General features: G+C 72.2%; 54 protein-coding genes. 28 read left to right on the forward strand and 26 right to left on the reverse strand.

Going from position 1 to position 55,256, the window contains the following annotated elements; all coding sequences use genetic code 11:
• Positions 1–220: 220 nt before the first annotated feature.
• From ABFJ78_RS48475 to map, 3 genes are all read left to right on the forward strand, one after another.
• Positions 221–1,075 (forward strand): GNAT family N-acetyltransferase, encoded by an 855-nt coding sequence (locus ABFJ78_RS48475; RefSeq protein WP_372670750.1) that lies wholly within the window; start codon positions 221–223, stop codon positions 1,073–1,075.
• Between the two features lie 61 nt (positions 1,076–1,136).
• Entirely contained in the window at positions 1,137–2,933 is a 1,797-nt protein-coding gene (locus ABFJ78_RS48480; protein ID WP_436394397.1) for a penicillin-binding transpeptidase domain-containing protein, read from the forward strand.
• Between the two features lie 23 nt (positions 2,934–2,956).
• Complete coding sequence (gene map, locus ABFJ78_RS48485) at positions 2,957–3,814, forward strand: type I methionyl aminopeptidase (RefSeq protein ID WP_436394398.1); 858 nt, start codon at positions 2,957–2,959, stop codon at positions 3,812–3,814.
• 3 nt (positions 3,815–3,817) lie between these two features.
• Here map and ABFJ78_RS48490 read toward each other — a convergent pair whose 3' ends face one another.
• The 5 genes from ABFJ78_RS48490 to ABFJ78_RS48510 form a co-directional block, all read right to left on the reverse strand.
• Positions 3,818–4,621, reverse strand: coding sequence for an ABC transporter permease (locus ABFJ78_RS48490; RefSeq protein ID WP_436394399.1), 804 nt, complete (start codon positions 4,619–4,621; stop codon positions 3,818–3,820).
• The gene (locus tag ABFJ78_RS48495) at positions 4,621–5,577 is read right to left on the reverse strand and encodes an ATP-binding cassette domain-containing protein (protein WP_436394400.1); all 957 of its coding nucleotides are present in this window, start codon (positions 5,575–5,577) and stop codon (positions 4,621–4,623) included. The genes ABFJ78_RS48490 and ABFJ78_RS48495 overlap by 1 nt, the downstream gene beginning before the upstream one ends.
• A gap of 26 nt (positions 5,578–5,603) precedes the next feature.
• Positions 5,604–6,446, reverse strand: a complete 843-nt coding sequence (locus ABFJ78_RS48500) for a DUF4097 family beta strand repeat-containing protein (protein WP_436394401.1) — start codon at positions 6,444–6,446, stop codon at positions 5,604–5,606.
• A 72-nt stretch (positions 6,447–6,518) separates the two neighbouring features.
• Complete coding sequence (locus ABFJ78_RS48505; RefSeq protein WP_436394402.1) at positions 6,519–7,016, reverse strand: hypothetical protein; 498 nt, start codon at positions 7,014–7,016, stop codon at positions 6,519–6,521.
• 92 nt (positions 7,017–7,108) lie between these two features.
• Positions 7,109–7,792 (reverse strand): FadR/GntR family transcriptional regulator, encoded by a 684-nt coding sequence (locus ABFJ78_RS48510; RefSeq protein WP_436394472.1) that lies wholly within the window; start codon positions 7,790–7,792, stop codon positions 7,109–7,111.
• A 49-nt stretch (positions 7,793–7,841) separates the two neighbouring features.
• Here ABFJ78_RS48510 and ABFJ78_RS48515 point away from each other — a divergent pair, with 49 nt between their 5' ends.
• From ABFJ78_RS48515 to ABFJ78_RS48525, 3 genes are all read left to right on the forward strand, one after another.
• Positions 7,842–9,062 (forward strand): MFS transporter, encoded by a 1,221-nt coding sequence (locus ABFJ78_RS48515; protein WP_436394403.1) that lies wholly within the window; start codon positions 7,842–7,844, stop codon positions 9,060–9,062.
• Between the two features lie 52 nt (positions 9,063–9,114).
• A complete protein-coding gene (locus tag ABFJ78_RS48520) occupies positions 9,115–10,014 on the forward strand; it encodes an XRE family transcriptional regulator (RefSeq protein ID WP_436394404.1) in 900 nt (299 codons plus the stop codon).
• Positions 10,015–10,093: 79 nt separating this feature from the next.
• Entirely contained in the window at positions 10,094–11,620 is a 1,527-nt protein-coding gene (locus tag ABFJ78_RS48525; RefSeq protein WP_436394405.1) for a proprotein convertase P-domain-containing protein, read from the forward strand.
• 45 nt (positions 11,621–11,665) lie between these two features.
• Here the strand turns inward: ABFJ78_RS48525 and ABFJ78_RS48530 are convergent, their stop codons facing one another.
• On the reverse strand, positions 11,666–13,060 hold the full coding sequence (locus ABFJ78_RS48530; protein ID WP_436394406.1) for a mycothione reductase: 1,395 nt from the start codon (positions 13,058–13,060) through the stop codon (positions 11,666–11,668).
• Positions 13,061–13,157: 97 nt separating this feature from the next.
• Positions 13,158–13,841 carry a M15 family metallopeptidase gene (locus ABFJ78_RS48535; protein WP_436394473.1) on the reverse strand — a complete coding sequence of 228 codons (684 nt, stop codon included), beginning with the start codon at positions 13,839–13,841 and terminating at the stop codon, positions 13,158–13,160.
• A gap of 336 nt (positions 13,842–14,177) precedes the next feature.
• On the opposite strand from ABFJ78_RS48535, the gene ABFJ78_RS48540 reads away from it, so the two are divergent.
• From ABFJ78_RS48540 to ABFJ78_RS48555, 4 genes are read left to right on the forward strand one after another with little or no spacing between them, the layout of a single operon-like run.
• The gene (locus ABFJ78_RS48540) at positions 14,178–14,990 is read left to right on the forward strand and encodes a S1 family peptidase (protein WP_436394407.1); all 813 of its coding nucleotides are present in this window, start codon (positions 14,178–14,180) and stop codon (positions 14,988–14,990) included.
• An 18-nt stretch (positions 14,991–15,008) separates the two neighbouring features.
• Complete coding sequence (locus tag ABFJ78_RS48545) at positions 15,009–15,437, forward strand: GNAT family N-acetyltransferase (RefSeq protein WP_436394408.1); 429 nt, start codon at positions 15,009–15,011, stop codon at positions 15,435–15,437.
• A gap of 43 nt (positions 15,438–15,480) precedes the next feature.
• Positions 15,481–16,029, forward strand: coding sequence for a TetR-like C-terminal domain-containing protein (locus tag ABFJ78_RS48550; RefSeq protein ID WP_436394409.1), 549 nt, complete (start codon positions 15,481–15,483; stop codon positions 16,027–16,029).
• On the forward strand, positions 16,026–16,832 hold the full coding sequence (locus ABFJ78_RS48555) for an NAD(P)H-binding protein (protein WP_436394410.1): 807 nt from the start codon (positions 16,026–16,028) through the stop codon (positions 16,830–16,832). The genes ABFJ78_RS48550 and ABFJ78_RS48555 overlap by 4 nt, the downstream gene beginning before the upstream one ends.
• Here the strand turns inward: ABFJ78_RS48555 and ABFJ78_RS48560 are convergent.
• The 3 genes from ABFJ78_RS48560 to ABFJ78_RS48570 form a co-directional block, all read right to left on the reverse strand.
• Positions 16,822–17,997 carry an 8-amino-7-oxononanoate synthase gene (locus ABFJ78_RS48560; RefSeq protein WP_436394411.1) on the reverse strand — a complete coding sequence of 392 codons (1,176 nt, stop codon included), beginning with the start codon at positions 17,995–17,997 and terminating at the stop codon, positions 16,822–16,824. The genes ABFJ78_RS48555 and ABFJ78_RS48560 overlap by 11 nt on opposite strands.
• A 95-nt stretch (positions 17,998–18,092) precedes the next feature.
• Positions 18,093–19,682: a DEAD/DEAH box helicase gene (locus ABFJ78_RS48565; RefSeq protein WP_436394412.1), complete on the reverse strand. Its 1,590-nt coding sequence runs from the start codon at positions 19,680–19,682 to the stop codon at positions 18,093–18,095.
• A gap of 341 nt (positions 19,683–20,023) precedes the next feature.
• Positions 20,024–20,989 (reverse strand): RIO1 family regulatory kinase/ATPase domain-containing protein, encoded by a 966-nt coding sequence (locus ABFJ78_RS48570; RefSeq protein WP_436394413.1) that lies wholly within the window; start codon positions 20,987–20,989, stop codon positions 20,024–20,026.
• 272 nt (positions 20,990–21,261) lie between these two features.
• Between ABFJ78_RS48570 and ABFJ78_RS48575 the strand changes: the two genes are divergently transcribed.
• Positions 21,262–22,791: a phytoene desaturase family protein gene (locus ABFJ78_RS48575; protein WP_436394414.1), complete on the forward strand. Its 1,530-nt coding sequence runs from the start codon at positions 21,262–21,264 to the stop codon at positions 22,789–22,791.
• A 187-nt stretch (positions 22,792–22,978) separates the two neighbouring features.
• Here the strand turns inward: ABFJ78_RS48575 and ABFJ78_RS48580 are convergent, their stop codons facing one another.
• Positions 22,979–23,884: an MBL fold metallo-hydrolase gene (locus ABFJ78_RS48580; RefSeq protein ID WP_436394415.1), complete on the reverse strand. Its 906-nt coding sequence runs from the start codon at positions 23,882–23,884 to the stop codon at positions 22,979–22,981.
• A 99-nt stretch (positions 23,885–23,983) separates the two neighbouring features.
• Here ABFJ78_RS48580 and ABFJ78_RS48585 point away from each other — a divergent pair, with 99 nt between their 5' ends.
• A complete protein-coding gene (locus ABFJ78_RS48585) occupies positions 23,984–24,421 on the forward strand; it encodes a cytidine deaminase (RefSeq protein WP_436394416.1) in 438 nt (145 codons plus the stop codon).
• Positions 24,421–25,287 (forward strand): LysR family transcriptional regulator, encoded by an 867-nt coding sequence (locus ABFJ78_RS48590; RefSeq protein WP_436394417.1) that lies wholly within the window; start codon positions 24,421–24,423, stop codon positions 25,285–25,287. The genes ABFJ78_RS48585 and ABFJ78_RS48590 overlap by 1 nt, the downstream gene beginning before the upstream one ends.
• Here the strand turns inward: ABFJ78_RS48590 and ABFJ78_RS48595 are convergent.
• Complete coding sequence (locus ABFJ78_RS48595; RefSeq protein ID WP_436394418.1) at positions 25,257–25,811, reverse strand: suppressor of fused domain protein; 555 nt, start codon at positions 25,809–25,811, stop codon at positions 25,257–25,259. The two genes, ABFJ78_RS48590 and ABFJ78_RS48595, sit on opposite strands and share 31 nt — an antisense overlap.
• An 84-nt stretch (positions 25,812–25,895) precedes the next feature.
• On the opposite strand from ABFJ78_RS48595, the gene ABFJ78_RS48600 reads away from it, so the two are divergent.
• Together ABFJ78_RS48600 and ABFJ78_RS48605 are read left to right on the forward strand one after the other, a co-directional pair.
• Complete coding sequence (locus ABFJ78_RS48600; protein ID WP_436394419.1) at positions 25,896–26,966, forward strand: NAD(P)/FAD-dependent oxidoreductase; 1,071 nt, start codon at positions 25,896–25,898, stop codon at positions 26,964–26,966.
• A gap of 353 nt (positions 26,967–27,319) precedes the next feature.
• Positions 27,320–27,736 (forward strand): GNAT family N-acetyltransferase, encoded by a 417-nt coding sequence (locus ABFJ78_RS48605; protein WP_436394420.1) that lies wholly within the window; start codon positions 27,320–27,322, stop codon positions 27,734–27,736.
• Here ABFJ78_RS48605 and yaaA read toward each other — a convergent pair.
• Entirely contained in the window at positions 27,723–28,469 is a 747-nt protein-coding gene (gene yaaA, locus ABFJ78_RS48610; RefSeq protein WP_436394421.1) for a peroxide stress protein YaaA, read from the reverse strand. The genes ABFJ78_RS48605 and yaaA overlap by 14 nt on opposite strands.
• Before the next feature lie 156 nt (positions 28,470–28,625).
• On the opposite strand from yaaA, the gene ABFJ78_RS48615 reads away from it, so the two are divergent.
• The 3 genes from ABFJ78_RS48615 to ABFJ78_RS48625 all read left to right on the forward strand — a co-directional run bounded on the left by ABFJ78_RS48615 (position 28,626) and on the right by ABFJ78_RS48625 (position 30,726).
• Positions 28,626–29,579 (forward strand): GNAT family N-acetyltransferase, encoded by a 954-nt coding sequence (locus ABFJ78_RS48615; protein ID WP_436394422.1) that lies wholly within the window; start codon positions 28,626–28,628, stop codon positions 29,577–29,579.
• A 75-nt stretch (positions 29,580–29,654) separates the two neighbouring features.
• Positions 29,655–30,488: a helix-turn-helix domain-containing protein gene (locus ABFJ78_RS48620; RefSeq protein WP_436394423.1), complete on the forward strand. Its 834-nt coding sequence runs from the start codon at positions 29,655–29,657 to the stop codon at positions 30,486–30,488.
• A gap of 25 nt (positions 30,489–30,513) precedes the next feature.
• Complete coding sequence (locus ABFJ78_RS48625; protein ID WP_436394474.1) at positions 30,514–30,726, forward strand: DUF397 domain-containing protein; 213 nt, start codon at positions 30,514–30,516, stop codon at positions 30,724–30,726.
• Here the strand turns inward: ABFJ78_RS48625 and ABFJ78_RS48630 are convergent.
• From ABFJ78_RS48630 to ABFJ78_RS48640, 3 genes are all read right to left on the reverse strand, one after another.
• Positions 30,707–31,603 carry a 2-hydroxyacid dehydrogenase gene (locus tag ABFJ78_RS48630; protein WP_436394424.1) on the reverse strand — a complete coding sequence of 299 codons (897 nt, stop codon included), beginning with the start codon at positions 31,601–31,603 and terminating at the stop codon, positions 30,707–30,709. The genes ABFJ78_RS48625 and ABFJ78_RS48630 overlap by 20 nt on opposite strands.
• Before the next feature lie 9 nt (positions 31,604–31,612).
• A complete protein-coding gene (locus ABFJ78_RS48635) occupies positions 31,613–33,634 on the reverse strand; it encodes an MFS transporter (RefSeq protein ID WP_436394425.1) in 2,022 nt (673 codons plus the stop codon).
• Positions 33,635–33,789: 155 nt separating this feature from the next.
• The gene (locus ABFJ78_RS48640; RefSeq protein ID WP_372670799.1) at positions 33,790–34,134 is read right to left on the reverse strand and encodes a VOC family protein; all 345 of its coding nucleotides are present in this window, start codon (positions 34,132–34,134) and stop codon (positions 33,790–33,792) included.
• Between the two features lie 124 nt (positions 34,135–34,258).
• Between ABFJ78_RS48640 and ABFJ78_RS48645 the strand changes: the two genes are divergently transcribed.
• Genes ABFJ78_RS48645 through ABFJ78_RS48655 form a run of 3 tightly spaced genes read left to right on the forward strand, consistent with a single transcriptional unit; the run spans position 34,259 to position 37,576 of the window.
• Entirely contained in the window at positions 34,259–36,007 is a 1,749-nt protein-coding gene (locus tag ABFJ78_RS48645; protein ID WP_436394426.1) for a proline--tRNA ligase, read from the forward strand.
• Positions 36,007–36,870, forward strand: coding sequence for a hypothetical protein (locus ABFJ78_RS48650; RefSeq protein WP_436394427.1), 864 nt, complete (start codon positions 36,007–36,009; stop codon positions 36,868–36,870). The genes ABFJ78_RS48645 and ABFJ78_RS48650 overlap by 1 nt, the downstream gene beginning before the upstream one ends.
• A gap of 28 nt (positions 36,871–36,898) precedes the next feature.
• Positions 36,899–37,576, forward strand: a complete 678-nt coding sequence (locus ABFJ78_RS48655) for a hypothetical protein (RefSeq protein WP_436394428.1) — start codon at positions 36,899–36,901, stop codon at positions 37,574–37,576.
• Here the strand turns inward: ABFJ78_RS48655 and ABFJ78_RS48660 are convergent.
• Together ABFJ78_RS48660 and ABFJ78_RS48665 are read right to left on the reverse strand one after the other, a co-directional pair.
• The gene (locus ABFJ78_RS48660; protein WP_436394429.1) at positions 37,554–39,671 is read right to left on the reverse strand and encodes a bifunctional lysylphosphatidylglycerol flippase/synthetase MprF; all 2,118 of its coding nucleotides are present in this window, start codon (positions 39,669–39,671) and stop codon (positions 37,554–37,556) included. The genes ABFJ78_RS48655 and ABFJ78_RS48660 overlap by 23 nt on opposite strands.
• Positions 39,672–39,783: 112 nt before the next feature.
• Positions 39,784–40,479, reverse strand: coding sequence for a haloacid dehalogenase-like hydrolase (locus ABFJ78_RS48665; protein WP_436394430.1), 696 nt, complete (start codon positions 40,477–40,479; stop codon positions 39,784–39,786).
• A gap of 105 nt (positions 40,480–40,584) precedes the next feature.
• Between ABFJ78_RS48665 and ABFJ78_RS48670 the strand changes: the two genes are divergently transcribed.
• Positions 40,585–41,577, forward strand: coding sequence for an ABC transporter permease (locus ABFJ78_RS48670; protein ID WP_436394431.1), 993 nt, complete (start codon positions 40,585–40,587; stop codon positions 41,575–41,577).
• On the opposite strand, the gene ABFJ78_RS48675 is transcribed toward ABFJ78_RS48670, so the two are convergent.
• The 6 genes from ABFJ78_RS48675 to ABFJ78_RS48700 form a co-directional block, all read right to left on the reverse strand.
• Positions 41,515–41,925, reverse strand: a complete 411-nt coding sequence (locus ABFJ78_RS48675; RefSeq protein WP_086680010.1) for a secondary thiamine-phosphate synthase enzyme YjbQ — start codon at positions 41,923–41,925, stop codon at positions 41,515–41,517. The two genes, ABFJ78_RS48670 and ABFJ78_RS48675, sit on opposite strands and share 63 nt — an antisense overlap.
• Positions 41,926–41,941: 16 nt before the next feature.
• Positions 41,942–42,586: a response regulator transcription factor gene (locus tag ABFJ78_RS48680; protein WP_436394432.1), complete on the reverse strand. Its 645-nt coding sequence runs from the start codon at positions 42,584–42,586 to the stop codon at positions 41,942–41,944.
• Between the two features lie 9 nt (positions 42,587–42,595).
• Positions 42,596–43,888, reverse strand: coding sequence for a sensor histidine kinase (locus ABFJ78_RS48685; protein WP_436394433.1), 1,293 nt, complete (start codon positions 43,886–43,888; stop codon positions 42,596–42,598).
• Positions 43,889–44,143: 255 nt separating this feature from the next.
• Positions 44,144–44,344, reverse strand: coding sequence for a hypothetical protein (locus ABFJ78_RS48690; RefSeq protein WP_086846523.1), 201 nt, complete (start codon positions 44,342–44,344; stop codon positions 44,144–44,146).
• A gap of 7 nt (positions 44,345–44,351) precedes the next feature.
• Positions 44,352–45,458: a fatty acid desaturase family protein gene (locus tag ABFJ78_RS48695; protein ID WP_436394434.1), complete on the reverse strand. Its 1,107-nt coding sequence runs from the start codon at positions 45,456–45,458 to the stop codon at positions 44,352–44,354.
• A 10-nt stretch (positions 45,459–45,468) separates the two neighbouring features.
• Positions 45,469–46,536 carry a ferredoxin reductase gene (locus tag ABFJ78_RS48700; protein WP_436394435.1) on the reverse strand — a complete coding sequence of 356 codons (1,068 nt, stop codon included), beginning with the start codon at positions 46,534–46,536 and terminating at the stop codon, positions 45,469–45,471.
• A 91-nt stretch (positions 46,537–46,627) separates the two neighbouring features.
• Here ABFJ78_RS48700 and ABFJ78_RS48705 point away from each other — a divergent pair, with 91 nt between their 5' ends.
• From ABFJ78_RS48705 to ABFJ78_RS48725, 5 genes are all read left to right on the forward strand, one after another.
• The gene (locus ABFJ78_RS48705) at positions 46,628–47,290 is read left to right on the forward strand and encodes a TetR family transcriptional regulator (protein WP_436394436.1); all 663 of its coding nucleotides are present in this window, start codon (positions 46,628–46,630) and stop codon (positions 47,288–47,290) included.
• A 123-nt stretch (positions 47,291–47,413) separates the two neighbouring features.
• Positions 47,414–48,526, forward strand: coding sequence for a Re/Si-specific NAD(P)(+) transhydrogenase subunit alpha (locus ABFJ78_RS48710; RefSeq protein ID WP_436394437.1), 1,113 nt, complete (start codon positions 47,414–47,416; stop codon positions 48,524–48,526).
• Positions 48,523–48,834, forward strand: a complete 312-nt coding sequence (locus ABFJ78_RS48715) for an NAD(P) transhydrogenase subunit alpha (protein WP_329050201.1) — start codon at positions 48,523–48,525, stop codon at positions 48,832–48,834. Before ABFJ78_RS48710 ends, ABFJ78_RS48715 begins: the two co-directional genes overlap by 4 nt.
• Positions 48,831–50,219: an NAD(P)(+) transhydrogenase (Re/Si-specific) subunit beta gene (locus ABFJ78_RS48720; protein ID WP_436394438.1), complete on the forward strand. Its 1,389-nt coding sequence runs from the start codon at positions 48,831–48,833 to the stop codon at positions 50,217–50,219. Before ABFJ78_RS48715 ends, ABFJ78_RS48720 begins: the two co-directional genes overlap by 4 nt.
• Complete coding sequence (locus ABFJ78_RS48725) at positions 50,216–50,947, forward strand: lipoate--protein ligase family protein (protein ID WP_436394439.1); 732 nt, start codon at positions 50,216–50,218, stop codon at positions 50,945–50,947. Before ABFJ78_RS48720 ends, ABFJ78_RS48725 begins: the two co-directional genes overlap by 4 nt.
• Before the next feature lie 23 nt (positions 50,948–50,970).
• Here the strand turns inward: ABFJ78_RS48725 and ABFJ78_RS48730 are convergent, their stop codons facing one another.
• Positions 50,971–51,363, reverse strand: a complete 393-nt coding sequence (locus tag ABFJ78_RS48730; RefSeq protein WP_436394440.1) for an Lsr2 dimerization domain-containing protein — start codon at positions 51,361–51,363, stop codon at positions 50,971–50,973.
• A gap of 141 nt (positions 51,364–51,504) precedes the next feature.
• Here ABFJ78_RS48730 and ABFJ78_RS48735 point away from each other — a divergent pair, with 141 nt between their 5' ends.
• Complete coding sequence (locus ABFJ78_RS48735; protein WP_436394441.1) at positions 51,505–52,899, forward strand: dihydrolipoyl dehydrogenase family protein; 1,395 nt, start codon at positions 51,505–51,507, stop codon at positions 52,897–52,899.
• A gap of 3 nt (positions 52,900–52,902) precedes the next feature.
• Here the strand turns inward: ABFJ78_RS48735 and ABFJ78_RS48740 are convergent, their stop codons facing one another.
• Entirely contained in the window at positions 52,903–55,230 is a 2,328-nt protein-coding gene (locus ABFJ78_RS48740) for a hypothetical protein (protein WP_436394442.1), read from the reverse strand.
• Positions 55,231–55,256: the final 26 nt, after the last annotated feature.

Here is a 55,256-nt window from a genome sequence, read left to right on the forward strand (position 1 = left end):
TGCCTCAAACGCTACATCGCCCGCGAGCTCTACCGGACCATCATCAAAAACGACCCCGAACCCACCACTTGACATCCATAGGAGCATCTCATTCCTGTCACCAGGCGACAGGAATGAGTCATTCACGTCACCTCGGCCGCGTGGTCGTTCAGGCTGTTCATCTCACCGTGTCGACGGCCTCGCGTTCCGTTTACCGGCCGGATCTGGCACCCTGGAGCCCGTGTTGCGGCTTGCAGGTGCACGGCTGCTCGATGATCGGGACTATCCGGCGGTCCGTGCCGCGCTCGCCGCCGACCCGGTGGGCAGCTGCATGGTCAGCGCCCGGGTCGAGGCCGCGGGCCTCGACCCGTGGCGGCTCGGTGGCGAACTCTGGGCCGCCGACAGCCGGCCGGTTCGCGCCGGGCGGCTCCAAGGGCTGTGCTTCTCCGGGCCCAACCTCATCCCGCTGAGGGGCAACGCCCCCGCGTTGCGCTCCTTCGCCGACCGCGCACTGAGGAGACAACGCACCTGCTCCTCGCTCGTCGGCCCGGCCGAGCAGGTCCTCGGCCTGTGGGACGAGCTCGAAGGCGAGTGGGGCCCGGCCCGCGAGGTCCGCGACGACCAGCCGCTCATGGCGCTGGACACCCAGCCGCTGGTCAAGGCCGACCCGCTGGTCCGCCCGGTCCGGCCGGACGAGCTCGAGCGCTACCTGCCGGCGGCCGTCGCGATGTTCATCGAGGAGGTCGGCGTCGACCCGCGCAGCGGCGACGGCGGCGCCAGCTACCGCGCCCGCGTCACCGAGCTCATCGGCGCCGGGCGCGCCTTCGCCCGCTTCGAGAACGGCGAAGTCGTCTTCAAAGCCGAGATCGGCGCCATGTCGGCGACCGTCGGGCAGATCCAGGGCGTCTGGGTGCACCCCGACCGCCGCGGTGACGGCCTCGGCACCGCCGGCACCGCCGCCGTCGTCAACCGGCTCGTCCGCGGCCTGGGCCGCACCGCCAGCCTGTACGTCAACGCCTTCAACAGCCCTGCCCTCGCCGCCTACCGCAAGATCGGCTTCAAGCAGGTCGGCCAGTACGCGACGGTGCTGTTCTAACCACTCTTCCGTGGCGGTGTTTCGAGCCCGCCGCAAGCCGCTGACCAGGCATCATCCGGCCATGAGTGCACGTCGACACCGTGCCCTCGCGGCGCTGCTGCTGCTCGTCGCCGCGACCACGGCCGGGTGCTCGGGCGACGGTCCCGAGGACGCCTTGTCCGCCTTCCTCGACGCCGTCGCGGCCGGGGACGTCGCCGCCGCGGCCGCGAACACCGACTCGCCCGACGCGGCCACGACCGTGCTCACCCAGGTCCGCGGCGTGCTCGAACCCGAGGCCCTCGACGTCGACGACGAAGAGGTGAGGGAGCCGGCGAACGGCGACACCGTCACGGCGAGCTACCAGCTCACCTGGCACCTCGCCCAGGGCCGCACGTGGACCTACCGCGCCGACGCCCAGCTGCGCGCGGCCGAGAACGGCTGGCAGGTGCACTGGCAGCCGACGGTCGTGCACCCGCAGCTGGCCGTCGGCCAGACGCTCGGCCTGCTGCCGCAGCTGCCCGAGACCGCGCCGGTCCTCGACCGCGACGGCGTGCCGCTGATGCGCCCGCAGACCGTCATCGGCGTGGTCGTCGACCCGCAGAAGACGGGCAACGCGAGCGCCGTCGCGGGTTCGCTCGCGAAGGCGCTTCACCGCTACGAGCCGTCGGTCACCGGACGCTCGGTGCTCGACGGCATGAGCAAGACCAAACCCGGAGACGCCTACTCGGTGATCACCCTGCGCGCGGGCGACTACCAGCGCGTCAAGCCGGTGATCTACGACCTGCCCGGCGTCCGGTTCGCCAGCCAGGAACGGCTGCTGCCGGTCACGCGCGGGTCCGGGCAGCAGGTCCTGCCCGGCATCCGCGCCCTGGTCGAGCAGCAGCTGGCCGGGGCGGCAGGCTGGCGGATCGTCACCCGGGACGTCACCGGCGGCGAGGTCTCCGAGCTGAAGGCCGAGCCGCCGCGCCCGTCGCCCGCGGTCACCAGCACGCTCAGCGCGAAGGTCCAGGCCGCTGCCGAGAAGGCCCTCGAAACCGAGCAGTACCCGGCCGCGCTGGTGGCGATCCAGCCGTCGACCGGCGACATCCTCGCCGTCGCGCAAAACGACGCCGCGGACGACGAAGGCTCGCTGGCGCTGGCCGGGCGCTTCCCGCCGGGGTCGACGTTCAAGATCGTCACGGCGGCCGCCGCGCTGTCGGCGGGCGACGTCGAGGCCGGCAGCGCGGTCGACTGCCCCGGCACGACGACGATCGAGAACCGCGTGATCCCGAACGAGGGCCGGTTCGACCTCGAGCGCGTCCCGCTGAAGACGGCGTTCGCGCGTTCGTGCAACACGACCTTCGCCCGGCTCGCCGCCGGGCTGCCGGCCTCGGCGCTCACCGACACCGCCCGCTCGTTCGGCATCGGCGCGGACTTCGTCGTCCCGGGTCTGACCACGGTCACCGGTGCCGTCCCGGCCAGCGACTCGGCCGTCCAGCGCGCGGAGAACGGCTTCGGCCAGGGCACGGTGGTGACCAGCCCGTTCGGCCTGGCGCTGGCCGCGGCCACCGTCCAGGCGGGGAAGGTGCCGACGCCGTCGATCGTCCGGGGCATGCCCGCGACCACGAAGAACGTCGGCGACGCGCCTTCCCAGGACGTGCTCGACGCGCTGCGCGGGATGATGCGCGAGGTCGTCACGAACGGCACCGCCACCGGGCTGCGGGATCTCCCCGACGTCGCCGGCAAGACCGGCACCGCCCAGTTCGGCGACGGCTCGCAGTCGCACGGCTGGTTCGTCGGCTACCGCGGCGACCTGGCGTTCGCCGTGCTGCTCACCGAGGCCGGGTCGTCGAAACCGGCGGTGCAGGCCGCGCACCGGTTCCTGGCGGGGATCGGCTGAGCGGACCGTCGTAAGGTGGGGGCATGTCCGTTCGTGCCCCGCTCGTACCCGGCGTCCAGACGCCGCGCCGTGACGTCCCCAGTTCCATCGCCCGTCCCGAATACGTGGACAAGCCGGCGCCGAAGCGGGACACCGGCAATGGCGTGCGCACGCCCGAGGTGATCGAGGCGATGCGGGTCGCGAGCCGGATCGCGGCGCAGGCCCTGGAAGAGGGCGGCAAGGCGGTCAAGCCGGGCGCCACCACGGACGACATCGACCAGGTGGTGCACGAGTTCCTGCTCGACCACCACGCCTACCCCTCGACGCTGGGCTACCGCCGGTTCCCGAAGTCGTGCTGCACCTCGCTCAACGAGGTCATCTGCCACGGCATCCCGGACTCGACGGTGATCGAGGACGGCGACATCTGCAACATCGACGTCACCGCCTACATCGGCGGCGTCCACGGCGACACGAACGCGACGTTCCTGGCCGGCGACGTCTCGGAGGAGGCCCGCCTGCTGGTGGAGCGCACCCGCGAGGCGACGATGCGGGCGATCAAGGCGGTCCGGCCGGGCCGTCAGCTCAACGTGATCGGCCGGGTCATCGAGTCCTACGCGAAGCGCTTCGGCTACGGCGTGGTCCGCGACTTCACCGGCCACGGCGTCGGCCCGGCGTTCCACACGCCCCCGACGGTCCTGCACTACGAAGAGCCCTCCGTCGACACGATCATCGAGGAGGGCATGACCTTCACGATCGAGCCGATGATCACGCTGGGCACCATCGACTACGACATCTGGGCCGACGACTGGACCGTCACCACGAAGGACAAGAAGTGGACGGCCCAGTTCGAGCACACCCTCGTGGTGACGGCCGACGGCAGCGAGATCCTCACGCTGCCCTGAGCGTCAGTGGCTCGTGGCCTTCTTGTAGCAGCGCACCGAAAGCGGCACGAAGACCACCAGCAGCAGCGCGATCCACAGCACCGACGCCAGGAGCGCGTGCTGCATCGGCCAGACATCACGCGGCGGGAGCGCCGCGCTCGTGTTGCCGAACAGCTCCCGCGCCGCCTGCGTGACCGCCGAGACCGGGTTCCAGTCCGCGATCGCCCGCAGCGGGCCGGGCAGCCGGCCGCTGTCGACGAACGTGTTGGCCAGGAACGTCAGCGGGAAGACGACCACCATCGAGACGTTGTTGAACACCTCGGGCTTGCGCACGGCCAGGCCCAGCGCGCCCATCACCCACGACAGCGCGTAGGAGAACGCCAGCAGCAGGACGATCCCGCCCAGCGCCTCGAGCACGCTCGTGTGGATGCGCCAGCCGACCAGCAGGCCGACCAGGCCCATGATGAGCAGGCTCGCCGTGCTGAGGATGAGGTCGGCGGTGGTCCGCCCGATCAGCACCGCGGCCGGTGACATGGGCAGCGAGCGGAACCGGTCGATGATGCCCTTCTGCAGGTCGTCGGTCAGCCCGTAGCCGGTGACGATGCCGCCCATCGCCACCGCCAGGGTGAAGATCCCCGGCAGCATGAACTCGCGGTAGGACAAGCCCGGGATGTCGATCACGCTGCCGAACACGTACCCGAAGAGCAGCACGAACATCACCGGCGTGAACACGAGGGATCCGAGCAGGTCCAGCGACCGGAAGATCTTGATCGAATTGCGCTTGGCGACCGTCACGCCGTCGGTCACGGCCATCTGCACCGCGTTCATCACACGGCCTCCTTCGCGGTTTCGGCCACCTCGTGACCGGTGAGAGACAGGAAAACGTCGTCGAGGGTGGGTCGGCGGACACCGACGTCGCGGACGTCGACGCCGTCGACGGCCAGCAGCGCCAGCGCTTCGGTAAGCGCTTTCGCGCCGTGGGACACGGGCACGGTGAGCCGGAAGCCCTCGGCCTTCGGCTCGCCACTGGCCAGCCGGGCCAGCGCCCGCTGCGCGACGACGACGTCGTCGTGCGTGCCGACGGTCAGCTCGATCCGCTCGCCGCCGACGAGGTCCTTGAGCTCGTCGGCGGTGCCGCGGGCGATCACGCGCCCGTGGTCGACGACGGCGATGCTGTCGGCCAGCCGGTCGGCCTCTTCCAGGTACTGGGTGGTGAGCAGCAGCGTGGTGCCGTTCGCGACCAGCTCGGTGATGACGTCCCACAGCTCGGTGCGGGCCCGCGGGTCGAGCCCGGTGGTGGGCTCGTCGAGGAACAGCACCGGCGGGTTCGCGACCAGCGCGCCGGCCAGGTCGAGCCGGCGCCGCATGCCGCCGGAGTAGCCCTTGACCGGGCGGTCGGCGGCGTCGGCCAGGCTGAACCGGGCCAGCAGCTCCCGGCCGCGCGCCTTGGCCCGCTTGGTGCCCAGGTGGTACAGCCTGCCGACCATCTCGAGGTTCTCGGCCCCGGTCAGCTCGGGGTCGACGGCCGCGTACTGCCCCGACGCGCCGATGTGCGAACGCAGCTCGGGCGCGTCCTTCACGACGTCGAACCCGGCGACCGTCGCGCGGCCCGCGTCCGGCTTCTGCAGGGTCGTGAGGATCTGGACGGTGGTGGTCTTCCCGGCGCCGTTGGGCCCGAGCACGCCGAGCACGGTGCCTTCGGGCACCGACAAGGTCATCCCGTCGAGCGCGGCGACCTTCCCGTACTTCTTGACCAGTCCCTCGGCCACGATGGCGTCTGGCATGGATTTTCCCCTTTTCTCGTGGAGTCTCAGGCCCGGCGGATGACGATGTCGCCGGTGTAGGTGTGGGCCTTGACCTCGACGGTCTCGGCGTTGGCGGCGGGACCGTCGGCGGCGCTGAGCGTGTTGCGCACCGAGCCGGTCAGCGAGTTCAGCTCCAGCCAGGCGGCCGTGCCCTCGCGGACGCCGACCTCGATCTCGCCGACCGCGGTCTCGAGCACGACCCGGTCGCGGATGACCTCGCCGAGCCGGATGTCGCCGGAGGCGGTCTTGGCGTGCACGCCGGCGTGGGCGAGGTCGACGAGGATGTCGCCGTTGGCGACGCTCACCCGCAGGTCGCCGGTCACTTCGCCGACGCGGGTCTCGCCGTTGGAGTTCTTCAGCACGGCGGTGCCGTCGATCTCGCGGATCCGCAGCTCGCCGGAGCCGGTGCCGACCTCGGCGTGCCCGGTGACGCGCTCGATGGTGACGTCGCCGGTCGCCGTGCTCGCCTCGAGCCGGGCGGCTTCGTCCAGGTGGATGTCGCCGACGGACGTCTTGAAGCGGCTGGTGCCGACCCGGCCGGTGACGCGGAAGTCGCCCATCGCGGCGGTGCCGGTGATCTGCGAACCGGCGGGCAGTTCGACGGTGACGTGCAGGGCACCGGCCTTGCCCCAGAGCTTGGTGACGTACTTCGGGCCCTTGACCAGCAGTTCACCGCCGGCGAACTCGACGCGGGTCTTCGCGACGGCCTTGACGTCCTCGCTGTCGCCCGGGTCGGCCGGGGTGACCTCGACGGTCGTCTCCGCCCGGTCGCCGGCGACGATCCGGACGTCCGCGACGCTGAGGTCGATGGTCGCCGTGATCGGCTCGGGGGTGGGGAAAACGGGCATGGCTGCGCCCTCCTGGGGTGCTCGAGTGGCGTCTCCGCAGGTCGGAGACGTGAAGGAAAAAGCGAAAGGGGGTTACTGAACCCAGCCGGTGTACTTCTCGCCGAAGACCGACCGGCGCTGGGTGGGGCGGGCGCGGTCGGGGCCGAGCGCGGCGGTCGCGGCGCGGACGAGCCAGGCGTTCGTGGAGAGCCGCTCGCGGCTCGCCGCCTCCTCGACCCGCTGCTTCAGCTGCTCGGGCAGCCGCAGGTTGATCCGGGAGACGGCACCGTCGTCGGCTTCCGGCGGCGGCGCGACGGGCTCCGGGGCCGCCGGCTCGGCGACCGGTGACGGCGGTAGCGTGACGGCGAACTCGGCGTCCCGGCGGCGAAGGCGGACTTCGACGGAACCGGGCGCGAGGTCGCGGGTGATCTCGTCGGCCGCGGCCGAGAGGGTGTCGAGCAGGGTCAGCCGGATGGCGGCCTCCAGCGGGGAGGCCAGCCGTTCGGCCAGGGCGACAGCGTCCTCGCCGGCCGCCTCGGCGGCTACCGCGAATTCGCGGCGGAGGCTGTCCACGAGTGGTGTCAGGTCCATGGCACAACTATGGCGCCACGGTGGCACCACCACAACCCTGAAATGGCACCCTTAAGGGTCAGAAGTGGTGCCAAAATCAGTGAATGCGCAGGTCAGGCGCGTTCGACGCGCTCCAGGAGCTCGTCCAGGAACCCGCAGGCCTCGGCCGCGGCCCGGTCGGGATCGCGCTCGGCGATGGCGTCGGCGAGCCCTTCGTGGCCGATTTCGGGTGCGTGGTCCACGCCCGGCGTGATGCTCGACGTCGCCGCGACGCTCGCCGTGATGACCTCCGTCAGCCCGCGGTAGAGCTCCGTGAGCAGCCCGTTGTGCCCGGCGCGCACGACCGCCATGTGGAACTCGGCGTCGGTGTGCGCGAAGTCCTCCCAACGCCGTTCGCGCAGCTCGGTCTCGCGGCGGGCCAGCAGCGACCACAGCTCCGCGACTTCCTCCTTGGTGCGCGACAACGCGGCGAGCCGGGCGCCTTCGGCTTCCAGCGTGCGCCGGACCTGCAGGACCTCGCGCAGCTCGTCGCCGCAGAGGCGGCGGATCGCCCCGGACACCTCACTGGTCGCGCGCACGTAGGTGCCGTCGCCCTGGCGTACTTCGAGCAAGCCCGTGTGGGCGAGTGCGCGCACGGCTTCGCGGACGGTGTTGCGCCCGACGCCGAGCTGTTCGCCCAGCTCGACCTCGGTGGGGATGCGCGTGCCGAGGGGCCAGTCGCCCTGCGCGACCGCGGTCCGCAGCTGCTCGATGACCTGGTCGACCAGGCCGGCCCGCCGGGTGGTGGCCAGAGGCACAGGAGTCATCCCTTCATCCAATCATCCTACGTATGCGATAGTAGCCGTCATGAGCGTCGAAAACCGCGAACTCGAACTGGACGGCGCCGTGGAGGTCCGGACGCCGGGCGTGGTCGCCGCCGGCGCGCTGCTCGCGGTCGCGGTGGTGCTCACCGCCCTCAACCTGCGCCCGGCCATCACCGGCGTCGGGCCGATGCTCGCCGAAATGCGCGCGGACCTGGGGACGTCCGGGGTCTGGGCGGGCGTGCTCACGACGTTGCCGACGCTCTGCTTCGCCGGCGCCGGGCTGGCCGCGCCGCTGCTCGCGCGCCGGGCCGGGATCGGCGCCGCCATCGCGATCGCGTTGACCGCGCTCGGCGCCGGGCTCGTGCTGCGCGTGGTCGACGGCCCGGCCGTGGTGCTCGGCGGGACGCTCGTCGCGACCGCCGGGATCGCCCTGATCAACGTGCTCATCCCGGTCGTCATCAAGGACTCCTTCCCGGCCCGCATCGGCGTCATGACCGGCGTCTACACCGCGGCCCTGCAGGGCGGCGGCGCCCTCGGGTCGGCGGTGACCCCGCAGCTCGGCGACGCGTTCGGCGGCTGGCGCCCGGCGCTGGGGAGCTGGGTGGTGGTGGCCGCCGTGGCGCTGCTGGCGTGGATTCTCGCAGCCCGCGGCACCGGCCGGGCGCCGCGGCCCGCCGCCGACGCCGCCGGTGGCCGCTCGCTGCTGCGCAACCGGCTCGCCTGGATCGTCACGGTGTTCTTCGGCCTGCAGGCCTTCTACGCCTACGCGGCCATGGGCTGGTTCCCGCAGGTGCTGATGGACGCGGGCGTGTCCCGCGACCAGGCCGGCCTGCTGTTCGGCCTGGTCTCGCTGATCGCGGTGCCGATCAGCCTCTTCATCGCGCCGATGGCGGCCCGCGCCCGCGGCGGCCAGGGCCCGTGGATCGTCGGCCTCGGCGTGTTCGGCTTCGCCGGGACGACCGGGCTGATGCTCGCGCCGTCGTGGTCGCCGCTGCTGTGGAGCATCCTCGTCGGGCTCGGCATGAGCGTGTTCTCGCTGGCCCTGACGGTGATCGCGCTGCGCGCGCGGACCGGCGCCGACACCGCCCGGCTGTCCGGGATGGCGCAGGGCTTCGGCTACCTGTTCGCCGCGCTCGGGCCGTTCCTCTTCGGCCTGCTGCACGACCTCGCGGCCGGCTGGACCGTGCCGCTGGCGATGCTGCTCGGCCTGCTCGTCGTCCAGGTCGTGTTCGGCGCGCTCGCCGGCCGCCGCCGGTTCGTCTGATTCTTAACTGTTAACGCGCTTCGCCCGGCTGCGCGCGGCTTAAGATCACCGGGTGGCCGTGCCGTCGCCGGACCTCGGGACGTTGCTGCGCGAGGGCCCGTTCGACGCCGCCCTGCGCGCGGCCATCCGCGCCCGCGGGCTGAGCCTCGGCCGGCTCCGCGAACACCTGCGGGCCCGCGGGGTCACGGTCACGACGGCGACGTTGAGCTACTGGCAGTCCGGCCGCAGCCGGCCCGAACGGCGGGATTCGGTGCGCGGGCTGCGTCAGCTCGAAGCCGTCCTCGAGGTGCCGGCCGGTTCCCTCGTCGCGTTGCTCGGGCCGCCGCGGGTGCGCCGGGCCGCGCCCGCGGAGATCGGCCGGTTCTGGCCGGACGGCCGTCGCATCGACGCCGCGGTGTCCGATGTGGACACTCGCTGGGACGAGCGGCTGACCCGGCTGAGCCAGCACGACGTCGTCCTCGTCGGCCCCGGCCGGGAAGAGCTGGAGATCCGCTCGCGGCAGGTGCTGCGCGCCGAGGCCGACGGCCCGGACCGCTGGGTGGTGATCATGCACCTCGACGAGCACGACCGGCCGCTGCCGGAGCTGCGTTCGCTGCGCGGCTGCCACGCGGGCCGCAGCGTCCACTGGCCGGAGGACGGTCTCCTCGTGGTCGAACTGCTCTTCGGCAGGCCGCTGCTGCGCGGCGAAACGGTGCTCACCGAGCACACGCTCGTGAATCGCCTGCCGCATCCGCTCGCGACGAACTACGAACGCAAGTTCCGGCTGCCGGTCCGCGAATACGTGCTCGAGATCCGGTTCTCCCCGGAGGCGGTTCCGGCGGTGTGCCGCCGGTTCGCCGAGCCCGGCGAACACGCCGACGTCGTGCCGGAATCCGCTGCGGTGCACGGGGTCGCGCTGAACTTCGGGCCGGGCCGTTACGGCTTCGAGTGGGACTGGCCAGTTAACTGTTAAAGACTCGCGGATCTTCAGAACCGGCTTTCCGGCGGCTTACCGTCTGCGCACTCCACTCGCCGATCCGAGGAGAAAACCGATGCGCAGATTCGTTTCCGTCGCCGTCGTGGCCGCGTTGGCCGCGCTGGGACTGGGTGTCGCGCCCGCCGAAGCGGCGCCGGGCCACCCGGACGCCGAGGTCGCGGGCGTCGCCACGGCGTTCGGGCTCACCACCGACCAGGCCCGGGCCCAGCTCGCCGCGCAGGACCGGGCGCACCGGCTGGCCGAGACCCTGCCCGAAGCGGTCCGCGCGCACGCCGCCGGGCAGTGGTTCGACGCGGCCACCGGCCGGTTGACCGTTGCCGTCACCACCGCCGAAGCCGCTGGTCAGGCGCGTGCGGTGGGGGCGGCGGCGCAGGTCGTCGCCCGGAGCCGGGCCGACCTGGACCGCACGGACTCGGCCGTCCGGGCACTGATCGGGACGGGCGTGCCGGGCGTCTACGGCTGGGGCGTCGACGTCCGCGGCAACGAGGTCGGCGTCGACGTCGACCGGACGAAGAAGACCGCGGCGACCGAGAGTTTCCTTTCGCGCGTGCGGGATCTGGGCGTCCGGATCACCGAAACCTCGACGTCGCCGCGGCAGCAGTCGGGCACGATCCAGACCGGCAACCCGTGGTGGCCGGGCAGCGAGAGCAACTGCTCGGTCGGCTTCCCGGTGACGGATTCCCGCGGTGCCAAGCACTTCCTCACCGCCGGCCACTGCACGAACGACCGCGACCAGGCCGCGTACGGCGCTTCGGGGCAGCAGAACCGGATCGGGACGTCGAACGTCGGCGGCACCCACAGCGTCAACGCCCGCGAAGGCGACATGGGCGTCGTCGCGGTGACGGAGGCAGGGTGGAACCTGTCGGCGTCGGTGAACACCTGGGGCCAGCCGGCGGTCACGCTGACCGGCGCGGCCGAGGCGATGGTCGGCGACCGCGTGTGCCACTCCGGCACCACCTCGCACTGGCAGTGCGGCGAAGTGAAGTACACGCACAAGTCCGTCGACTACGGCGGCAGCCTCGTCATCGACGACCTGACCTGGACGACGGCGTGCTCCCTCGGCGGCGACTCGGGCGGTGGCTGGCTGCTCGGCGACAAGGCGACCGGCCTGCACGACGGCGGCCCGTCGCAGTGCGTGGACAACCCGTCCGACGGGGACCTGTCCCTGTTCCAGCCGGTGGCCGAGGCGCTGGGCAAGTGGCAGCTCACCCTCGTGACCGGCAGCGGCCCGGCGCCGGGCGGCCGGACGCTGACCAATGACGCGGACTACGCGATCCGCGACTACCAGCAGGTGTTCAGCCCGGTCACGTCCGGCTTGACCGGCCAGGCGGCGACCCCGCTGTCGGTCGCGGTGACGATCCGCCACACGTGCGCCGAAGACCTCGGCGTCACCCTGCTGGACCCGAACGGCCGGGGCTACGCGCTGAAGTACAGCGGCGGCAGCACGTGCACGGCGTGGAACGGCACCCGGACGTTCAGCGTCCCCGCGTCCTCCCCGGCCGCCGGCAAGTGGCAGCTGCGCGTCACGGACTACGGCCCCGGCGACACCGGCACCCTCGACACCTGGTCGATCACGCTGTAAGGACTCCCGCGGGCCGGGCGGTTACCCCGCCCGGCCCGCGGTGACTCAGTCCAGAGGCAGGTTGAGCAGGGCGTTCTCGACGAGCTCCGGCATCGCCGGGTGGATCCAGTACTGGCCACGCGCCATCGACCGCGCGTCCAGGCCGAAGCTCATCGCCTGGATCAGCGGCTGGATCACCGACGACGCCTGCGGTCCGATGATGTGCGCGCCCAGCAGCTTGCCGGTCGCCGGGTCGGCCAGGAGCTTCGCGAAGCCCGTCGTGTCCTCCATCGCCCAGCCGTAGGCGATCCCGGCGTAGTCCTGCTTCGAGACCACATAGGACACACCGAGGTCGCGGGCCTTCTGCTCGGTGAGCCCGACCGACGCGACCTGCGGGTGGGTGAACACCGCGTGCGGCACGAACCGGTGGTCGGCGGTGATCCGCTCGTCCGGGTGCACCAGGTTGTGCTGCACCACGCGGGCTTCGTGGTTCGCGACGTGCTTCAGCTCGTGCGGCGACGACAGGTCGCCGAGCGCGTAAATGCCCTCGACCACGGTCTCCTGGTAGTCGTCGACGACGACGTGTCCACTGTCCATTGTGGTCACCCCGGTGGCCGCGACGTCCAGCAGGTCGGAGTTCGGCCGGCGGCCGGTGGCGATCAGCAGCAGGTCGGCCTCGACGGTCTCGGCGCCCTGCGGGCCTTCGAGGTCCAGCGCCACCCCCGTCTCGGTCCTGCGCGCCCGGACGGTCTTGCGGTCCAGGCGGACGTCGAAGCGTTCCGAAGCCAGCTCGGTGAACCGCGCGCTGACGTCCTCGTCCTCCGAGCGCAGCAGGCGCCCGGACCGGTTGACCAGCGTGACGTGCACGCCGAACGACGCGAAGACGTGCGCGAACTCGGCCGCGATGTACCCGCCGCCGAGGACGACGATCCGCTGGGGCAGCTCGTCGAGCCGCATCACGGTGTCGGACGTGTGGTACTCGACGGCGTCCAGGCCCGGGATGTCCGGGATCACCGGGCGCCCGCCCGCGGCGAGCACGAACTTGTCGGCGGTCAGCACCTCGTCTGGACTGCCGTCGGCGAAGCTGACGCGCAGCTCCTTGTGCCCGGTGAACCGGCCGGTGCCCTCGTAGACGTCGACGTCCTTGTTGTCCTCGTGGCTGCGGCGGTACTCCGCGCCACCGGCGGCGATCGGGTCGATCCGGCCGAAGATCCGGTCGCGGATGTCGCGCCAGCGGACGCCCTTCAGCTCTTCGTCGACGCCGTACTTCGCGCTGTGCGAAGGCGTGTACGCGACATCGGCGGCGTACACGAACATCTTGGTCGGGATGCAGCCGACGTTCAGGCAGGTGCCGCCGAAGGTGCCCTTCTCCACGATCGCCGTCTTCTTGCCGGCGAAGTCCGGGCCGAGGATGGAGTTCCCCGATCCCGTCCCGACGATCACCAGGTCGTAGTGGGGCACTGCATCCTCCGCGGGGGTTCGGTCCGGTCGATTCACCCTAGCCAACCGCCTGCGCGAAGTGGGTGTTCCCGCTTGTGCTTAACGTCGTATTACGTGGTCAGTGGCCGGTCGCGGTGAAGTGCATCCGGTCCTTCGGGCTGGTCCAGGCGCCGCCCCACGTCCACCCGATCGCGGCGAACGCGCGCACGGTCGCGTCGCCGGCCAGAACCATGCCCGGCCGGCGGTCCGCGCGGTCGAGGTAGGCCGAGGCCAGCTCCGGCAGCACGAGGTCGCCCTGGGTGTAGGGGTTGCAGAACGGGTTGACGTCGACCGCGAGCCCGTACGCGTGCGCCGACCAGGTCGTCTGGCCGCGCGCCGGGCGGCAGACGAACGCGCTGGTGCTGTTGCCGTCGCCGGTCGGCGGCGCGGTCAGCTCGGCGGGAGCGGTCACACGCATTTCTTCGAGCGGGAAGCGCGCCGCGAAGAGCTGCCCGAAGACCTTGGTGATCCCGGCCGCGCCCTTCGCGTTGACCAGCATTTCGCCGGTGTGCGCGCGGCCGTCGAACCCCCAGAACGACATGGTCAGGTAGCGCAGGTCGACCGGCTTCACCGGGCAGGCGGCCTGCCAGGTGCTGCGCGCGAGGACGTCCGGTGGGACGGCGCTGATCGTCGAGGCGTACCGGTCGCCGGGCGGGGGCGGGAGGACGTCTTTTGTCGGAAGTGCCCGGTTCACCAGTTCGGGTGGTGTCGGCTCGATCTCGCCGAAGCCGTCGGCTCGGAGGGGGAGCGGGTGGGCGCCCACCTGCCAGGGGACGGCGGGCGGGCCCGGCGCCGGGGCCGGCGTCGGCCGGGCTTTGGTCGACGCGGTCGGAGAAGGCGCAGGTTGCGGCGTCGCGGGCACCTCCGCCGAGCACGAGGCCGTCGTCAGGGCCAGGACCGCCCCGAGTGCCGCCGTCGCTCTCCCGCGCATCCGGTCAGCTTGACAGAGGCGTCTGTTCGGCCCGGAGTCCACCCGTTCCAGTGACACCGTTTTGGGCCCCCTCGGATTAGGGTATTGAGCGCACGTCGTTCACGCACCGGAGTCGTCCGGGTGCCCCGAGTGCGCCGTCTTGTGCTGTTCCGAAGAGGGGAAAGTCCCATGTCCGTGAAGTCCCGCCGATCCCTGCTGCTCGCGAGCGGCGCGCTCCTCGCGGTCGCCGCGGTGGCCGTCCCGGTGGTGGTCGGCACGGCGTCGGCGGACCCGTCTTCGGCCAACCAGCCGCGGATCGTGGGTGGCGACAAGGCTTCGCTGTCGGACCACCCCTACGCGGTGTACCTGACCGACGCGGGCGGCAACCAGTTCTGCGGCGCGGTGATCGTCAGCTCGACGGCGGTCGCGACGGCGGCGCACTGCGCCAAGGCGGTCGCGAAGCAGGACGTCCGCGTGGTGGCGGGCCGCGAGGACAAGCGCACCGACGAGGGTGACGTCCTGGGCGTCTCGAAGGTCTGGATCAGCAAGGGCTACAGCGACCCGACGCGGGGCGACGACATCGCCGTGCTGACCGTCCGCGGCCAGCTCGGCTACCGGCCCGCCCAGCTGCCCGAGAGCAGTGACCCGGCGTACCGCGAAGGCACCCAGGCGACGGTGCTCGGCTGGGGCCGCGTCGCCGACGGCGGCGACCGGTCCGACTACCTGCGCAGCGCTCAGGTCCCGGTGGTCTCGGACAGCGCCTGCCGCTCCGACTACTCCGTGTACGACCAGAAGACGATGGTCTGCGCGGGCTACGAGAAGGGCGGCATCGACGCCTGCCAGGGCGACTCGGGCGGCCCGCTCGTCGTGGGCGACACGCTGATCGGGATCGTGTCCTTCGGTGACGGCTGCGGCAAGCCGGGCAAGCCGGGCGTCTACACGCGCGTCTCGGCGTACACGGCCGACATCGAGGCCCAGGCCAAGCCGCGCCTCTTCGGCTGAGCGTGCTAAGCAGGGGACATGCCGACCCTGCACGACGCGACCGGGCCCGAACTGACCGCTGCCCAGCTCCACGACATCCTCCGCCTGCGCGTGGACGTGTTCGTGGTGGAGCAAAAGGCCGCGTACCCGGAGCTGGACGGCCGTGACCTCCGGCCGGACACCCGCCACCTGTGGTTTTCGGACGGCGACGGCGTCACGTCCTACCTGCGCGTGCTCACCGATCCGGACGGCGTCCGCCGCATCGGCCGCGTGGTCACGGCCGCGTCCGCCCGCGGCCAGGGCCTCGCGGCCCAGCTGATGGACGCGGCCCTCACGGTCCCGGGCGAGTACGTCCTGGACGCGCAGACGTACGTCCAGGGCTTCTACGCGCGCTACGGCTTCGTCGCGGAAGGCGCGGAGTACACCGACGACGACGGGATCCCGCACATTCGCATGCGCCGCCGCTAGTCTATATTCGATACGGAGCCGTTCCGTATCGAAAGGAGACGTCGTGCCGGGAAGACCACGGGACGCCGGTCGTGACGTCGTCATCTTCGACGCGACGCTCAAACTGCTGATCGACGTCGGCTACGACCGGATGTCGATCGAAGCCGTCGCGGCCGCGGCCGGGGTGGGGAAGGCGACGATCTACCGCCGCTACGCCGGCAAGGCCGCGCTGGTCGCCGCGGCCGTCGACCACCGGGCTGGCGGGACGCCGCCTGATCCCGCGGCCGACGACCTCCGCGGCGCACTCCTGGAAACCGCGGGCTGGCTCGCGCGCGAAATCGCCGAGCAGGAAGTCGGCTTGCTCGGCGCGCTCTTCGCCGGGATGCGCGGCGACCCCGACCTCGCCGCGGCGATGCGGCGGATCCTGCACCGCGACCACGCCGCGATGACCCGGGTCCTGGACCCGCGTGGCGCCGCGCTCTTCGCCGAGATCGTCCCCGCGCTGCTCGTCCACCGGCTGGTCGTCACCGGCGAGCCGTGCGACCAGCCCTTCGTCGAGCACCTCGTCGACGACATCCTGCTGCCCCTGCTGAAAGAGGAACCCCCGCGATGATCGTGATCACCGGTGCGACCGGCGCCCTGAACGGCGCCACCGTCGAACACTTGCTCACCCGCATGCCGGCCGAGGAGATCGGCGTCAGCGTGCGAGACGTCGCGAAGGCCCAATCCTTCGCCGATCGCGGCGTGCGGGTGCGGCCCGGCTCCTACGAAGATCCTGCCGCGCTGAGCGCATCGTTCGAAGGCGCCGACCAGGTGCTGCTGGTGTCGTCCAACGACCCGGTCGCAGACGCCGTCGCCCTGCACCGCACCGCGATCGAGGCCGCCGTGGCGGCGGGCGTCCGGCGGATCCTCTACACCAGCCACCAAAACGTGCGTCCCGACAGCGCATTCGCCCCGGCTCGCGACCACGCGGCCACCGAGGAGATCCTCGCCGGCTCCGGCGTCGCCTGGACGTCGTTGCGCAACGGGTTCTACGCCCACAGCCTCGGCTGGCTGCTCGGCCCGTGGCGGGAGACCGGCGAGATCGCCGCGCCCGAAGACGGCCCGGTTTCGTGGACCCACCGCGCGGACGTTGCCGAGGCGGCCGCGGTGATCCTCGCCGGGCACACCATCGACGGCCCGGTCACCCTCACCGCGCCCGCCGCCGTCACCTTCGACGACCTCGCAGCCGATCGCGGCGTCAAGCGCGTGGTCGTCGACGACGAGCAATGGGTCGCCGACCGGATCGCGGCCGGCACGCCCGAACCCGTGGCCCGCATGCTGCTGACGTTGTTCACCGCTGCGAGGCGGGGCGACTTCGCGGAAACCGGTCCCCGCCTGGGCGAAATCCTCGGCCGCGAGCCGCTCAAGCCGTAGCGCCCCGCGGCGCGGTCGCCGTGATCACCTTCACCGCGCGGTCCACGTCGGCCTCCGTGAGGTCGGCCCGCGCGGTCAGCCGCAGCCGCGAGATGCCGTCCGGCACCGACGGCGGCCGGAAGCACCCGACCCGGATCCCGTGCTCCGCGCACGCCGCCGCCCAGGCGACCGCTGTCTCCGCCGACGGTGCCTGCACCGAGATCACGGCGGCGTCCGGCACGCTCGCCTTCAGCCCGGCCGCCTTCAGCGACATCGCCAGGTTGCCGGCGTTCTCGACGACCTTCTCGGCCAGCCCCGGCTCTTCCTTCAGCGCGTGCAACGCGGCCAGCGCGGCCGCGGCGCTCGCCGGCGCCAGCGCGGTGTCGAAGATGAAGCTGCGCGCGGTGTCGACGAGGTGCTTGATCACGCGCCGCGGCCCGACGACGGCCCCGCCCTGGGCGCCGAGCGACTTCGACAGCGTCAACGTCGTGACGACGTCGGGCGCGCCCGACAGCCCGGCCGCGTGCACCGCGCCTCGACCGCCCTCACCCAGGACGCCGAAGCCGTGCGCGTCATCGACGAGCAGTGCCGCGCCGTGCTCACGGCAGATCCCGACCAGCTCGCCGAGCGGGGCCAGGTCGCCGTCGACCGAGAACACCGAGTCGGTCACCACCAGCGCGCGCGGTTTCCGCCGGGTCGAGAGCGCGTGCTTGATCGCCGACGGCGTCGAGTGCGCGACCGCGGCGACGTCGGCGCGGGACAGCCGGCAGCCTTCGATCAGGGAAGCGTGGATGTACTTGTCGGTGACGATCGCCGATTCGGCGCCCGACAGCGCCGTCACCGCGCCGAGGTTCGCGGCGAAACCGGAGGAGAACACCAGCGCCGCCTGCGCGCCGCAGAACCGGGCGAGCTCCAGCTCCAGCTCGGTGTGCAGCTCGGTCGACCCGGTGACCAGCCGGGACCCGGTCGACCCGGCGCCCCAGCGCAGCGCGGCGGCCGCGGCGGCCCCGGCGACGCGCTTGTCGCGGGCCAGCCCGAGGTAGTCGTTCCCGGCCAGGTCCAGCTCGTCCGCCTGCGCCGGACGCGGTCGCAGCTGCCGCACGAGCCCCGCGTTCGCCCGCTTCTCCGCCTCGACGTCGAGCCAGTCGAAAACCTCATCGGGCGGGAGCGTCGGCGGCGTAGTCACGTCCCGCAGTCTCCCATCCGCTGTTCGCCGGGCCGTGAACCAGGGCCCGGAAACGCCGGAAGCCCCGGACCGCGGTCCGGGGCTTCCAGGGGGAATCAGCTGTCGTAGCCGCGACGCGGGCCACGGCTCGGGCGGCCGTAGCCACCGCCGTTGCCCGAGCGGGGCTGACGGCCGCGGCCGCCGAAGCCGCCGGGACGACCCTCGCGGTCGCCACCGCGGTAGCCGCCACGCTCGCCGCCGCGGTCGCGGTCGCCGCCGAAGCTGCTGCCGCGGTCACGGTCGCCGTAGCTGCGCTCGCCGCGGTAGCCGCCACGCTCGCCGCCGCGGCCGCGGTCGCCGCGGAAGCCGCCGCCACCGCCGCGACGCGGGCTTTCGCGCCGCCGCTCGACGACCGGCTCGCCGCTGGGCTCGCGGGCGCCGGTGATGCGGGACAGCTCGGGGTCGCCCGGGCGGACCGTCGTCGACTCCGCGCGCACGCCGGCGCGGTCGGTCAGGCGACGGACCATCCGGCGCTGGTCGTGCGTCGCCACCGTGACGACCACGCCGGACGCCCCGGCGCGGGCCGTGCGGCCGGCGCGGTGCAGGTAGTCCTTGTGGTCGGCCGCCGGGTCGACGTGCAGCACCAGCGAGATGTCGTCGACGTGGATGCCGCGCGCGGCGACGTCCGTGGCGACGAGCACCGGGGTGTGGCCTTCCTTGAAGTCGGCCAGGACGCGGTTGCGCTGCCCCTGCGTCTTGCCACCGTGCAGCGCCGCCGCGTTCACGCCCTGCTCGCGCAGGCGCTCGGCGAGGCGGTCGACGTGGTGCTTGGTGCGCACGAACATGATCGTGCGGCCCTCGCGGGCGCCGATCTGCGTGATGACGTCCTGCTTGTCCTGGTGCGAGACCTGGAGCACGTGGTGGTCCATGGTCGTGACGCTCGCGGTCGACGGCGCCACCGAGTGCGTCACCGGGTCGGTCAGGTACTGCCGGACCAGGCGGTTGACGTCACCGTCGAGCGTCGCCGAGAACAGCAGGCGCTGCCCACCCGGCGGGGTGAGGTCGAGGATCTCGCGGACCTGCGGCATGAAGCCCATGTCGGCCATCTGGTCGGCCTCGTCGAGGGCGATGAAGTTGCAGTCGCCCAGCGAAGCGGTGCCCTGGCGGACGTGGTCGGACAGCCGGCCCGGCGTGGCGATCAGCAGGTCGACGCCGCGGGAGAGCGCGTCCGCCTGGCGGGCGAAGGCCATCCCGCCGACGGCCGTGCGGCACCACAGGCCCAGGGACTTGGCCAGCGGGGTCAGCGAGTCGGCGACCTGCATGGCCAGCTCGCGGGTCGGGACCAGGATCAGCGCGCGGGGGCGCTTCGGCCGGGCCTTGCCGCCGTTGAGCCGGGCCAGCATGGCCAGGCCGAAGGCGAGCGTCTTGCCGGAGCCGGTCTGGGCGCGGCCCAGCACGTCGCGGCCGGCCAGGGCGTCCGGGATGGTCGCGGACTGGATCGGGAACGGGGTGGTGATGCCCGCGTCGGCGAGCGCGCGGAGCAGCGGCTCCGGCAGGCCCAGCTCGGCGAAGGTCTTGGTGGCCACGAGCTCGACGGCGTCGTCGCGGAGCATGTCCCCACCGGCCGGGCGGGTGCGCGGCTTGCGGTCGGGACGGCCCGCGTGAGCGGACGTCGAGGAAGGGCCGGAGTTGAACGTGACGGTCACAAATGCCTCTCGGACATGGTTCGTCACAAGGAGGCCCGGGCTCCCCGCGCGCAGGCAGGGCAAGATGGTGTGCGGTGGGCGTTCACAGGGACGGACCCGGCACACTGTGTCTTGCGCTTTCCGACACTGCGCGCCGCTTGGGGGTTACGGATCACCGCGAGCCATTCGGTGGCTGTGCTTTCGGTGGCTCTGGAGGCGACGGACACCAACTACATCCACGCCGCCGGTTGCGGTCTGTATCGATAGTACCTGAGGGAGTCCTGGTCCTCCGCATGGAGGTGACCCGTTGTGGGCGGCGTCGCAGACGTGTTCCGTGCCACACCCGCGACGCCGCCGCGCGGCTACCCGAGCCCGGCCGCGGAAACGAGGTCCGCCAGCAGCCCGTCGGTGTTCGTGACGTGCTCGCCGAGCCCGCGGCCGTGGAACCAGCCGGCGAGGTTGCGCACGTCCCGGGCGAGGAACTCGGCGCCGCCGGGGTTGGCGACGACGTCGACGACCTGGGGCAGGTCGATCACGATCAGCCGGCCGCGGTGCACCAGCAGGTTGTACGCCGAGAGGTCGCCGTGCGCGAGCCCTTCCGCGGCGAGCAGCTCGAGCGCCGCCGTCGCCTGGAACCACAGGTCCTTCAGCTCGTCCGGGCCGGGCCGCACCTGGGCCAGCCGCGGCGCGGCCGTCCCGTCGTCCTCGCCGAGGAACTCCAGCAGGAGTTCGGTGCCGTCGCGCTGCACCGGGTACGGCACGGGCGCGCCGAGCGTCCACAAGCGACTCAACGCGGCGAACTCCGCGACGGCCCACTGTTCGGCGATGAGGTTGCGGCCGAACGCGGTGCGGTGCTCGATCGCGCGCATCTCGCGGGACCGGCGCATCCGCCGTCCTTCGAGGTAGCCCGCGTCGCGGTGGAACAGCTTGTGTTCGTCGCTGCGGTAGCGCTTCGCGGCGAGCAACGTGCCGGGCGTACCGGGCAGGCCGCGCCGCAGCAGGTGGACGTCGGCCTCCTTGCCCGTCTTGAGGACGCCGAGGTCGGTGTCGACCGCGGCGAGCTCGGTGACGACCCAGTCCGGCCGGGGCAGCGGGCCGTGTTCGGCGTCGTCCCAGGTGGACCAGCGGTCGGCGCCGTCCGGGAGCTGGTTTTCGGTGTAGGCGTCGTCGCGCAGCTTGGCGAGCCGGACGCGTTCGCCTTCGGTGAGCCGCCCGCTGCGGGTGGGCTCGGGTTCCTCGAACCGCCCGCGGCGGCGCGACCGCGCCTGACGGCGACGGGTGGGTTGTTCGTCGAACGAGTCGAAGTCTTCGAAGTCGTGCTGGCGCACTGGTGGGGTTCTCCTTGGTCAGGGATGCCCCACCGGGCGCGTGGTCAGCTCCGGGGGGCGGGTGGGTGAGGGCGCGAAAGGGCCCGGACATCCATCACGACGGCACCTCCCCGCTCTTCACCCCGGCTCCCTGCCGGTTGCGCTTCAGCTTGCCGGTTCGGTCACCCTCCGCGCAACCGAATAGCGCGAAAGGACCGTTCGCGACGTTTCCTTGAATTCCTTCGTCGGGCGTGGCCACGATGAACGGGCAGGCAGCACCCGAGGAGGGGCGGATGGATTCCTACGACGTCGTGGTCGTCGGCGGCGGGCACAACGGTCTGGTGGCGGCCGCGTACCTGGCGCGGGCGGGCCGGTCGGTGCTCGTGCTCGAACGGCGCGGGGAGACCGGTGGCGCCGCCGTGTCGTTCCGCGCGTTCGACGGCGTGGACGTCCGGCTCTCGCGCTACTCCTACCTGGTCAGCCTGCTGCCGAAGAAGATCGTGGCCGACCTGGGTCTCGAGGTCCGGCTGCTGCGGCGCCGGATGTCGTCCTACACGCCGAGGGGCGACACGGGTCTCCTTGTCGACACGGGCGACGACGACCGGACGGCGTCGTCGTTTCGCGCGGTCACCGGCTCCGCAGCGGACTTCGCTGCGTGGCAACGGTTCTACGCGCTGGCCGCCGGTGTGGCCGAGCGCGTCTTCGGCACCCTCACCGAGCCACTGCTGTCCGAAGTGGACTTCCGGTCGAGGGTGAACGACGCCGAGGCGTGGTCGGCGTTGTTCGAACGGCCGATCGGCGAGACGCTGACGTCGTGGTTCGGCGACGACACGGTCCGCGGCGTCGTGCTCACCGACGCGCTGATCGGCACGTTCGCTGCGGCGGGTGACGAGGACCTGCGGCAGAACCGGTGCCTGCTCTACCACGTGATCGGCAACGGCACCGGCGACTGGGACGTCCCGGTCGGCGGCATGGGCGCGGTCACCGGTTCGCTCGCGGCGGTGGCGGCCGCCGCGGGAGCGCGTCTCGTGACGGGTGCGGAAGTGCTGTCCGTCGCCCCGGACGGCGAGGTGCGCTACCGCCGCGACGACGCGGAGCACGTCGTACGCGGCGGGCACGTCCTGGCGAACGTCGCGCCGGCGACGCTCGCGAGGCTGCTGGGCGAGGAGCCGCCGGACCGGCCGGAGGGAGCGCAGCTGAAGGTGAACATGGTGCTGTCCCGGCTGCCGAAGCTGAGCGATCCGCGGGTCGACCCGGCTGAGGCGTTCGGCGGCACGTTTCACGTCAACGAGAGCTACTCCCAGCTGGAGGCGGCCTATCGCGAGGCGGCGGCGGGGAGGATCCCCTCGCTTCCGCCTTGCGAGATCTACTGCCACTCGCTGACGGACCCGTCGATCCTCGGCCCGGCCGAGCAAGCGGCGGGAGCCCAGACGCTGACGCTGTTCGGCCTGCACATGCCGGCCCGCCTCTTCGAGGGGCACAACGAAGAGGCACGCGAAGCGGCGTTGCGCGCGACGCTGGCTTCGCTGAACAGCGTGCTGGCCGAGCCCATCGAGGACTGCCTGCTGGTGGGCCCGGACGGCAGGCCGTGCGTGGAAGCGAAGACCCCGCTCGACCTGGAGGCCGAACTGGGGTTGCCGGCCGGCCACATCTTCCACCGCGACCTGGCGTGGCCGTACGCGGAAGACCCGGCGCAGCAAGGCAAGTGGGGCGTGGAGACCGAGCACGAGCGGGTGCTGCTGTGCGGTGCGGGAGCCATGAGGGGAGGTGGTGTGAGCGGCATCCCCGGCCACAACGCGGCAATGGCGATCCTGGGCGGCTGAGCGGAAGGCTTTTTTCCCGCAAGGAAGGCGACCGTCAGCCAGGCGCCTGCGCGAGCTGACCCATCCCGGGGTGGGTCGGCCCGCGCAGGGGCCTACTCCGATGGCGGACTTCCGCGGCGAACCCGGGCAGCGAACCCTGCTCGGGGGCGGGCCCACCGCCCGGCGGCGAGCCCGTCGCCACCGGTGATCACCTCTGGACGGCTGTCTGTGCGTCGTGCTCGGCGCACAGACAGCCGACCCCCGGGTCGATCCACTCGCGGCCGGCCCACTCCGGATGGCGTTCGACGAGCACCGAACGCACCTCGGCGGCGATCGCCTCCACGTCGAGCCCGGAGCGGCGCCGGTGCCAGGTCTCGTCCCGCAGCTCGCGCAGGTAGGCACGGACGTCGGTGAGCACCGCCACGCCGCCGACCTCTCCGTGCCCGGGCACCACAGTTCGCGGTCCGCCCGAAACCAGCCGGTCCAGCACCGAAATCCAGCCCACGGCCGTGACGTCCGTGTCGTGCGGCGGGAACCACGGGAGGATCGCGAACTGCCCGGTCTCGGCCAGGTCGCCGGTGAACAGGACACCGGCGTCCGGTACCTCGACCACCTGGTCACCGGTCGTGTGCCCCCGGCCCGTCGGCCGCAGCCGGACGGTCCGGCCGCCGAGGTCGAGCTCCCGCGCGACGTCGTACACCTCGTCGGGCACGGGCACCCGGACGTCCTCGAGCCGGGCGGCCACCACCGGGTCGAGGCCGCGAAACATCTCGAGGTAGCCGGCGCCCTTCGTGGCGAGGTCGTCGGCCTGGGCGCGGTTGGCCAGGTACGTCGCCGCGCCGGCGAACACCTGCGAACCGTAGGCGTGCTCGGGGTGGAAGTGGGTCGTCGTCAGGAACAGGCGGCGGCCCGCTGCCACCGACGTCGCGAACGCGAGCACCTCCGCCGCGTTCGCGACGCCGAGGCCCGTGTCGACGACGAGGACGGCCTCGGTGCCGCCCACGACGCCGATGTTGGGCACGAGGTCGACGCCGTGGTTGGGGATCACCAGCAGGTCCGGCGCGAGTTCGACGGCGTCGGCCACCCGCACGGCGGGATCGGTCATGTCGGTCATGACCCGATTCCACCGCCGGACCGGGCCGGCCGTCCAAGACCGATCGGGAGGTGCCGATACCAGGAGAACATCGTCGCCGGTCAGCGCTACTGTCGGCGCATGGCAGTCGATCAGGAACTGGTGGACGCGGCGATCGCGCTGGCGCGCGACCGCTTCGGCGGCACGGCGTGGTCCGGGGCGGCGGCCCTGCGCCTCGACGACGGCACCGTGCTGACGAGCACCGCGCCGGACTTCCCGAACCAGGCCGTCAGCCTGTGCCACGAAACCGGCGCGATCTGCGAAGCCTTCAAGCTCGGGCGGCGCGTGACCGGCTCGGTCTGCGTGACCGCCGCGGACGAGGAGCGCGGCTACTGGATCCTGGCGCCCTGCGGGGTCTGCCAGGAACGGCTCTTCGCCCACGGCGCGGACGTCGAGGTCGCCGTCCCCGAGCCCGCGGACCCGCGCCGGTGGCGGGCGCTGCGGCTGCGGGACGTCCAGCCGCACTGGTTCGCGCGCGTCTTCCCCGACGACGTCTGGCCCTACGAAGCCGGGCGTTGATGGAGCTGCGCACGCTGCGGTACTTCGTGGCGGTCGCCGAAGAGCTCCACTTCGGCCGGGCCGCCGCGCGGCTGCACATGAGCCAGCCGCCGCTGAGCCGCGCCGTCAAGCAGCTGGAGGCCGACGTCGGCGCCGTCCTGCTGGTGCGCTCGGCCGCGGGCGTCGCGCTCACGCCCGCCGGAGCGGCGCTGCTCGACGAGGCCCGCGCCCTGCTCGAGCAGGCCGACCAGGCGCGCGTGCGCGTGGCGTCGGCTGCCGGGGCCGCGGCGATCACCGTCGGCATCCTCGCCGACAGCGCCGACCCCGACGCGACCCGGCTGGCCGACGCGTACCGGCGGCGGCACCCCGGCGTCGAGGTCCGGGTTCGCGACACGGACCTGACCGACCCGACGTGCGGGCTGCGCGCCGGCCTCGTCGACGTCGCGCTGACGCGCGGACCGTTCGACGACGCCGGCCTGACCGTGCACCGGCTGCGCGAGGACCCGGTGGGCGCGGTCCTGCGCGCCGACGATCCGCTGGCCCGCCGCGACCACCTGGTGCTCGCGGACCTGGCCGACCGGCGGTGGTTCCGGTTCCCGGACGGCACCGACCCGGTCTGGCAGGCGTACTGGCACGGCGGCGAACCGCGCGACGGACCGGTGGTGCGCGGCGTCCAGGAGTGCCTGCAGGCCGTGCTGTGGAACGGGACCGTCGGCCTGATGCCGCTCGGCCACCAGCCGCCGGGCGACCTGACGGTCGTGCCGCTCACCGACCTGGCGCCGAACCCGGTGGTCGTCGCGTGGAAGGACGCCGGCCCGCTCGTGCGGTCGTTCGCCGAGCTCGCGACGGCCGCCTATCAGACGACCGGCGGCCGGCGGACGTCGTAGAGGTCCCAGTCCAGCTGCCAGAACGCGTCGATGCCGTGCTCGCGGATGTACTTGCGCTCGGTGTCGTGCACCGGGTAGCAGCCGGCGATGCTGACCGGCGGGCCGCCGATGTCGATCAGCGTGTACTGGTGGGCGTCGAGGCCCGCGGGCGCCGACACGGCGAACGCCGTCATCGCGGACTCCGGGGCGATCGGCTGGCCGAAGTCGATGGTGTCGCCGTAGACGAACGGGCACGTGCCCCGCAGCTGCTCGGCGAGGTAGCCGATGGCCAGCGCCCACACCGGGTCGTCGGACCGGACGCTGATCCACAGCTCCGGTTTCACGCCGTGCCACTCGGCGTGGTCGGCGAGCGAGAGACCGTAGGTCGCGCCGGTCAGGTATCTGGGCTCGGGTTCGTCGGCGAAGACGAACGCGATGACGTCGTCGAGCCCGGCGTGGGTCGACGGGATCGGCTGCAGCCGGGGCTCGACGTCCCCGGTCAGGGTGTCGAGATGGGCGACATACCGCTCGGCACGGCTCGGCATGGCGCGCAGCATACGACCGGGCGCCGCGCGGTGCGGGGGAAGCCCGTTGGCCCGGGCGCGGCACTTTCGGGCAGGGTGGGGGACATGCGAGTGCTCGTGATCGGAAGCGGAATCGGCGGCGCGGCAACGGCGTGGCACCTGGCGGGCCGCGGCGCGGAGGTGGTCGTCGCGGACGCGGCCCGCCCGGGGACGGCGACCGAAGCCGGCGCCGGGATCGTCAGCCCGTGGACGTCGCGCTGGGAGGACGCGCTGTACCCGCTCGCCTCGGCGGCGGGCCGGTACTACCGGGAGTTCACGGCTTCGCTGGCGGACTCGTCGTTCGAAGTGGTCGGCGGGATGGTCGTCTCGGCCGACGACGCCGAGCTGGCCGAGGCACACGACCGGCTGACGGCGCGGGCGGCGGACGCGCCCGAGATGGGCGAGGTCAGCCGGCTCGACCCGGCCCAGGCGCGCGAGCTGTTCCCGGCGTTGGCGCCGGGGCTGGGCGCGGTGCACCTGACCGGCGCAGGCCGCGTCGACGGCCACCAGCTGCGCCGAGCCCTCCTGCTCGACGCCGAACGCCGGGGCGCGAAGTTCGTCGAAGGCGAGGTGGCTTTCCGCGCCGACGGGACGGTGGCGAGCCCGGACGGCCCCCTGGAAGCGGACAGCGTGGTGGTCGCGGCGGGCGCGTGGAGCCGTGAACTGCTGGCGCCGCTGGGGATCGACCTGCCGGTGACGCCGCATCGAGGCCAGATCAGCCACTTCGACCTGCCGGACACCGAGACGGCGGCGTGGCCGGTGGTGCTGCCCCGCACGAGCCACTACCTGCTGGCGTTCGCGGGCGGCCGCGTGGTGGCGGGCGCGACGCGCGAGGCGGAGGCTGGCTTCGACTACCGCGTGACGGCGGCGGGCCAGCGCGAGGTGCTGGACAACGCGCTGACGGTGGCGCCCGGCCTGGCGAACGCGACGTTGGCGGAGACCCGGGTCGGCTTCCGCCCGGGCACGCCGGACGGGCTGCCGATCCTGGGAGCGATCCGGCCGGGCCTGGCGGTCTCGACGGGGTTCGGCGCGGGTGGGCTGACGAACGCGCCCTTCGCGGGGAAGCTCGTGGCGGCGGTCGCGCTGGGGGAGGACCCGGGCTTCGATTTGACGCCGTTCTCACCGGAGCGGTTTTGAGCGAGTACCGCCTCCGCCCGGCGACGGAGGAAGATCTGCCGAGCTTGCTGGCCATTCTCGACGGCGCGATCGAGTGGCTGGGTGGGCAAGGAACGGACCAGTGGCAGGGAGCGAGGTGGCGCGCGGAGGAGTTGAGCCCGGACCTCGCGACGGGTGGCCTCCGGGTGGCGGAGATCTGCCCGGACACCTCGCCGGCGGGTGGCCTTCGCGCAGAAGCGGCCGGGCCGGCGACAGAAGCGGCGACCAGTGCTTCGCCGGCGGGTGGGCTTCGCGTGGCTGAGGCCGGGGTGGCCGCGTCGGCGGCTGTGGCGGAAGTTGCGGGGACTGGTGCTTCGCCGGAGGGTGGGCTTCGCGTGGCTGAGGCCGGGGTGGCCGCGTCGGCGGCCGCGGCGACCGGTGCCGCGCTCGCTGTTGCCCCCGCCGGTGGGTTCCGGGTGGCCGTGTCCCCGGGACCGGTCGCCGTCGGCACCATGGTTCTGCGGGACGCCCACCCCGCCGATCTCTGGCACCCCGCCGACGATCCCGGCTCCGCGCTCTACCTCCACCACCTCGCCGTCGGCCGCGCCTTCGCCGGGCGACGCATCGGCGCCTGGCTGCTCGACCAAGCCGCCGCGGAAGCCGGGCGGCGCGGGAAGCGATACCTCCGGCTCGATGCCTGGACCAGCAACACCCGGCTGCACGACTACTACCGCAGCCAAGGCTTCCGGCTCGTGCGCTTCGAAGACGACACCTCCGGCGCCCTCTTCGAACGGCCCGTCAGCCCTCCGTGACCAGCTCCAGCGCGTGGTCGCCGGTGCGCTCGACCGTCATTCCCGCCTTCGCGATCACCTTGACCAGCTGGTCCACTGTGGACGGTTCCGCGCGCGTCTCCGCCAGCGCCCGCGCCAGGCGGCCCTTGTACGCCTTGTTGAAGTGGCTGACCGTCACGCGCTCGCCGCGGGCGTTCTCCGTCACCACGCGGACCGTCACCGCGTCCGGGCGCAGCTTCGCGAACGCCGAGTACGTGCCCGACCGCAGGTCCACCACCAGGCCCTCGACCTGCTGCAACACCGGCTCGAGGACCGGCTTCCAGTGCCCGCGGATCGTCCCGACCGACGGCAGCGAGTTCTCGCCCGAAAGCCGATACGCCGGGATCGGGTCGGTCGCCGACACCACGCCGAACAGCGACGACGTCACCGCCAGCCGACGGTGCGCTTTCTCGAGGCCCGCCTTCGTGAAGCTCTTGACGTCGAGCGCGTCGTACAGGACGCCCGTGTAGCGGCGCAGCGCCGGCATCGTCGGGGACGTCCACAGCTCCGCGTTGCGCGTCACCTCGCCGGCCTGGCGCTCGGTGATGCCCAGGGCCGCGATGCTCGCCGGGACGTCGGCGGCCAGCTCGGCGAGCGCGTCGGCGAGCTTCGCGCGCGCCGGGTTCAGCTCGGGGAACGACAGCGCGCCGAGGTCGAGCGGGCCGCCGCGGCCGCCGTCGGCCTTGGTCTCGGATGGGGGGAGGAGCACCAGCACGCAGCGAGCCTACTGCGCCGCTGTTTGTCGATCCGGCCACAGCCACGGCCGAATGGCTCGTCGGCAAAGGTCGCGTGCCGCCGAGGGGCGGCCTGCTTTTGGCCGGATCGACAAATCGGGATGCGGGGACGCCGCCGTCCGGCCTAGCCTCCGGGCATGGACCTGACCTGGCGCCCGCTGACCCTCGACGACGTCCCCGCGCTCACCCGCCTGTACGCCGCCGCCGAGGAGATCGACCGGACGGGTGACCACTTCAGCGACGAAGACCTCCGCGACGAGCTGGTCGCGCCCAACGTCGACCTGCCCCGCGCCACCATCGGCGCCTGGGCGGGCGACGCCCTCGTCGGCTACGGCCTGATCCGCCGCCGCGACGCCGCGAACCCGGTGCACATGATCCGGCTGCAGTCGGTCGTGCACCCGGACCACCGCACCGACGCCGTCGGCGCTCACCTGGTCGAGTGGCTGACGCGCACGAGCCGCGACGTCCACGAGCGCGCCTTCCCGGGCGCGCCGATGGAGCTGCACCACGGCCAGCACCAGAACGAGCGGTGGATCGCCGGCGTCCTCGCCGGCGCGGGCTTCACGCACCAGCGGACGATGGTCAACATGCGCGTCGGCCTCGCCGACCTGCCGCCGCAGCCGCCGCTTCCGGACGGCATCACGGCGGAGCCGTTCGACTTCAAGCACGACCTCGCCGCGCTCGACGCCCGCAACGACGCCTTCGCCGGCCACTGGGGCAGCACCGTCTACGGGCCGGACGCCTGGCACCACCTGGTCACCGGCTCCAAGGACTTCCGCCCGGACCTGTCGTTCCTCGTCCTCGACGACGACAAGGTCCTCGCGTTCGTGCTGAGCCACTTCTACGAGTCCGAAGCCGCGGCGACGGGCATCCGCGAGCACTACGCCACCTGGGTGGGAACGCGCGAGGCGCTGCGCGGCCGCGGCGTGGCGTCGGGGCTGCTCGGGCACACGCTCCTGGCGGCGAAGGCGGCGGGATTCGACCGGTCGGCCCTGAACGTCGACGTCGACAACGCGCACCGCGCCCTGGGCGTTTACGAACGGTGTGGATTCCGCGTCGACGACGAATGGCATGTGTACGTGCTGTCCTGAACTGTCCTGCACTGTCCGGGAAATGGGACGCCCCACCGCCGATCGGGGAATGGACGCTGTTCGTACCATCGCCCTATGAAGCCGAATTCCGCTTCCCCGGGTGCGAGAGCATTGGCCGCGTCGCTGCGGGAATTGCGCATGGCGCGGGGCAAAGGTCTGCGCGAACTGGCCCGGATGGTGCGGATTCTCCCGCAGCTGCTGTCGGCGTGGGAAAAGGGGCAGCGGGTGGCGTCCCCGGAGGACGTGGCCCGGTTGCTGGGCGCCCTCCAAGTCGACGACGCGACCTACGACCGCATGATGCGCCTGGCCAGGCGCGCCAAGGACGACAACTGGCTCGATTCCAACCCGTCGGATCTCCCGCCCGCGCTGAGCGGCATCGTCGAGTACGAGCGCACCGCCAGCCACATCTCGAACTGGTACCACGCGATCGTGCCGGGACTTCTGCAGACCGCCGACTACGCTCGCGCGATTCTGAGCAATTCGGAGATCGGCCTGGAGCAGGCCGACGCGATGCTCATCGCGCGGCTGAAGCGGCAGCGCATTCTCACGAGGGCCGATCCGGTTCGGTTCGCCGCACTCGTCGGCGAGGTCGCGATCCGTGAGAGGATCGGCAGCGCCGACATCATGTCGGACCAGGTTGATCACCTGCTCGCGATGATGGCGCTGCCGAACGTTTCCCTGCGGATTGTGCCCGCGAACATCGGCTATCACCCCGGGTTGATCGGCTCGTTCATCTTGTACGAGTTCGTTGGTCTGCCGCCGATCGTGCACCTGGAGAACTCGCACGCGACTGCGTTCCTCCACGAGGATGATGTCGTCGGCAGGTACCGGAAACAAGCTAAGATGCTGGCTGGCAAGGCATTGAGTGAAGGCGACACCCGAGACTTGCTCCGGGAGGTCGCCCGATAACCCGGGAGGCCTCGGCGTGAGCGACATGGTTTGGCGCAAGGCGAGCTACAGCGGTGCCGAGTCCAACTGCGTCGAGGTCGGGTGGCGCAAGGCGAGCTACAGTGGCGGCCAATCGGACTGCGTCGAGGTGAGGCTCGACCGCGCGATCGGCATCCGGGACACGAAGGCCCGCGAGCAGGGGCAATTGACCGTCACCCCGGCCGCGTGGACCGCCGTCCTCAGCTCTCTACGAGGTTGAGCAGCTCCTCACCCGCCACGTACCGCCGCAGCTGCTCCGCCGCCAGCTTCTTCGCGCGGGGATAAAACGATGCCGACCCACCGGCGATGTGCGGAGTGATGACCACGCCCGGCACCGTCCACAGTGGATGGTCGGCGGGCAGCGGCTCCGGATCGACGACGTCCAGGCCCGCGCGCAACCTCCCGGACCGGGTCTCGGCCAGGAGGGCGTCCGTGTCGATGGCCGTGCCGCGGCCGACGTTCACCACCAGCGCGTCGTCCGGCAGCGCCGCGAGGGCCTTCGCGTCGAACAACCCACGCGTCGCCGGGGTGTCCGGGAGGATCAGCACCACGATGTCGGCGTCCGGCAGCAGCCCCGGCAGCTCGTCGACGGCGTGGACGCCCGGACGCGCGTGGCTCGCCACCCGCGTCACCACGGCCTCCGCCGCCACGAGCTGACGCTCGATGGCCTGCCCGATCGAGCCGTACCCGACCAGGAGCACCCGGCTGTCGGCCAGCGAGCGCGTGTGCTCACGCGTCCACTCACCGCGCGTCTGCTGCGCGAACCACCGCGGCAGGTCCCGCTGCGCCGCGTGGATCAGCGCGAGCGCGTGCTCCGCGACGCTTAGATCATGGAGTCCCCGCCCGTTCGCCAACCGGACGTCGTCGGGCAGCAACGGCACGATCGCCTCGACCCCGGCCGACAGCGATTGCACCACGCGCAACGCCGGCAGCTCCTTGATCAGCTTCGGCGGCTCGGGCCCGCGGTCGTAGGGCAGCACGTAGAACTCGACGCCGTCCAGCCCGTCCGGCGGCGGCGCGACACCGTCGTAGTAGGCGGCCTCGACCCCTTCCGGCACGTCGATGTCGGTCCACGGCAGCAGTACGCGAGCGCTCATGCCGCCTTTCTACCCCGCGCCGGCCGGGGCTACCCGCTCGGTGGATTCCCGCAGGCGATCGGCCCATTCGCGGGACGACCGGGACAGTGCTTCGGCGACTGCGGCGCGGATCTGGTCCTGGCTGCTCGTCCGGTCGGCGGCCTCGACGAGAACGCAGCGGGAAGCGCGTGACAGCCCGCCGATGATCTCCTGGATCCGCGGGGGCCGGGCTTCCGTCGCCGGGACGTCGCTCCGCGCGCCGTTGTCGAGGAGGACGGCGAAGTCCGGGCGGAGCCGGCCGGCCGCCCAGTCCGCCACTTCCGCCAGGTCGTCCGCGCTGATCCCGGCGGACTCCGTCAGCCGGTCCGACGGCGAGTCGATCAAGCGCTCGACGACCACGACGGCGCCGGCTTCGAGCGCCGGGAGGATGTCGCGGTGGACGCTGTCGGCGCGGACCGCTGCTGCCGCGAGGAGCCGGGCTCGCGCGGAGGTCAGTGCCGCGCCGGAGACCAGCGCCTGGAACCGGGGGTCGTCTTCGCCGGGATCGGGGGCGAAGACGACCGTGCGGACGCCGGCCCGGCCGAGCCAGCCGGCGAGGGCGGCCGCGTGCACGGCGGTGTCCGCCGAGGATCTGCCCTCCACCGCGACGACGAACCCGGTCTTGCGCCGCGGGTACCGCCGCGCGAGGGCGCGCAGGTCGCCGCGGATGCGGACCGGCCGGCCGGCGTTCATCCGGCGGTAGGCGAGCAGGCCGGCCAGACAGGCCAGGAGCGCGGCTCCGAACAAGACCGGCCGGGTCGCGTCGATCCGCAGCTCGCCGCCGAAGACGGAGATCGTGCGCTCCTGGACCAGCCCCACCAGGAGGGGGACGACGGCGACGGTGCAGCCGAGGACGATCTTCAGCAGAGCCTGGTAGATCGCGTTGACCCGGCCCCGGACGTCGTCGTCGATGCGGGAGCCGATGACCGTCACCCCGGTGAGGAACGTGGCGCCCGCGCTCGCGCCGACGAGCAGGACGGCGACCATCGAGACGAGGAGGTGCGGGGACAGCGCCACCAGGACGAGGGAGAACCCGGCCAGCATGATCGTGACGCCGAAGAGCCGTTCGTGGGCGAGCCGGGCGGCCAGCTTGGGGGCGAAGACGATGCCCAGGCCGAGGCCGACGAACACGGCGGCGAACAGCAGCCCGAAGCCCGCTTGGCCGGCCAGCACGCTTTTGGCGTACGACTGGGCCGTACCGACGACCGCCCCGCCGGCGGCGAACGCCCCGACCGCGCCGATGAGCAGGCCGCGGACCAGGGGCGTCGTCCGGACGAAGCGGCCGGCGTCGCGCAGCATGGCGACGAAGCCGCCGGAACCGGGCTCATCAGGAGCCGCCGCCCGGCCGGGTCCGGCCGAGCCGGACAGCTCGGGGATCCGGCGGGCGATGACCACGGCACTGCCCAGGTACAGCGCGGCGGCGAGGACGATGGCCAGCTTCACGGGACCGTTCGCGCCGAGGAGGTCGTCGGGCAGCCGCAGCGACGGGCCGATGCCGGTGAGGGCGTACAGCCCGCCGGCCGCGACCACCGAGATGCCGTAGGTCATCGCCAGGCCGAGCTGGTTCGCGGTCTCCACCTGGTCCGGGCGGTGCAGCAGATTCGGTGCCGCGGCGTCCTTGGCCGGGATCCACAGCATCGCCACGCTGCTGGTCAGGAAGCTGCCGACGAACGGCCACCACGGCAGGTCGACCACGACGACGGACAGCAGCAGCAGACAGCGGAGCACGTCACCGACCGCCATCACCACGCGCCGGTCGAACCGGTCGGCGAGCAGGCCTCCCAGCGGTGCGAAGAACAACCCGGGGAGCAGGTTGCTGAAGACCACACCGGAGAACGCGAAATTCTTGACCGCGTCGGTGCCGGCCGCGTTCGAAACCAGGTCGGCCACCGCGAGCAAGGCGAGCCAATCCGCGGTGCTGCACAGGAACGTGACGCCCCAGAGCCGCCGGAACGGACGGATCGCCAGGACTCGGCGCACCCGTTCGGGCATCGGCAAGCCGGCTGCCGTCACGGGCGTGACCCGGGGGCTGTGCCGCAAGGTCGGCTCACGAAAAGACCCGCGAATCGTCGTTCTTCCCGAGGTTTCGCCACACTGTTCCCCCAGACGGCTCCGACACCCTCCGGCGGAAGCTACACCACCTCCTCATGCCCTTTCCCCGAGCTACCTCACCCGGATACGCAGAACTCGTTGCCCTCCGGATCGGTCAGCACCGTCCACGCCAGCCCCGGCACCGAATGCTCCGCCACTTCCTTCGCACCCAGCCCGACCAGCCGTTTCACCTCCGCCCCGCGATCGTCGCCGCCGAAGTCGACGTGCACTCTGTTCTTGCCCGCGCGGGGCTCCGGCACCCGTTGCAGCCCCAGCGGCAGCCCGCCCTCGGGCGGCGCGAGCACCAGGAACTCGCCGCCGTAGTCCTGGGCGACCGTGGTGCCCAGCGCCGCCGTCCAGAACTCCGCCAGACCGCGCGGGTCCGCGCAGTCGATCGTGATCATGCCCATGTGAATCGCCATGCCCTCGAAGCTAGCGGCCACCACCGACAAAAACGGGCGGCCGAGTAACCCGTTGGAGTCACGGCCGGGGGAGTGACTACCCTGAGCGGGACTTTCACACCCGCCCGGAGCAGGGAGCCCCGCAGTGATCACCAGGACTTCGTCGTTGTTCCTTCGCACCTTGCGCGAGGATCCGGCGGACGCCGAGGTACCGAGCCACCGGCTCCTGGTACGCGCCGGCTACGTCCGCCGGGTCGCCCCGGGCGGGTACTCGTGGCTGCCGCTGGGCCTGCGCGTGCTGCGCCGCATCGAGAACGTCGTGCGCGACGAGATGAACAAGATCGGCGCGCAGGAGATCCAGTTCCCCGCGCTGCTGCCGAAGGAGCCCTACGAGGCCACCGGCCGCTGGACGGAGTACGGCGACAGCCTCTTCCGCCTCAAGGACCGCAAGGGCGCCGACTACCTCCTCGGCCCGACGCACGAGGAGCTCTTCACGCTGACGGTGAAGGGCGAGTACAGCTCGTACCGCGACTACCCGGTCACGCTGTACCAGATCCAGACCAAGTACCGCGACGAAGCGCGCCCCCGCGCCGGCATCCTGCGCGGCCGCGAGTTCGTCATGAAGGACTCCTACTCCTTCGACCTCGACGACGAGGGCCTGGAGCGCTCCTACCAGGCCCACCGCGAGGCCTACACGAAGCTGTTCGACCGGCTCGGCCTCGAGTACGTCGTCGTGAAGGCGACGTCGGGCGCGATGGGCGGGTCGGCGTCCGAGGAGTTCCTCGCCGTCGCCGAGACGGGCGAAGACACCTACGTCCGCAGCACGGAGTCGGGCTACGCGGCGAACGTCGAAGCCGTCGTCACGCCCGCGCCCCCCGCGCAGCCGATCGAGGGCCGCCCCGAGGCGCAGGTGCACCACACGCCGAACACGCCGACCATCGAGACGCTGGTCAACTTCCTCAACGACGCGAACCTGGGCCGCACGTTCACCGCGGCCGACACGCTGAAGAACGTCATGCTCAAGACGCGTCAGCCGGGCGCGAAGGAGTGGGAGCTGGTCTGCGTCGCGCTCCCGGGCGACCGCGAAGTGGACATGAAGCGCCTCGAGGCGTCGCTGGAGCCCGCCGAGGTCGCGCTGCTCGACGAGGCCGACTTCGCGAAGAACCCGTTCCTGGTCAAGGGCTACATCGGCCCGAAGGCGCTGCAGGACAACGGCGTGCGCTACCTCGCCGACCCCCGGATCGTCCCGGGCACCGCCTGGGTCACCGGGGCCGACAAGGTCGACCACCACGTCGTCGACCTGCTGGCCGGCCGCGACTTCACCCCGGACGGCACGATCGAGGCCGCCGAGGTCCGCGAGGGCGACGCGTCGCCGGACGGGCAGGGCACCCTGGTCGCCGCGCGCGGCATCGAGATCGGCCACATCTTCCAGCTCGGCCGCAAGTACGCGGACGCGTTCGAGCTCGACGCGCTCGGCCCCGACTCCAAGCCGATCCGGATCACGATGGGTTCGTACGGCGTCGGCGTCTCGCGGCTGGTCGGCGTCCTCGCCGAGCAGAACCACGACGACCTCGGCCTGATTTGGCCGCGCGAGGTGTCGCCGTTCGACGTGCACATCGTCATCGCGGGCAAGGACGAGGCCGTCGCGGCCGGCGCCGAGAAGATCGCCGCCGAGCTGGACGCGGCGGGCATCGAGGTCATCCTCGACGACCGCAAGGCCACCCCGGGCGTCAAGTTCGCCGACGCCGAGCTGGTCGGCGTGCCGACGATTCTGGTGGTCGGGCGCGGCCTGGCCAACGGCGTCGTCGAGGTCAAGGACCGGCGGTCGGGCGAGCGCGAGGAGATCGCGGTCGACGCCGTCGTCGAGCACCTGGTCAAACTCGTCCGCTCCTGATGGCCCGGCACCCGGACGACCCGACGCCGGGGTACGAGGACAACGCGGCGCTCCGCGGGTTCGGCGGGTACGAACCCGCGGACGCGCCGACGCCGCCGCGCGCGCGGCCGAAGCGGATCCGCCCGGCCGCGAAGCCGTTGAAGTGGCGGCGGGCGCCGTGGTTCGGGCTGGTGTTCATCGCGTTGATCGCCGGCGTGCTGAACGCGCTGGGTGTCGGCAAGCCGCGGCCGGCGGCGTCGTCGCCACCCGCGCCGCTGGTCGTGACGCCTTCGCCGCGGGTGACAGTGCCCGCGTTGACGAGCGGCTGGCAGTCGGTAGCGGGCCGGGACGGTTCGTACGCCTACGACGTCCCGCCGAACTGGGAGCCGGCCCCGACCACGCAGCACGGCTGGGACTCGCCGTCGATCCGGCTGATCACGAGCGCGTTCCTGGGCAAGGACTTCTGCGGTCGCGACACCCTGGGCGGCGCGGGCGTCACCACCGAACCCCTCGCCGATCCTGAGGCGGCGGCGCGCAAGGCCGCGACGGACCTGGCGGTGGGAGCGTACGGCGGGACGTCCCAGGTGAGCCCGGGCTCGGACGCCGAGCTCACGAAGGCCGACGGCACGAAGGCCACGGCCCGGGTGGTCGTCGCGAAAGTGGCTCCGGCGGCAACGGGCGAGTGCGCGGCGAAGCACGCTTTGGTGGTGGCGATGGGCTTCGGGACCGGCTCGGGCGCGTCCGGCGTGATGGTGGCGTACGCGGACAGCGATCGTTCCGGACCGACGATCCGCGAGGACCTCGTCAAGATCGTGGAGAGCTACCGGTTCGTGCCGGCGGCCGGCCGCGGCACGACCACTCCGCCGCCGACCACCTACCGCTGACCGCCGAACTTCGGCAGGCTGTGGTGCCATGACCGGTGATGCGGACAGACGGCTGGACCGGATCCGGACCGGCGCGTTCGGCGTGCTGGCCGTCAGCGGGTTCCTGCTCCTCTTCGGACCTCTGCTGGCGAAAGCGTGGATCTGGCTCGTCGAGCCGCGGAATCCGGACTGGTGGGCCGCCGGTGGGCAGTGGGTGGGTGGCGTCGGGACGATCGGCGCGGTCGTCGTCGCGCTGTGGATCGCCATCCGGGACAACCGGGTGGCGCGCGCGGAGCGGGTCAAACGCGACCAGCGGGAACGCCAGGAGCAGGCCGCCAAAGTCACCGCGTGGATCGAAACCACCGAGGGCGGCGGCGTCGACATGGTCGTCTCCAACGCGAACGCCGAAGCCGTCAACCACGTCGTCGTCTCGTTCGACCTCGTGCGGCACCTGCCGATGACCGGGTCCACCCTGCACCGCGGGCCGGTCATCGAGGACGACGAGTACCTCTACGCCATCCTCCCGCCCGGGAAGTGGCGGATGCCGATCCGCGAAGGGTGGCAGCGCCCGGACATGACGCCCGGCGTGATGCTCGCCTTCACCGATTCGCGGAACGGCCACTGGCTCCGGCTGACCGACGGCAGGCTGATCGAGAAGGACCAGAACGTCGTCAGCCGCCGGAAGATCCGGTTTCCGCAGCGGATCAGCGTGCCCGAGAGCTACTGACCAGCTTCGCCAGCTCCCGCAGCCGGACGTCCGGCAGGTAGGCCCGGCCGAGCGCCAGCCCGATCCGCGGCAGGTCGGCCACGTCCCGGTACGCCAGGTACAGCGGCACGCGCCGGGGCTGGAACTTCGCCTTGAACGCGTGCAGCGACCGGAACCCGTAGTACGGCTCCATGACCCGGCCCAGCGATTCCAGCGCCCGGTCCAGCGTGCACGCCGGAGAAGCGCTGCGCGCCAAGGGCGCCCCCGACAGCGACACGAACCGCGCCCCTTCCGCACGGAACGCCATGCACGCCGACGCGATCAGGAACTCCATCACCGGCCGGAAACCGTGGGCGCTGCGGCGCATGACGTCCAGCGTCCAGCCGCCGACCTGGCCCGCGCCCGTGTACACCGGCAGCCACGACGTCACGCCGTGGACCGTGCCCTCGGCGTCCACCGCCAGGCCGACCCGCGTCGCCGGGTCCATCGCCTCGTCGAGCCCGCCGAGGGTGAAGCCCATCTCCGGCATGCCCTTGTCCGCCATCCACTCTTCCGACAGCGCGCGGACCTGGGCCAGGATCGGCTCCGGCTGGTCGGCCAAGCGGACCAGCCGGAACTCGATGTCCTGCTTGCCGGCCTTGTTCAGCGCCGACCGGACGTCCTGCCACGCCTTGCCGCGGAACTCCAGGCCCTCCAGGTCGAGCACGTTGTCCTCGGCGACCTGGACGTGCTGCCAGCCCAGCTCGCGCGTGGCCGCGACCGTCTCCTCCGTCGCGGAGAACACGCACGGCACCAGGCCGGTGTTCTCGCACATCGAGGCGAACTCGGTGACGGTCGCCGCCGCCGTGCCGTCCGGCGCGATCGGGTCGCCGAGCGCGACGGCGACGCCCGCGTGCTTGCGGTAGGCGAGGTAGGACCGGCCGTCCTCGCGGACGAAGTACGTGTTGCGCGGCCAGGTCGTCATCCACGACAGCGTGCTGCCGCCGTGCCGGTCGAGCAGCGTCCGGGCCAGCGCCGGCCCGGGTCCTTGCGCGTGGCGGCGCAGCCGTCGCTTCGACGGGACGCGGAACGCGTGCTGCGCGGCGATCAGCACGCCCAGCTCGACCGTCCACAAGAGATTGTCCACGAAGAACAGCGGCAGGCCGGTGGTGTCGTACTCCGACCCGAAGACCTCGGCCAGCCCGTAGACCGTGGCCGCGGCGAGCCCCTGCACGGTGACGAAGACCGACAGCGCGACCGCCCAGCGCCACGCGACGCGGCCGCCCTTGCGCAGCCCGTTGAGCATCGGCACCACGACCAGCACGAGGAGCGCGAGCTCCGGCGCCGACAGCGAAACCCCTTCGTCGGAGCCGAACGGGCCGTCGCCGGGAACCAGGAACATGACGATCTCGGCGATGGTGAGCAGCAGCAGGCCGGCGACGGTCAGCAGCCGCCACTCCCGCGCGTTCGGGCCCGCCGACGGCACCCGGCGGGAGCCGACGAGCCGGTTGCCGAGCGGGATCGCCAGCAGCAGCGCGAAGAAGTGGACGAGGTCGGCGAGCGTGCCGACGTAGACGATCGCGACCCCGGCGTACACGCAGAGCCCGGCCCGCAGCCGCAGCGCCCACGGCGGCCGCAGCGTCGCGCTGGCGACGGCGACCGCGGCCAGCGCGCCGCCGGAGAACCCGACGTCGAGGCTGCCGCCCATGCGTTCGGCCCACAGCCAGCCGGAATTGCGGCACAGCGCGAGGAACTGCGTCGCGACGAGGACCGAGACGAACTGGCCGCCGATGGTCACGGCCATCGCGCGCCGCGTTCCCAGCTGCCACTCGGCGAAGCCGGCGAAGAGCGCGAAGCTGCCGACCATCGGGAGGTAGAACCACGGGACGACGGCGAAGAACGGCCCGGTGAGCATCGTCCACCACCGGCCCGCCTCCAGCGACGGCAGCCCGTAGGCGATGAACGGGTAGGCCGCGCGGTCCTCGGCGGCGTTCCACAGCGCCCCGGTCGCGACGGCCAGCACGAGCATGGCGAGCACGACGGTGCTCGTGAACGGCAGACGCTGTCTGAGCACCGCGGCCGCGCCCCGGATGCGTCCCCCTCCGGCGGTCACGGCCGCCGACGCTGCTTCAGTCATGCGGGACAGCATGGCGAGTGCCGGCCCCTACCCACATCGGGCAAACGAAGGAGATTGACCCCTAAGGGGTCGTCCCTTCGAATGAGGGTTGACCCCCTCTGAAGGACGACTCTCAGCCGAAAACGGCCGTCCGGACGGCGTCGGTGTCGGCGAGATCCGGCAGCACGGTGTGCGCGCCCGCCGCCCGCAGTTCCTCGGCGGTGTAGTGCCCGGTCGCCACCGCGATCGAAACCGCGCCGTGGTGCAGGGCGGCGTCGACGTCGTTCGGGGTGTCGCCGATGACGACCACCGCGCCGGCGGCGAACTCCGTGCCGTGCTTGGCCGCGGCGAGCGACACCGCGTGCGGCACGAGGTCGGGGCGGTGCGCCGACAGCGTGCCGTAGCCGCCGATGTCGAGGTCGAGGTGCTCGTGCAGGCCGAACGCGGCGAGCTTGTGCCGCGAGATCTCCGGCAGGTTGCCGGTGACGAGCGACTGGACGACGCCGTCGTGCCCGGCGAACGCCTTCAGCGCTTCGGCGGCGCCCGGCAGCGCGCGGCCGGACGTCGGGAGGTGCTCGACGGCGCGTTCGGACTCCGCGATCAGCGCCAGCCAGAGCGCCTGGAGCAGCTCCTCGGTCGGTTCGATGCCGTGGGCGGTGAGCAGGTCGGTGCTGATCGCCCGCTCGGTGCGGCCGCCGAAGTCGGGGTAGGAGACCAGCTCGGTCCCGGTCGTCGCGGCGAGCGCCGCCGCGTACCAGGCGGAGCCGAGGCCGGTGAAGTCCACCAGCGTGTGGTCGATGTCCCAGAGCACCAGCCGTGTCTTCGTCACGCTGCCGAGGCTACCGGTGACTCAATTCAACACGCGTTGACTTTCCTGGGTCGTGGTCGTACCTTGGCCAGTAATTCAACACATGACGAATAACTGGAGGTTGTCATGACCGGTCCCGTCCGGCGCCCCGCCGGGGCGCTCGCCTTGGTCGCCGCCGTGGCCGGCGCGCTGGTCGCCGTGGTGCTCGGGTTCCTCACCTTCGGCGCGCAGGCCACCGCCGCGCCGGACGGCGTCCCGGTGGCGGTCGCCGGCCCGCCGGAGCTCGCCCAGCGCATCGCGGCGCATGGTGGCGGCCAGCTCGCCTGGACCGTCACGACCCCGGCCGAGGCCCGCCGGCTGCTGGAGGACAAGAAGGTCTACGGCGTGCTCGAACTCGGCTCGCCCGCGACCGTCGTGACGTCGGGGGCGGTCAACCCGGCCGGTACGCAGGTCGCGCAGCAGGCGCTCACCGCCGGGGCGGCCGCGCTGGGCGGCGCGCCGAAGCAGGAGGTGCTGCACCCCGTGAGCGTCGCCGGCCGGACCGCGCCGCTGGCCGCGTCCGCGCTCGCGTGGATCGGCGCGCTCGTCGCGGGGCTCGCGCTGACGCAGCTGGCCAAGCGCAGCGGCCGCACGATCGGTGCCGGCGCGCGGTTCCTGCAGGTCGTCGGCGCCGGTGTGCTGGTGACGGCGGCCGTGGCGGGGTTCTTCGCGCTCTGGGACTCCGCGCTGCCGCTCGACGCGAGTGTCCTGGGGTTCGTCTTCCTCGCGGCGACGGCGTTCGCGGCCCTGCAAGCGGGTCTGCTGCGCGTGCTGGGCCTGCGCGCGATGGTCGTGCTCGGCCCGCTGTACCTGGTGGCGCCCGCGGTCGCCGGGCAGGTGCCCGAGCTGCTGAACCCGGCCTACCGCACGCTGCTGTGGTCCTGGACGCCGTTCCGCTTCTCGACCGAGGGCCTGCGAAGCCTGCTGCAGGGCGTGCCGGACGCGCCCGACGTCACGACCGGCGTCTGGGTGCTCGGCGCGCTGCTGGCCGCGGGCCTGCTGGTGGCGCTGTGGCCCTCAGCCCGCGAGCAGGCTGAACCGCACCTTGCGGACCGGGTTGTCGAGGTTGGTGTCCACTAGGCAGATCGACTGCCAGGTGCCCAGCGCGAGGACACCGCCGAGCACCGGGATCGTCGCGTAGGGCGGCACCAGCGCGGGGAGCACGTGGTCACGGCCGTGGCCCGGGCTGCCGTGCCGGTGCCGCCAGCGGCCGTCGCGGGGGAGCAGCTCGTCGAGCGCGGTCAGCAGGTCCTCGTCGCTGCCCGCGCCGGTTTCGAGGATCGCCAGGCCGGCGGTGGCGTGCGGGACCCAGACGTGCAGCAGGCCGTCCGCCGCGTCGGCGTCGCGCAGGAACTCCTCGGCCTCGTGGGTGAGGTCGTGGACGACGGCTTCGGCGCCGGTGCGGACTTCGATCTCGGTGGAGTACATGGGTTCCAGCCTAGGCTCAGGTTTCCAGGTAGCGCAGCACCGCGAGGACCCGGCGATTGTCCCCTTCGGACGGTGGCAGGCCGAGCTTGCCGAAGATCGACGTCACGTACTTCTCGACGGATCCGGCCGAGAGGAACAGTTCCGCGGCGATCGCGGAGTTCGACCGGCCCTCGGCCATCAGGCCCAGGACTTCGCGTTCCCGCGGGGTCAGGCCGCTGAGCGCGTCGGTCTGGCGCGTCGCCGAGAAGAGCTGGCTGACGACTTCGGGGTCGAGGACCGTCTCGCCGTCGGCGACCCGGCGCAGCGCGTCGAGGAAGTCCGAGACCTCGGCGACGCGGTCCTTGAGCAGGTAGCCGACGCCGCCCGCGCGGTCGGCCAGCAGCTGGGCCGCGTACTTCGTCTCGACGTACTGGGAGAACAGCAGGATCGCGTGGCTCGGTGACTCGCGGCGCAGCGCGATCGCCGCTCGCAGGCCCTCGTCGGTGTGCGTCGGCGGCATCCGGATGTCCACAATGGACACATCGGGGGTGTGCTCCCCGACGGCGGCCCGCAGCGCGTCGGCGTCCTTCACCGCGGCGACGACCTCGTGGCCGCGGAAGGTCAGCAGCTCCACGAGACCCTGGCGCAGGATGGTGGAGTCCTCCGCGATGACGATCCGCATGCCGCGACCCTAGCGGGGCAGCGGGACCCGCGCGGTCACTTCGGTCGGACCACCCGGCGGGCTGGTGACGGCCAGTTCGCCGTCGACGGTCCGCAGCCGTTCGGCGACCCCGGCCAGCCCGCCGCCCGGGAGGAGCCGGGCGCCGCCGGGGCCGCGGTCGCGCACCCGCAGCCAGAGGACGTCCCGCTCCTCGGTGACCTCGACGTGCGTGGTCCCGCCGTGCTTCGCGGCGTTCGTGAGCAGTTCGGCGGCACTGAAGTAGACGATCGTCTCGAGCGACGGCGGCGGGCGGCGCGTCAGGTCGACGGTGACCCGCGCGTCCATGCCGGACGTCGCGACGAGGGTGGCGAGGGCGACGTCGAGCCCGGCGTCGAGGGCGGCGGGGTGGATGCCGCGGGCGAGGTCGCGCAGCTCGGTCAGCGCCTGCTTGGCGTTGGCGTGGGCCGCGGTGACCAGCTGCTTGACCTGCGGCAGATCGGCGTTCTCGAGTTCGTCCTTGGCCAGCCCGAGCTTCATCGCCAGCGCGACGAGCTGGGCCTGGGCGCCGTCGTGCAGGTCGCGCTCGATGCGCCGCAGCCGCAGCGCGGCGTCTTCGACGGCGGTGGCGCGGCTGGCCTCGAGGTCGCGGACGCGTTCGGACAGCTCCCGCGTGCCGAGCAGGCCGACGACCAGCAGCCGGTCGAGCGAGACGAAGGCGTGCGTGACCCACGGGAGGGCGACGAGCACCAGCAGCCCGGACGCGGACCAGGCGAGCGCGCCGGGCCAGTGCTCGGCCCGGATTTCGAAGACCGGCAGGGCCCGCTCGCCGAGCGGGAACCAGAAGACGGCGAAGGGGGTCGCGGCCACGGCGTAGAGCGTCCCGGCGATGGTCGCGAACAGCCCGGCGAGGGTGAGGGGCAGGCGCAGGAGGAGATAGCCGGCGGCGCGCCAGCCGGCGGGGTCGCCGACGCGGGCCTTGACCCAGGCCCAGAGGCCGGGCTTCAGCTCGGGCCGCCGTGGGGCGGGGACGCTGACGCCGAGGAGGGCTCGGGCGAGTTTCCGGTGGGCGGTGCCGAGGCCGCGGGCGTAGAGGATCGCGCCGGCGAGGACGAGGAACCCGAGGAGGACGGGGGTGAGCCAGACGCCGAGCGCGAGGAGGGCCAGGAAGCTGACCAGGGCGAAGACGGTGAGCGGCGCGGAGAGCCAGAGCCAGAGGTACTCGGCCCAGAAGTCCCGTGTGGCGAGCGGCCCGAAGACGCGGCGCAGGGGGTGGTCGGTGCTGGTCACGGATCCAGTCTGGCTGGGGCGGGGTCGGGTGCCCATCCGGTTTTCCCCCGGTCCCGGCCCCGGGATCCACCGGGCGCGGGGGCGCCCCCCGTTTTCCGCGCTACCGGGAGGCACCGACAATTCCGGCGGCCGAAAGTCCGCGCCGGCCCGCCCCGGATGTCATGAAAGAGTCGTTCATGTCGTCCGGCGCCATGAACGACTCTTTCATGACGTCGCAGCCTGCCGCCGAAACCCCCGGAACGAGTGACGGCCACTCCGAAACTCCTCGAAGTGGCCGTCACCAACCCAGGCTCACGGGGCGTCCGGGTCGTCCTCCCGGGCCCGCTGCGCCGCTTCGCGCATCTCGATCACGTCGGTGAGCCAGTCGCCCGTCTCGCGGGCGATGTCGCGGATCGCGCCCGTGATGATCGACGCTATGTTGCCGACGTGCGTCGCCGCTGATTCGGTGATCACCTGCAGGGTGTCCTTCTCGCGCTCGAACTGGCCCACCATGTCACCCTCACGCTGCTCGGAGCTGCCGGTCGGGTTCCACGGTAGCCGGGGACTGCGGGTCAGGCAGGGCCAGCTTCACGATCTTCTTCGCCACCGACCAGAGCTGCTTGCGCAGCGGTCCCGTGTGGTACGGCAGCCCGTACTTCTCGCAGATCGCGCGCACCTCGCCGGCGATCTGCGGGTACCGGCGGGCCGGGATGTCCGGGAACAGGTGGTGCTCGATCTGGTGGGACAGGTTGCCGCTCATGATGTGGAACAGCGGGCCGCCCGTGATGTTCGCCGAACCGAGGATCTGGCGCAGGTACCACTGCCCCCGCGATTCCGAAGCCGTCTCCTCCTCCGTGAAGCTCTCGACGTCCGCCGGGAAGTGGCCGCAGAAGATGATCGCGAACGCCCACAGGTTGCGGGTCAGGTTCGCCGTCGCGTTGCCGAGGAACGTCAGCGGGGCCAGCGGGCCGGTCAGCAGCGGGAACAGGACGTAGTCCTTGCCGATCTGCCGCGACGCCTTCCGCACGATCTTCTTCAGGATCGGCACGTTGTCGGCCCAGGTCCGCGAACCCTTGACGACGTTCTCGACCTCGAGGTCGTGCAGCATCACGCCCCACTGGAAGAACAGCGCCAGCAGCGTCGCGTACACCGGGTTGCCCAGGTAGTACGGGTGCCACTTCTGGGCGGTGTCCATCCGCAGGATGCCGTAGCCGACGTCGCGGTCCTTGTCGACGATGTTGGTGTACGTGTGGTGGATGTAGTTGTGCGAGTGCCGCCAGTTCTCGGCCGGCGCCACCGTGTCCCACTCGAAGCGCTGCGAGCTCAGCGCCGGGTCGCGCGTCCAGTCGTACTGGCCGTGCATGACGTTGTGGCCGATCTCCATGTTGTCCAGGATCTTGGCCACCGACAGCGCGCCGACGCCGGCGAGCCACGCGGGCGGGAAGAACCCGGCGAACAGCAGCGCCCGGCCGGCCACCTCCAGCCCGCGCTGGGTCTTGATGATGGTGTGGATGTAGTCGACGTCCTCCTGGCCGAGGTCGTCGACGATCCGCTGGCGCAGCGCGTCGAGCTCGCGGCCGAACTCCTCGACCTGTTCCGGGGTCAGGCGGTCCTGCAGACCGGTCATGGCACTCTCCTCACACGTCGATCTCGACGTCCCCGACGGGGACGGAGATGCAGAGCTGGATTTCTTCGTCTTCGTCGCCGGACACCTCGCCGGTACGGGCGTTGCGGACGCGCCCGGCGGTCTTGAGCTGGGTGCAGGAGAAGCAGATGCCCATCCGGCAGCCATGCTCCGGCGACAGGCCCGCCTCTTCGGCCTGCTCCAGCAACGGCTTCCCGGAGTTGGCGCACTCCCGCCCGCTGCGCTTGAAGCGCACCCGGCCTTCCGCGGCGGCCGTGTCGAAGGTCAACGCCGGCGGCGTGAACTCTTCGGTGTGCACGCGTTCACCCAACTCCTCGCGGACCGCGTCCATCAGCGGCTTCGGGCCGCAGACGAACGCCTCCGCGTCGCGGTACCAGGGGGCGACCCGCGCGAGGTGCTCCGGCGCGAAGAAGCCGTTCAGATCGCCGCCCTTCGAATGGGTGTAGGCGTGCACGACCCGCAACCCGGGGTGGCGGGCGGCGAGCTCGGCCAGTTCGGTGCGGTACAGCGCGTCGGCCGGCCCGTTCGAGTACTGCACGAACACGATCTCGCCGGTGTGGCCCTCGGCCACCAGCGTGCGGGCCATGGCGAGCACCGGCGTGATGCCGCTGCCGCCCGCGATCAGCAGGACGCGGTCCGGCCGGGTGGCGGGCAGCGTGAACCCACCGTCCGGAGTGGACAGACCGACCACCGAGCCGACGCCGACCGCGCGGTTCAGGTGCCCCGAGACGAGGCCCTGCTCCTTGACGGTGAACTCCAGTTCGCCGTCGTACTGCGAACCGCACGGCGAATAGCAGCGCGTGCGCCGGACGCCGTCGATCTCCACCTGCACGCGGACGTACTGCCCGGCGGTGAAGCCGGGCCACGCGCGGCTGGGCTTGACGGTGAGGGTGACGGTGTCCGGCGTCTGCTTCCGCACGGCCGTGACCAGCCCGCGGATCTCGCGGCGGACCAGCATCGGGTCGACGAGCTCCAGGTAGCGGTCCATCCCGTGCGGCGTCAGCAGCGCTTCGGCCAGCGAAGCGAGACTGCGCACCCGCCGGGGGATGAGCGCCGTCATCTGTCCTCCTCGATTACAGTGAACGACTGTACACTGAATAGTGCACTGCACGAGTGGAGCACCTGTCAACGCGAGACCCCGAGGATGTGACGTGAGCAACGCGGTGGACATCCGTACGCTGGACCCCGTGTCCGAAGACCCGCTGGCGCCGGTCAGTCGTCAAGAGCGCAAGCAGCGCACGCGCCAGGCCTTGCTGGACGCCGCCCTCGACCTGCTGGCCGACCGCCCGTTCGCCACGCTTTCCCTCCGCGAGGTCGCGAAGGGCGCCGGCATCGTCCCGACGGCCTTCTACCGGCACTTCGCCTCGATGGAGGAGCTCGGCGTCGCGCTCGTCGAAGAGGCGACGGGCACGCTGCGCGGCATGATGCGCTCGGCGCGCACCGACCCCGACACCTACCAGGGGATGATCAGCGCCTCGGTCGCCACGGTGCACCAATTCGTCCGCGCGCACGAGGACCATTTCCGGTTCCTGACGCGCGAGCGCTACGGCGGCGGCCCGCTCGCCCGCTCCATCGCCGTGGAGCTGAAGATGTTCTCCGGCGACCTCGCGATCGACCTCGCGCGGTTCGCGCCGTTGCGCGCGTGGAGCACCGAAGACCTGCACATGCTGGCCGACTTGATCGTTTCCGCGATGATCACGACCACCGTCGAACTGCTGGAAGCCCGCCCAGGTGAGGACGGGAAAATCACCGGAACGGCGGAAAAACGGCTGCGGTTGATCCTGCTCGGGATCCCGCACTGGAAATCGGCCTGAGCGCATTCCGCACGGCACCCGTATTTCCCGGCACAACCCCCGGACTTGCGACCCAGGTCACTGGGGACTGTCGGTCCGGCGTGGTACAACCCTCGGATCGTGCCTCGCCGATGAGGAGGTCGTGTGGCGGACAGCGAACAGCTTCAGCAGCTCACCGTGGGTGTGGTGGCCGAGTCACGCCCCGGGGAGCGCCGGGTGGCCATGGTGCCCAAACTGGTCGGGAGGCTCGCGCAGCGCGGGCTGCGCGTCCTGGTCGAACCGGGCGCCGGGTCCGGTGCGCACCTGAGTGACGACGCGTACACCCAAGCGGGCGCCGAGCTCGGCGACGCCTGGGGCGCGTCGATCGTCGTCAAGGTCAACCCGCCCTCACCCGCGGAAGTCGCGAAACTGAGCCGGGGCGCCGTGCTCATCGGCTTCCTCGACCCGCGCGGCAACCCGGACGGGCTCGCGAAGCTCGAAGAAGCGGGTCTGCGCGCGTTCGCGATGGAGGCGGTCCCGCGGATCTCCCGGGCGCAGGCGATGGACGCGCTGTCGTCGCAGGCCAGCATCGGCGGCTACCGCGCCGTGCTGCTCGCGGCGCAGAAGCTCCCGCGCTTCTTCCCGATGCTCACCACCGCGGCGGGCACCGTCCCGCCGGCCAAGGTGCTGGTGCTCGGCGCCGGCGTCGCCGGCCTGCAGGCGCTCGCCACGGCGAAACGGCTCGGCGCGCAGACCACCGGCTACGACGTCCGGCCCGAGGTCGCCGAGCAGGTCAAGTCGCTCGGCGCGCAGTTCCTGGACCTCGGCATCGAGGCGGTCGGCGAAGGCGGGTACGCCCGCGAGCTGACCGCGGAGGAGCGCGAGGAGCAGCAGCGGCGGCTCACCGAGGCCATCACGAAGTTCGACGTCGTGATCACCACGGCGCTGGTGCCGGGCCGCAAGGCGCCGACCCTGGTCACCGCGGACGCCGTCAAGGGCATGCCCGCCGGGTCGGTCGTGGTCGACCTCGCCGGCGAGACCGGCGGCAACTGCGAGCTGACCAAGCCGGGCGAGGACGTCGTGGAGCACGACGTCACCATCTCGTCCCCGCTGAACCTGCCCGCCGAAATGCCTTCGCACGCCAGCGAGTTGTACGCCCGCAACGTCACCGAGCTGCTGGAGCTGCTCGTGACGAAGGAAGGCGCGCTGGAGCTGAACTTCGAAGACGAGATCGTCGCCGGTGCCTGCGTGGCCGGGCGCGAAGGGAGCGTTGCGTGAGCCCACTCGTGCAGAACCTGGCGGTGCTCGTGCTCGCCGGGTTCGTCGGCTTCGCCGTCATCTCCAAGGTGCCCAACACCCTGCACACGCCGCTGATGTCCGGCACCAACGCCATCCACGGCATCGTGCTGCTCGGCGGGCTGGTCGTGCTCGGCCTCGGCGTCGACGGCGTCTTCAACAAGATCCTGCTGGTGATCGCGATCGCCTTCGGCACGATCAACGTCGTCGGCGGGTTCCTGGTCACCGACCGGATGCTGTCGATGTTCAAGGGCAAGAAACCCGCTCCGGCCGAGGAGGACGAGAAGTGACCGACTTCATCGCGATCCTCTACATCATCGCGTTCGCCCTCTTCATCTACGGCCTGATGGGCCTGACCGGCCCGCGCACCGCCGTCCGCGGCAACTGGATCGCCGCGGTCGGTATGGGCATCGCCGTCGTCGCCACCCTGCTCACCCCCGGGATGGGCAACTGGGTGCTGATCGCGCTCGGCGTCGGGATCGGCGTCGTCGTCGGCGTCCCGTCGGCGCGCAAGGTCAAGATGACCGCGATGCCGCAGATGGTGGCGCTGTTCAACGGCGTCGGCGGCGGCGCGGTCGCGCTCATCGCGTGGGTCGAGTTCAACTCCACCGACGGCTACGCGCACGAGCCGCTCTACATCTCGATCGCGTCGCTGTTCGCGGCGATCGTCGGGTCGATCTCCTTCTGGGGCTCGAACGTCGCGTTCGGCAAGCTCCAGGAGCTGATCAGCGGCCGCCCGATCACCATGGGCAAGCTGCAGCAGCCGGTGAACGCGCTGCTCCTGCTGGTCGCGGTCGCCTGCGCGGTGATCATCGTCGCGGGCGGCGACCACGAGCTGCTGATCATCGGCCTGCTCGTCGCGGCGGGCATCCTCGGCCTCACGGTCGTGCTGCCGATCGGCGGCGCGGACATGCCGGTCGTCATCTCGCTGCTCAACGCGTTCACCGGGCTCTCGGCCGCGGCGATGGGTCTCGCGCTGGACAACACGGCGCTGATCGTGGCGGGCATGATCGTCGGCGCGTCCGGTTCGATCCTGACCAACCTGATGGCCAAGGCGATGAACCGGTCCATCCCGGCGATCGTCGCGGGCGGTTTCGGCGGCGGGCCGGCGGTGGCGGCCGGCGGCGGGACGAAGGAAGCCCGTCCGGTGCGCTCGACCAGCGCGGCCGACACCGCGATCCAGATGGCGTACGCGAGCAAGGTCGTCGTGGTGCCCGGGTACGGCATGGCCGTGGCCCAGGCCCAGCACACCGTCCGCGAGATGGCGAAACTGCTCGAGAAGAAGGGCATCACGGTCGCGTACGCGATCCACCCGGTCGCCGGCCGGATGCCGGGGCACATGAACGTGCTGCTCGCCGAGGCCGACGTGCCGTACGAGCAGCTCAAGGAGATGGACGAGATCAACTCCGAGTTCGCCCAGACCGACGTCGCGCTGGTGATCGGCGCGAACGACGTCACGAACCCGGCGGCGCAGACCGACCCGAGCTCGCCGATCTACGGGATGCCGATCCTCAAGGTCAACGAGAGCCGGTCCGTGATCGTCTTGAAACGCGGGATGGCCTCCGGCTTCGCCGGGATCGACAACGACCTGTTCTACGATCCGAAGACCAGCATGCTCTTCGGGGACGCCAAGTCGTCGGTGGGCGAGATCGTGGAGGAACTCAAGGCGCTATGACGACCGGGTCGGATGTGCGTGCCGCGTTCACCGACCCCGTGGAGAACCTGGCGTTCGACGAAGCGCTCATCCGGGTTGCGCCCGAGTCACCGGTGCTGTGGCTCTGGCGCAACCCGGTCTGCGTCGTGGTGGGGCGCGGCCAGCGGATCGCGCGCGAGGTGCGCGTCGCGGAGTGCGAGCGCGACGGCGTCCCCGTGCTGCGGCGGGCCAGCGGCGGCGGCACCGTGTTCCACGACCCCGGCAACCTGAACGTCACGCTGGTCCTGCCGGGGCCCACCGACCGGCCGCTGGAGACGCTCGGCAAGGTGATGAGCGCCGCTGTCGACCAGCTGGGGCTGGTGCCGCGGATCGGCGACCGCGGCCTGTTCGTCGACGACGCGAAGCTGTGCGGCTTCGCCGTGTTCCGCACCAAGGGCGGGCTGCTGGCCCACTCGACGTTGCTGGTGGAGACGTCGGCGGCGCTGGTCGGCCGCTACCTGACGAGCGCGCCGCCGGACCCGCGGCCGCTCGACTCCCACCGCAGCCCGGTGGCGTCGCTGGCCGAGCACGGGCTCCGGCCCGGCTTCCCGGCCGTCGAGGCGGCGGTGCGGGCGGCGGCGTCGCAGATCCTCGGGACGCTGGTGCCGCGCCCGCCGTCGGCGGCCGAGCTGGCCCGGCAGCGGGCGCTGCTGCACACGCGGTACCGGTACCCGTCGTGGCACGCGGACGGCGCCCAGCGCGCGGCCTGATCTCGGGGCCTGTCTACTGTGGACTACTCGGTAGCCGAGAACGTCACACCGGGGACCTTCCGGGCCGTTGCCCGCGTGGTCTTCTTCGGCTCCGCCGCCTTGCGGGTGCGCGTCGTCTTCGCGGGCTCGGCCTTCGCCTTGGCGGTCTTCTTCGGCTCGGCCTTGGCGGTCACCTTCTTCGGCGTCGCCTTCGCCCGCGGCCGCTTCGCGCCCGGGACGATCCGCGGCCGGCGCTTGCGGCCGCCCGTGCGGCGGCCGGCGTCGGCGTAGCGCTGCAGCAGCTCGCGCAGCGCGTCGGCGTTGGCGAAGGAGAGGTCGATGTCGTAGTCGATGCCGTCCAGCCCGAACCCGACGGTCTCCGCCGCGGGCTCGCCGGTCAGATCATCCAGCACCTGCACAGCCGTGTTCCTGGCCACGACAAACCTCCCGTGCTCCGAACGTGGGTGTTTCGCGCGCACCGGAGCCGACGGCACCCCGGGCCGCCGATACCTTGCAGCTTCGAAGACGAGGATAACCGCTGGCTTGCGCGAACCCGCGCGGTGGTGTGCGCTGATGCCATGTCCGGACAGACTTTTGACGTAGTGGTGATCGGCGCGGGCCCGGTGGGGGAGGTGGCCGCCGAACGGGCGGCCAAGGGAGGTCTCAAGGTCGCGCTCGTCGAGCACGAGCTCTTCGGCGGTGAGTGCTCCTATTGGGCCTGCATCCCGAGCAAGGCGTTGCTGCGGCCGGGAAACCTGCTGGCCGCGGCGAAGCGGATCCCCGGCGTGCCAGTCGGCGACCGGCTCGACCCCGCGGCGGTGTTCGCGCGCCGGGACTGGTTCACCGGCAAGGGCGACGACACGGGCCAGGTCGAGTGGGCGCGCGGCGCCGGCATCGAGCCGATCCGCGGGCACGGCGTGCTCACCGGTGAGCGGGAGGTCACCCTCGACGGCGACCGCGTCCTGACCGCGCGGCACGCGGTGATCGTGTGCACCGGCAGCGTGCCGAGCAGGCCGTCGATCCCGGGGCTCGACACGATCCGGCCGTGGGGCTCGCGGGAGGCGACGTCGGCGGAGTCGGTGCCGCGGCGGCTCGGTGTCCTCGGCGGCGGGGTGGTCGGCGTCGAGATGGCGCAGGCGTTCGCCACGCTCGGCTCGGAGGTCCACCTGGTGATCACCGGCGAGCGGCCGCTGCCGCGCAACGCCGCGTTCGCCGGCGACCTGGTCCTGCACGGGCTGCGTGAGGCCGGCGTGTACGTGCACACGGAGTCGGGGATCGAGCGGGTCGCCGCGGGCGAGGGCAGCACCGAGCTGACGTTGAAGGACGGCGAGACGGTCGTCGTCGACGAGCTGCTGCTGGCGACGGGCCGCCGTCCCGCGACGGCCGGGCTGGGCCTGGACGCGTTCGGGGTCGAGGAGGGGCGCGCGCTGGAGGTCGACGACACCGGCCGCGTGTCCGCAGTGGACGGTGGCTGGCTGTACGCGGCGGGCGACGTCACCGGCCGGGCCCCGCTGACCCACCAGGGCAAGTACGGCGCCCGTGCGGCGGGCGACACGGTGGCGGCGCTGGCGGCGGGGACTTTCTCGGCGGCGGAGCCCTGGAGCAAGTTCACCGCGACGGCCGACCACCACGCGGTGCCGCAGGTCGTGTTCACCGACCCGGAGGTGGCGGCGGTCGGGCTGGCGGACGCGCGGCCGGGATCGGCCGACAAGGTCGTCGACATCGACATCGCGGTGGCGGGCTCGTCGCTGCACGCGGACGGCTACACGGGCAAGGCCCGGATCGTCGTCGACACCGAGCGGAACGTCCTGCTGGGCGTGACGTTCGTCGGCCAGGACGTCTCGGAGCTGCTGCACTCGGCGACGATCGCGATCGTCGGGGAAGTGCCGCTGGACCGGCTGTGGCACGCGGTGCCGTCGTTCCCGACGATCAGCGAGGTGTGGCTGCGGCTGCTGGAGGCGTACGGGCTCTGACGGCTATTGGGCGGGCAGGTCGAGGGCGGCCTGCGCGGCCCGGGTGAGGCCGGGATCGTCCGAAGTGGACGGTCCCGGCGCCCAGACGGCCTGGACGAGCCGCACGGACGTGCCGGCGACCTTGGAGGCGTAGGCGGCGTTCTCGAAGCGCGGCGCGGGGGTGGCGCCCCACTTGCCGGTCTCGGTGGCGAGGTCGAGCACACCGCCGCCGCCGGGGGTGTCGGCAACGGCCTTGAAGGCGGCGGCCTGGGCGGCATCGCCGAACTCGACGATCCCGATGGTGACGGCGGCAGCCCGCCCGTCGATGACGGCGGCGTAGGAGGCGCGCCGGACACCGGCGCAGCTGGTCTGCTGCAGGCTGGCTTGGGCATCGCCGAAGGCGTGGGAGGCGCAGCGCTGATCGTGATCGGCGGCGCGCAGCGAGAATTGCAGGCTTTGCGCGACCGGGGTGCTGGTTCGCGGTGGCGGCTGGGTGGCGGGGGTAGGCGGCCCGGTGGGGGCGGCGGTGTCGGTGTTCCCGCTGTCGCCGGAGGTGGCCACGACGACGGCGGCGACGACCAGGGCGACCAGGAGAGCGATCGCGGCCAGGGGGATCCAGCGGACGGTTTTCGAGGTGGGGGCGGTTTCGCGCGGGGTCGGGCGCGGGGTGGGGAAGGGGGGTGGGGAGTCCGCTGGGGGCTGTGGCCGGGCGGCCTGTGGTTGTGCGTTGGTGGCTTGGGGCTGGGCGGGTTGTGCCGGCTCGGTGTGGTTGGGTCGCTCGGTCGGGGTGAGGCGTGCCGGCTCGGTGTGGTTGGGCGGTTCTGGCTTGGTCTGGGTGGTGTGGGCTGGTTCGTTGGATGGCTCGGTCGGGGTGGGTCGGGCCGGCTGGGTGTGGTTGGGCGGTTCTGGCTTGGTCTGGGTGGTGTGGGTCGGTTCGTTGGGTGGCTCGGTCGGGGTGGGTCGGGCCGGCTCGGTGTGGTTGGGCCGCTTTGGCGTGGTCGGCCCCGGGGCGGCTGCCCCGGCTGCGGCTGTGAGGTTCTCGGTTCGCTCGGTGTCGGCGGCGAGAGCACCCGGCTGGGTGGAACCTGCCGGCCGAGGCGGCACGGCACCTGGGAACAGCGGAAGGGCGGGCGCGGCCGGCGCGGGGAGCTTTTCGGTGCGCTCGGAGTCTGCTGCGGATGGCAGCACTTCGGTGCGCTCGGATGCCGCGAGCGGGGAGGAAGCTTCGGCGGCGGAGTCCGGCGGAGCCGAGGCGAGAGCAGCTTCCGGTGCGGCGGTGGGCTCAGAGTCCTCGGCGGGTGATGTCGCCGGTTCGGTTTCGTCGGGGACCGGAGTTTTGGTATGCCATCCGGCGCTGTCCACAGTGGGCGAACTCGGCTCGGCCGGGTTCGCAGTGGGCGCGGTCGGCTCGGCCGGATTCGCGGCCGGCGACTCCTCGGCGGGGGAGGTTGGTTCGGCCGAGCCTGAAGTCGAAGGGGCGGAAGCCGGCTCGGCCGAGGCAGCCGAACTCGGAGCAGGGTTTGCGCTCGCCGCGGCCGAGCCCGTGGAGCCGGCCGCACCGGCCGCAGCCGCAGCCGAACTCGGAGCCGGGCTTGTGCTCACCGCGGCCGAGCCTGTGGAGCCGGCCGCACCTGCCGCTACCGCACCCGCCGCGCCCGGTTGGCTCGGTACCGCCGGGCCACTGTCCCAAAGGGACTCCGGCGGTGAATCGTCCGTGAACCGGCTGAAACCCTCGCCCAGGAGCACCTCGTCCGAAAACTCCGGTGCCTCCGGGGCCAACCCCCGGATCAACGCCCGCACCTGGTCCACCGACCGGGGCCGGTGCGCTGTCGCCAACGACACCGTTGCCGCCAGCATCGTCGTCGGGGTCGGGTGCAACACCCGCACCGGCCCCGCCAAGTCCGTGGCCGGCTGGTCGACCGTCTCCACGTACGGTCCTACCGCGACTATCGTCCCCACCGGGCCCGTTCCCGGGACCAGCGCGGCGATCCGCCGCTCGCACGCCTGGGAGATGTCCAGCGCTTCCGTCGCCGGGTTGATCGCGTCGTCGTCGGCGACCAAGGGCCAGCCGTCCGCCTTCCACGAGGCTCCCAACGGGGCCTCCAACCGCAGGGCCGGGTCCGGGAGGTCCACGCCGATCACGATGATCACCCCGTGGGGGAGCAGGACCACCGCCTCGATCGGGCGCTCGGTCACCGAGCCGACGCCCACCAGCGCGATCCCGCCGATCACGGTGCTTCCACGACCGAGGGACGCCAGCGCCGCCCGGACGTCGTCGGCGACCCGGGACTGCTGCCGCTCCAGGCGCACCAGTCGCACCGAAACCCCTCCCTGCTCGTCGTTCCGGGTCATCACGCTAGCGCGCCCGGCCCAGCGAA

It is taken from the genome of Amycolatopsis sp. MEPSY49 (genome assembly GCF_051337345.1).
Lineage (GTDB): Bacteria > Actinomycetota > Actinomycetes > Mycobacteriales > Pseudonocardiaceae > Amycolatopsis.

Coding starts and splice junctions, on each gene's coding strand:
- ABFJ78_RS48480 (WP_436394397.1), top strand. CDS start 1,137: ATGAGTGCACGTCGACACCGTGCCCTCGCGGCGCTGCTGCTGCTCGTC.
- map (WP_436394398.1), top strand. CDS start 2,957: ATGTCCGTTCGTGCCCCGCTCGTACCCGGCGTCCAGACGCCGCGCCGT.
- ABFJ78_RS48490 (WP_436394399.1), bottom strand. CDS start 4,621: ATGAACGCGGTGCAGATGGCCGTGACCGACGGCGTGACGGTCGCCAAG.
- ABFJ78_RS48495 (WP_436394400.1), bottom strand. CDS start 5,577: ATGCCAGACGCCATCGTGGCCGAGGGACTGGTCAAGAAGTACGGGAAG.
- ABFJ78_RS48500 (WP_436394401.1), bottom strand. CDS start 6,446: ATGCCCGTTTTCCCCACCCCCGAGCCGATCACGGCGACCATCGACCTC.
- ABFJ78_RS48505 (WP_436394402.1), bottom strand. CDS start 7,016: ATGGACCTGACACCACTCGTGGACAGCCTCCGCCGCGAATTCGCGGTA.
- ABFJ78_RS48515 (WP_436394403.1), top strand. CDS start 7,842: ATGAGCGTCGAAAACCGCGAACTCGAACTGGACGGCGCCGTGGAGGTC.
- ABFJ78_RS48525 (WP_436394405.1), top strand. CDS start 10,094: ATGCGCAGATTCGTTTCCGTCGCCGTCGTGGCCGCGTTGGCCGCGCTG.
- ABFJ78_RS48540 (WP_436394407.1), top strand. CDS start 14,178: ATGTCCGTGAAGTCCCGCCGATCCCTGCTGCTCGCGAGCGGCGCGCTC.
- ABFJ78_RS48545 (WP_436394408.1), top strand. CDS start 15,009: ATGCCGACCCTGCACGACGCGACCGGGCCCGAACTGACCGCTGCCCAG.
- ABFJ78_RS48555 (WP_436394410.1), top strand. CDS start 16,026: ATGATCGTGATCACCGGTGCGACCGGCGCCCTGAACGGCGCCACCGTC.
- ABFJ78_RS48575 (WP_436394414.1), top strand. CDS start 21,262: ATGGATTCCTACGACGTCGTGGTCGTCGGCGGCGGGCACAACGGTCTG.
- ABFJ78_RS48580 (WP_436394415.1), bottom strand. CDS start 23,884: ATGACCGACATGACCGATCCCGCCGTGCGGGTGGCCGACGCCGTCGAA.
- ABFJ78_RS48585 (WP_436394416.1), top strand. CDS start 23,984: ATGGCAGTCGATCAGGAACTGGTGGACGCGGCGATCGCGCTGGCGCGC.
- ABFJ78_RS48590 (WP_436394417.1), top strand. CDS start 24,421: ATGGAGCTGCGCACGCTGCGGTACTTCGTGGCGGTCGCCGAAGAGCTC.
- ABFJ78_RS48595 (WP_436394418.1), bottom strand. CDS start 25,811: ATGCCGAGCCGTGCCGAGCGGTATGTCGCCCATCTCGACACCCTGACC.
- ABFJ78_RS48600 (WP_436394419.1), top strand. CDS start 25,896: ATGCGAGTGCTCGTGATCGGAAGCGGAATCGGCGGCGCGGCAACGGCG.
- ABFJ78_RS48615 (WP_436394422.1), top strand. CDS start 28,626: ATGGACCTGACCTGGCGCCCGCTGACCCTCGACGACGTCCCCGCGCTC.
- ABFJ78_RS48620 (WP_436394423.1), top strand. CDS start 29,655: ATGAAGCCGAATTCCGCTTCCCCGGGTGCGAGAGCATTGGCCGCGTCG.
- ABFJ78_RS48625 (WP_436394474.1), top strand. CDS start 30,514: ATGGTTTGGCGCAAGGCGAGCTACAGCGGTGCCGAGTCCAACTGCGTC.
- ABFJ78_RS48630 (WP_436394424.1), bottom strand. CDS start 31,603: ATGAGCGCTCGCGTACTGCTGCCGTGGACCGACATCGACGTGCCGGAA.
- ABFJ78_RS48640 (WP_372670799.1), bottom strand. CDS start 34,134: ATGGCGATTCACATGGGCATGATCACGATCGACTGCGCGGACCCGCGC.
- ABFJ78_RS48650 (WP_436394427.1), top strand. CDS start 36,007: ATGGCCCGGCACCCGGACGACCCGACGCCGGGGTACGAGGACAACGCG.
- ABFJ78_RS48655 (WP_436394428.1), top strand. CDS start 36,899: ATGACCGGTGATGCGGACAGACGGCTGGACCGGATCCGGACCGGCGCG.
- ABFJ78_RS48660 (WP_436394429.1), bottom strand. CDS start 39,671: ATGACTGAAGCAGCGTCGGCGGCCGTGACCGCCGGAGGGGGACGCATC.
- ABFJ78_RS48670 (WP_436394431.1), top strand. CDS start 40,585: ATGACCGGTCCCGTCCGGCGCCCCGCCGGGGCGCTCGCCTTGGTCGCC.
- ABFJ78_RS48675 (WP_086680010.1), bottom strand. CDS start 41,925: ATGTACTCCACCGAGATCGAAGTCCGCACCGGCGCCGAAGCCGTCGTC.
- ABFJ78_RS48680 (WP_436394432.1), bottom strand. CDS start 42,586: ATGCGGATCGTCATCGCGGAGGACTCCACCATCCTGCGCCAGGGTCTC.
- ABFJ78_RS48685 (WP_436394433.1), bottom strand. CDS start 43,888: ATGGGCACCCGACCCCGCCCCAGCCAGACTGGATCCGTGACCAGCACC.
- ABFJ78_RS48690 (WP_086846523.1), bottom strand. CDS start 44,344: ATGGTGGGCCAGTTCGAGCGCGAGAAGGACACCCTGCAGGTGATCACC.
- ABFJ78_RS48695 (WP_436394434.1), bottom strand. CDS start 45,458: ATGACCGGTCTGCAGGACCGCCTGACCCCGGAACAGGTCGAGGAGTTC.
- ABFJ78_RS48700 (WP_436394435.1), bottom strand. CDS start 46,536: ATGACGGCGCTCATCCCCCGGCGGGTGCGCAGTCTCGCTTCGCTGGCC.
- ABFJ78_RS48725 (WP_436394439.1), top strand. CDS start 50,216: ATGACGACCGGGTCGGATGTGCGTGCCGCGTTCACCGACCCCGTGGAG.
- ABFJ78_RS48735 (WP_436394441.1), top strand. CDS start 51,505: ATGTCCGGACAGACTTTTGACGTAGTGGTGATCGGCGCGGGCCCGGTG.
- ABFJ78_RS48740 (WP_436394442.1), bottom strand. CDS start 55,230: ATGACCCGGAACGACGAGCAGGGAGGGGTTTCGGTGCGACTGGTGCGC.